Here is a 53,841-nt window from a genome sequence, read left to right as displayed (position 1 = left end):
CCATCAAAGAGCACGCGTTCCTTGCGCTCGGTGCAACCCGCAAGCACCGCCAGCATCAGCAGGACCAGCCCGCCCCGGCGACATGATCTGTCCAGGCCCATCATTCCGCCGCCACCGCGCTCACGCGCCCGGTGCGCTTGGCCTTGATCCGGTCCTCGATCTCATCGCGGAAATTGCGGATCAGGCCCTGAATGGGCCAGGCCGCCGCATCGCCAAGGGCACAGATCGTATGCCCCTCGACCTGTTTGGTCACATCCAGCAGCATGTCGATCTCCTCAACCTCGGCCTCGCCACGCACCAGCCGGTCCATCACCCGCATCATCCAGCCGGTTCCCTCGCGGCAGGGCGTGCACTGACCACAGCTTTCGTGCTTGTAGAACTTCGACAACCGCCAGATCGCCTTGATGATGTCGGTGGACTGATCCATCACGATCACCGCCGCCGTGCCAAGACCCGAGCGCTGCTCGCGCAGGTAATCGAAATCCATGATCGCCTCGCGCATATGCTCGCCCCGGATGCACGGCACCGACGACCCGCCCGGAATGACAGCCTTGAGATTGCCCCAGCCGCCGCGAATGCCGCCGCAATGGGTCTCGATCAACTCCTCGAAGGTGATCGACATCGCCTCTTCGACCACGCAAGGGTTGTTCACATGCCCCGAAATCGCAAACAGCTTGGTGCCTGAATTGTTCGCCCGGCCAAAGCCCGCGAACCACTCCGGCCCCCGCCGCAGGATCGTCGGCACCACGGCGATGGATTCCACATTGTTGACCGTGGTGGGGCAGCCATACAGCCCCGCCCCCGCCGGGAACGGCGGTTTCATCCGCGGCATGCCCTTCTTGCCCTCAAGGCTCTCCAGCAGCGCGGTTTCCTCGCCGCAGATATAGGCGCCGGCCCCATGGGTGAGATAAATGTCGAAATCCCAGCCCGATTTGCACGCATTGCGCCCCACCAGACCCGCCTCGTAGGCCTCGTCGATCGCGGCCTGAAGCGCCTCTTTCTCGCGGATGTATTCGCCGCGAATGTAGATATAGCAGGCATGTGCATTCATCGCGAAACTGGCGATCAGACAGCCCTCGATCAGCGTATGCGGATCGTGGCGCATGATCTCGCGATCCTTGCAGGTGCCCGGCTCGGATTCGTCGGCATTGACCACCAGATAGGCAGGCCGCCCGTCGCTTTCCTTGGGCATGAAGGACCATTTGAGGCCCGTGGGAAAGCCCGCGCCGCCACGCCCGCGCAGACCGCTCGCCTTCATCTGGTTGACGATCCAGTCGCGCCCGTTCTGCAATATCCGGGCCGTGCCGTCCCAATGCCCGCGCGCCATGGCACCGCTGAGGCTGCGGTCATGCATCCCGTAGATATTGGTAAAGATACGGTCTTGGTCCTTCAGCATCCCGTTACCTCTGGTTGCTCCGGCGCGCACGCCAGATTTGGTAGATCAAGACAAGGGCCCAGACGAACCCCGCCAATGCCATCAGGTCGAACAGCGCCCGCGTCCGGTTGTCCAGCCCCAGTTGCCCGCCAATCAGCGTCGCCGCGATCCAGAATACCGCCGTGCCCGCGATCACCAATGCGGTGAACCGGCCCTTTCGTGCGATCTGCTGGTCCCTGTTCGGCATCACTCATCATTCTTTCAATACACATCGCCCCCTTCGACACGCCTGGAGAATTCGGTTTCTCCACCCGCAGCGAGGGTTCGGGCCTGTTCGACCCAGTTGTCCCGGCTCACCCGACCCTTGAACCCCTTGAGATTGGCGTCGACCCATGCCACCTCCTGCGGTCCCCAGCCTGCGATCTGGTCAAAGTGATAGAACCCCAACCCGTGACAGAGCTGCTCCAGCTTTGGCCCGATACCCTTGATCTGTTTCAGATCATCCGCCTGTCCATCCCTGGGCGCACTCAGCCCCTCGGGGCGGATGCCCGCCGCTTCGGCACTGACCGCCACAGCCTCCCGCGCTGCCGGGGGCTCTGCCGGGGCGGTTGCCACCGTCGCCGCCGGTTCGGCGGCCGTCACATGCGCCACCTCGTCATCCGGGGCCTTGTAGCCGGTAATGCCCGTCACCTCACGCATCGTCGCCTTGATATCCTCCGGCTCGATGCCCCGATCCCCCGGCGCGTAGCCGGTGCAGACAAGCCGCGTGATCACCAGCCCGAAAAATATCGCGAACGCCACACCCAGCAGAAGCGCGGCCAGAAAGCCCACCGTCCCGGAGGCCGACCAGATCACCAGAATCCCCGTCAGGGCCGCAAGACCCCAGCACACGATCTGGCAGGTGCTCAGTTTCGACGTATCAGACATGGCAATTACCCCCTCAGGTTTTCAGGCCGCTTTGCTCAATTGACCTCACCTTTCCTGGCCCGCGCAGAGAACTCCGTCTCTTTGCCCTCGGCCAGCAGTTGCGCCTGCTCGACCCAGTTGTCACGGCTGACCCGCCCCTTGAATCCCTCAAGGTTCTGATCGGCCCAGCTGACCTCTTGCTCCGTCCATTTGGCGATCTGGTCGAAATGAAAGACCCCCATGTCATGCAAGAGCTTCTCCAGCTTCGGCCCGATCCCCTTGATCATCTTCAGATCGTCCGCACCCGACTTGCGCGGGGCTTTCATCACCTTCGGCTTCCTGCCCGCTCCGGCCTTTGCGGCAGAGGCCCTGACAGGCTTGGCGGCAGGCTTGACCGCCGGTTTCGCCGTCGCCTCGGCTGCCACCGGCTTCGGCACCACCGCGACCGGCGCCTCGTTCAGCCTGACCGATGACGCCGAAGGTTTGTGATTGGCTCCCCTGTCGCGCCACGGCGTGAGCAGCGGCACTTCGGTGCCGTCGATCCGCCTGATCGTATCGCCTGTATCGACCGCGCGCTGCGCGCTCGCGTTATACTGCGCCCGCCCGCTCTCGAATTCCTTGAGGCTGGTCAGCCCGGATTTCGGCTCGGCGGCATAACGCCCGTTCTGCGGGCCCGGCACCGGCACCTTGCCCGCGGCCAGCTCGTCGATGATCTCGGCAAAGCGTTCGGCGGTCAGATCCTCGTAATAATCCTTGCCGATCTGCGCCATCGGCGCGTTGGCGCAGGCCCCCAGACATTCGACCTCTTCCCACGAAAACTTGCCATCCGCCGACAGTTCGAACGGGCTGGCGGCGATCTTTTCACGACAGACCGCAATCAGATCCTCAGCCCCGCAGATCATGCAGGTCGTGGTGCCGCAGATCTGGAAATGCGCCACGCTGCCCACCGGCTGCAACTGGAACATGAAATAGAATGTCGCCACCTCCAGCGCGCGGATGTAATCCATGCCCAGCATATCGGCCACATGCTCGATCGCCGCGCGGCTCAGCCAGCCCTCCTGCTCCTGCGCACGCCACAGCAGCGGGATGATCGCACTGGCCTGCCGCCCCTCGGGATACTTGCTGATCTGCCCCTCGGCCCACGCGAGGTTGGCGGGCGTAAAGGCAAAGCTCTCGGGTTGTTCATGATGAAGACGGCGTAGCATTCTCAGGCACAGGCTCCTGTGGTCAGTTTCACGCCCCCGCCCGGCAGCCGTTCGGCCCCGCCGGAGGACAATCTGTAGGCGGTGATATCCAGCAACTGCTGCCGCGTCAGCCCGGTCTGGATCCCGGCGGCCAGATAATCGGACTCGGTGACCATGGAACAGCCGATGCTGGCCACCGCCGTATCATAGAGCGCCAGATCCTGCTGGCTGACCCCCTCGGGCGGCAACGCGCAGGCGGCCGTCAGGGCCAGACAGGCGGCGGCAGAAAGGCGCCGCATCACCGGAAAAGAATTGCACACAGCAGACCTCATAAACCTTGCCCCATCGCCAGAATCGCCACCACGACCACGATCAGCGCCGCCACTCCGGCACCGATATGCTTGACCACCGGCTGTCCGGCCTGCCTGTAAATCCAGGCGTCGTGAAACGCCATATAGGAAAAGGTCGCGAACAGCACGGCAATCACCTCTGGCTCGCCATGAACCGTCGCCCCGATCGCCAGGATCAGCATCGCCACATAGCGGTTGGCCATCACCCGCGGCAATTGCTCTGCCCTGTGCGCCGTTGCGGCCATGCCGCTCACGGGATCGCGCAGAAAGAGCGTAGCAAGCAGCCCCGTCACCAGCGCCCCCGCGCCTGACAGCGCTATGACCACACCGCCCAGCGCCATCAGCGGTCAATCTCCCCGAACACGACATCCATCGTGCCGATGATCGCCGCCACATCCGCCAGCTGATGCCCACGGGCGATGTGATCCATCGCCTGCAAATGCAGAAAACCCGGCGCGCGCAGCTTGGCGCGGTAGGGCCGGTTGGTGCCATCGGCCACCAGATAGACGCCAAACTCGCCCTTGGGGGCCTCGACGGCGACATAGACCTCGCCCTCGGGCACCCGGAACCCCTCGGTATATAGCTTGAAATGGTGGATGAGCGCCTCCATCGAGGTTTTCATCTCACCCCGGCTTGGCGGCGTGATCTTGCCGCGCGCCAGGATATCGCCCTGCCCATCGGGCGCGCGAAGTTTCTCTATGGCCTGATGAATGATGCGCACGGATTGCCGCATCTCCTCCATCCGGCAGAGATAGCGATCATAACAATCGCCGTTCTTGCCCACCGGGATCAGGAAATCGAACTCGTCATAACATTCATAGGGCTGCGCGCGGCGCAAATCCCAGGCCATGCCGGAACCGCGCACCATCACCCCGCTGAAACCCCAGTCCAGCGCCTCCTGCTGACTGACCACGCCGATATCGGCGTTGCGCTGCTTGAAGATCCGGTTCTCGGTCAACAGCCCGTCGATATCGTCCAGCACTTTGGGAAATTCATTGGCCCAGGTCTCGATATCGTCGATCAACTCGGGCGGCAGATCCTGATGCACGCCGCCGGGCCGGAAATAGGCCGCATGCAGCCGCGCGCCACAGGCCCGCTCGTAGAACACCATCAGCTTTTCGCGCTCTTCGAACCCCCAGAGCGGCGGCGTCAGCGCGCCCACGTCCATCGCCTGCGTGGTCACGTTCAGCAGATGGTTCAGAACCCGCCCGATTTCGGAATAGAGTACCCGGATCAGGCTCGCGCGGCGCGGCACCTCGACCCCGGTCAGCTTTTCGATCGCCAGACACCAGGCATGCTCCTGATTCATCGGCGCGACATAATCCAGACGGTCGAAATAGGGCAGATTCTGCAAATAGGTGCGGCTCTCCATCAGCTTCTCGGTGCCACGATGCAGCAGGCCGATATGCGGATCGCAGCGCTCGACCAACTCGCCGTCCAGCTCCAGCACCAGACGCAGAACCCCATGCGCCGCAGGGTGCTGCGGGCCAAAGTTGATGTTGAAATTGCGGATCTTCTGCTCGCCGGTCAGGGCGTCGTCGAATTTCGTGCCGTCCATCATACGTCCCTCACCCTTCCAGAGCCGGGCCATCCGCGGTGCGAAACACCTTGGTGATCAGTTTCCACGCACCATCCACCCGGACAAAGCCCAGATGGTCCTCGAAGCGCCGTGGCGGCACGTCCACCCACAGATGCACGCGCGCCATCTCGCCGCCCGCCACGTCGATCTCCAGGATCTCGTAAGAGGGCGCGCCGGGAAAGGGATCGCGCCCGGCAACCCGCGCCAGATAGGCCACCTTGTCCCAGAATACCGCCCCGCCCGACCCGGTGAGGCCGGTCATCGCGAAGCGTTCGTGGCACATCCGCTCGAACACTTCGGGGCGCGCATAGTGGATGCCCTCGCAATAGGCCACGGCGAGCGCACTTATCGTGTCGTGATCGGACAGGTCGATGCCGTCCATCAGCCGCGCCCCCCGTCAAGCTTGTCGCGGAACGCCATGACCCACAGCAGAACAAGCGCCCCGAGCGGGATGATCGCGACAAGACTGACCCAACTCGGGATGCCGAATTTCGGCAGCAGTCTCCAGAACGGGATCACCACCAGCGCAGCCAGAATCAGCATCAGGAACAGACCACCACCGCCCATACCATATCCCCCCATCATTTCGCTTCCTTCTCGTCACCCGGCAGGATGTATTCGGCCCCCTCCCAAGGCGACATGAAATCGAACTGCCGGTACTCCTGCACCAGCTTCACAGGCTCGTAGACCACGCGCTTCTGCACCTCGTCATAACGCACTTCGGTGTAGCCCGTGGTCGGGAAATCCTTGCGCAGCGGATACCCGCGAAACCCGTAATCGGTCAGGATGCGGCGCAGGTCCGGGTGGCCCGAGAACAGGATGCCGAACATGTCGAACACCTCGCGCTCGAACCAGTTGGCGGCCGGATGGATCTCGGTGATCGAGGGCACCATATCCTCTTCACGCACTCCCACGCGCAGACGGATGCGGTGATTCTGATACATGCTGAGGAAATGATAGACCACGTCGAACCGCTTGGCCCGCTCGGGATAGTCCACGGCAGTGATATCGACCAGCGTGGAAAAGGCGCAGGTCTGGTCGGTCTTGAGAAACTCGACCAACCCGGCAATGTTGCTGAGCGCCACATCGACGTTCAGCTCGCCATGCGCGATCTCCCAGCCCAGCACGCAATCGCTGCGCTTGGCCTCGATATAGCCGCCCAGTTCCTTGAGTGCGTTGCTCATCTCACAATCGTCCCCGTCCGGCGAATCTTGCGCTGCAATTGCAGGATGCCGTAGACCAGCGCCTCGGCGGTCGGCGGGCAGCCGGGCACGTAAATGTCCACCGGCACGATCCGGTCGCAGCCGCGCACCACGCTGTAGCTGTAATGATAATAGCCGCCACCATTGGCGCAGGATCCCATCGAGATCACGTAACGCGGCTCCGGCATCTGGTCATAGACCTTGCGCAGCGCGGGGGCCATCTTGTTGGTCAGCGTGCCCGCTACGATCATCACATCCGACTGCCGGGGGCTGGCGCGCGGGGCGAATCCGAACCGCTCCACGTCATACCGCGGCATCGCGGTATGCATCATCTCGACCGCACAGCACGCAAGGCCGAATGTCATCCAGTGCAGGCTGCCGGTGCGCGCCCAGTTGATGATATCCTCGGTCGAGGTCAGCAGGAATCCCTTGTCCTGCAAATCCCGGTTCAGCGCCTGCGTCGCCACCTCACGATCAGGCCCGGCCGTGTTGGCGCCTGTCATCACTCCCATTCCATCGCTCCCTTGCGCCATTCATAGGCAAATCCGGCGGTCAGAATGGCCAGGAACACCATCATCGACCAGAACGCCGCCATGCTCAGATCCTGAAAGGCGACAGCCCACGGAAACAGCATGGCAATCTCAAGATCAAAGATGATGAACAGGATCGACACCAGATAGAACCGCACGTCGAATTTCATCCGCGCATCGTCGAATGCGTTGAACCCGCATTCATAGGCGCTGACCTTTTCCGGGTCCGGGTTGCGCACCGCCAGCACGACCGCGGCAAGGATCAGGACCAGACCCAGCCCGATGGCAATGGCCAGCAAAACGAGAATGGGAAGGTATTCCCTCAGCATCTCTTCCACGAGGTGGCTCCTTTCATGCGCGGGCCGGCGCGCATCAAGATGGCTGCAAACGTATTCCGGGTTTAAACCTGCCCCTTGATGGGGTCAACCGAGCGCGCACGGGTTTGATCAGCCGAAACAGCGGAATCCAAGAGTTTGTATGCGGCAGTATGCGAAAAAATCGCCGGATTGGCCCGAAAACCGGACCGTCTGCGCCGCATCGCGGCAAATCGACCCGACTCAGCCCTGCCAGCGCGGTCTGCGCTTGTCGAAAAAGGCGCCCACGCCCTCGACGGCCTCGTCCCCCGCCCAGCAATCCGACAGGGCCGCGATCGTCGTGGCGATCACCGCCTCGTCGATCTGCGGGCCAAAGCCGCGGAGCAGCGCCTTGGCTCGCGCCACCGCCCCCGGCGCGCAGTCCAGATAGGGCAGCACCTCGGCCTCGACCGCCGCGTCCAGTTCCACCTCCGGCACAGCCCGCGCCAGCAATCCCAGCCCGACCGCCTCCGCCGCGCCGAACCGGCGGCCCGACATGAACACGCGCCGCGCATTGGCCTCGCCCATCCTTGCGGCCACATAGGGCCCGATGGTGGCCGGAATCAGCCCCAGCCGCGTCTCGGTCAGCGCCATCTGCGCATGATCCGCCCCCACCGCCACATCGCACACGCTCATCAGCCCCACACCACCGCCAAAGGCATTGCCGTGGATCCGGCCGATCAGCGGCTTGGGCAGCGTGTTGAGCGCCTGCAGCATATGGGCAAGTCTGGCCGCCTCCCGGCCCCGCGCCTCGGGCGTCGCCTCGAACTGTTCGCGCATCCAGCCCAGATCGCCTCCCGCGCAGAAACTTTTGCCCCTCGCCGCCAGAACGACGACGCGGCAGGCCTGATCCGCACCCAGTTGCTCCGCCGCCGCGTGCAATTCGGCGATCATCCGCGCCGACATCGCATTATGCTTGTCGGCCCGGTCCAGCCAGAGCGTCGCAACGCCGCGCGCATCCCTTTCGATGCTGATGGTCTCGGTCATCATGCCTCCCCCCGCATCGCCCGCGCCATCTGCGCCGCGCGATCCAGAACGTCCCGGTCCAGCCCGGTCTCGTATCCCAGGCCCATCAGCCGGTCATGCACCGCCTCGGTGGCCACGTTCCCCGCCGCCCCCGGCGCATAGGGACAGCCCCCCAGCCCGCCAACGGCCGCATCGAATACCCGCAGTCCGCGCGCCAGCGCCACCTCGATATTCTCCAGCGCCCGACCGCTGGTATCGTGAAAATGCCCCGCCAGATGATCGCCCGGCACCACCTCGCCGACAGCCGACAGCATCGCATCGACCGCCTCGGGCGTGCCCCGCCCGATGGTATCGCCCAGGCTGATCTCGTAGCACCCCATCTCCCACAACCGCGCCGCCACCCGCGCCACCTGCGCCGGCGCCACCACCCCGTCATAGGGGCATTCCACCACGCAGGACACATAGCCGCGCACCCGGATCCCTTCGGCGTTGGCGGTCTCCATCACCGGCGCAAAGCGTGCAAGGCTCTCCTCGATCGTCGCGTTGATATTGGCCTTCGAGAACCCTTCCGAGGCCGAGCCGAATATCGCCACCTCATCGGCCCCCGCCTCCAGCGCATCGGTCAGCCCGCGCAGATTGGGCGTCAGCGCCGCATAGCGCAGGCCCGGCGCGCGCGCGATGCCGCGCAGCACCTCTGCCGAATCCGCCATCTGCGGCACCCATTTGGGGCTGACGAAACTCGCCACCTCGATCCGCGCGAACCCCGCCCCGCTCAGACAGTCGATCAGCGCGATCTTCTCGCGCGTCGGGATGCGCCGTGCCTCGTTCTGCAACCCGTCGCGCGGACCGACCTCGAAAATCTCGACAGGCTCGCCCATGATCACACCTCCGGCACAGGATAGAACTCCTGCGTATAGATATCCTGCTGCCCGTCCCGCGCCCTGGCCCGGATATAGGCAGGCCGCTCCTGCAGCCGGGTCCAATAGGTCATGAGCCGTGGATAGGCGTCAAGATCGACATAATACCGCGCCAGTTCAAACCCATAGGCAAACGCCACATCCGCCGCCGAAAATCCCGAAGCCAGCAGATACCGCCCCTCCAGCCGCGCCTCCATCGCCGCCAGCGCCGCACGCAGACGCGCATTGAGCAGCTTCACCACCACGGCAGAGGGCTTTGCCGGCGGGCGCAGGAACACCTGATTGAGATTGAGGTTCTCCAGCAGACAGCCCACCGTCTCGGCATAGCCCAGCATCTCCAGATAACGCGCCCGCTCCACGCTGCCCGGCTTGGGCGCAAGCCCCGCCTCGGGGTAAGTCTCACACAAAAGCTGCACGATCGCCCCGCTCTCGAACCAGACCGCGCCGTGATGCTCCAGCACCGGCACCCGCCCGGCGGGCGACAGCGCCAGAAACTCAGGTGTGCGCATCGAAACGTCACGGATCGAGTAATACCGGATATCGAACTCCTGCCCCAACTCCTCCAACAGCCACAACACCCGGAACGACCGCGCCAGCGGCACATGATGCAGCGTGATCATGCCGCATCCTCCTCCAGCCGCACCAGCGCCGCGCCCGCCGTCACCTGCTCGCCCGCGTTCACCAGAACCTCGGCCACCACCCCGTCGCGCGCCGCCAAGAGGCTGTGCTCCATCTTCATCGCCTCCAGCACCGCCAGCCGATCGCCCTTGGCCACCGTCTGACCTGCCTTGGCGTAGACTGCCTTGACCAGCCCCGGCATCGGTGCCTCGATCAGCGCGGCATTGCCGCCCGCCGCGCCCTCGCGCGCCAGCGGGTCGACCAGATCGAACCCCAACCCGTATTGCGCGAAAACCGTGATCCGCCTGCCATCCACCGCCACGCCGGGCGCGGGCTGCCCGTCCAGCCGCCACCGCCCGCCCACGCGCCGCGCCTCGACGGTGCTCTCGCCCACCTGCAGATCATGTGCATCCGGCCCCAGAGAGCGCAGCCGCACCGCGATCTCGGCCCCCTCATGCACCAGCCGCACCTCCCGCTCCAGCGGCTGCCACAGCACGAATCCCACCTCGTCCTCCGCGGCTTCGAGCAGGCCCAGCGCCGCCAGCACCGCCAGCGCCACTTCGTGCGGTCCGGCCACGGGCGGTACCACCAGCCTGTCTATATCGCGCCCGATCAGCCCGGTATCCATCTCGCCCCGCGCGAATCCCTCATGCCGCGCCAGCGCACCCAGAAAGGCCAGGTTGGTTACCGTCCCGGCAACCTCTGTGCCCTTCAGCGCCGCCGCCAGACGACCGAGCGCCACCGCGCGCGTCGGACCGTGGGTAATCACCTTGGCGATCATCGGATCATACCAGGGGCTGATCTCGTCCCCCGCGCGCACCCCGCTGTCGGCCCGGCAGTCGAGCGGAAAGACCAGATGCGACAGCCGCCCGGTGGCGGGCAGAAACCCCTTCGGCACATCCTCGGCATAAAGCCGCGCCTCGAAGGCGTGACCATTGATCGCCAGATCCTCCTGCCGCTTGGGCAGGCCCTCACCCGCCGCCACCCGCAACTGCCATTCCACCAGATCGACGCCGGTGATCGCCTCGGTCACCGGATGCTCGACCTGAAGGCGCGTGTTCATCTCCATGAACCAGAACCCGTCCGGGCGCAGCCCGCGGCTGCCATCGACGATGAACTCGACGGTGCCCGCCCCCTTGTAACCGATCGCCTCCGCCGCGCGCACGGCGGCCTGCCCCATGGCGGCGCGCATCTCGGGGGTCATGCCCGGCGCGGGGGCCTCCTCGATCACCTTCTGATGTCGGCGCTGCAACGAACAGTCGCGCTCGAACAGATGCACCGCGCGGCTGCCGTCGCCGAACACCTGCACTTCGATATGCCGCGGCTTCTGGATGAATTTCTCGATCAGCACGGCGGCATTGCCAAAGGCGGTGCGCGCCTCGCCCATGGCGCTTTCCAGCGCCTCCATGAAACCCTCGGGCCGCTCGACCAGCCGCATCCCCTTGCCGCCGCCACCCGCCACCGCCTTGATCAGCACCGGATAGCCGATGGCATCCGCCGCCCCCGCCAGATGCTCGGGATCCTGATTGCTGCCATGATAGCCCGGCACCACCGGCACGCCCGCCTCCTCCATCAGCGCCTTGGCCGCATCCTTGAGCCCCATCGCCCGGATCGCGCTTGCGGATGGTCCGATGAACACCAGCCCCGCCACCTCCACCGCCTCCACGAATTCGGGGTTCTCGCTCAGAAACCCATAGCCGGGATGAATCGCGCCGCACCCCGTCTCCAGCGCCGCCGCGATGATGGCGTCGCCGCGCAGATAACTCTGCGCCGGGGCCGCCCCGCCGATATGCACCGCCCGATCCGCCATCGCCACATGCGCCGCATCCCGGTCGGCGTCGGAACAGACCGCCACCACCTCAACGCCCAGGCTGCGCGCCGTCCGCATCACCCTGCAGGCAATCTCACCCCGGTTGGCGATCAGGATTCGCTCAAACATCGCATACGCCCCCAGTTTCTTCTTGGCCCAAATACCCAAATTCCGACATGACCCCCCTCACATCCTGAAGACGCCAAACCGCGTCTCCTCCACCGGCGCATTGAGCGCCGCGCGCAGGGAAAGCGCCAGCACATCCCGACTCTTCCTCGGATCCACGATCCCGTCATCCCAGAGCCGCGCGCTTGCATAAAGCGGATGCGACTGCCGCTCGAACATCTCCAGCGTCGGACGCTTGAAATCGGCCTCTTCCTGCGCCGACCACGTGCCGCCCTTGCGCTCGATGGTCTCGCGCCGGACGGTGGCCAGCACCCCCGCCGCCTGCGCGCCGCCCATCACCGAAATCCGGCTGTTGGGCCAGGACCACATGAATCGCGGCTGATAGGCACGCCCCGCCATGCCGTAATTGCCCGCGCCGAAACTGCCGCCCACCACCATGGTGATCTTGGGCACCGCCGTGGTCGCCACCGCCGTCACCATCTTGGCGCCATGCCGCGCGATCCCCTCATTCTCATACTTGCGCCCCACCATGAACCCGGTGATGTTCTGCACAAAGACCAGCGGCACCTTGCGCTGTGAACACAGTTCCACGAAATGCGCCCCCTTCTGGGCCGCCTCGGAAAACAGCACGCCGTTATTGGCCACGATCCCCACCGGACAGCCCCTGACATGGGCAAAGCCGCAAACCAGCGTCTCACCGAACCGCGCCTTGAACTCGTCGAAACGGCTGCCATCGACCACCCGCGCCAGCACCTCGCGGATGTCATAGGGCGTGCGCAGGTCCACCGGCACCACGCCCAGCAATTCCTCGGGATCATAGGCAGGCTCTTCTGAGGATTGCCACTGTAGGTCGGGCTTCAGCCCGGCTCCTCCCAGGGATCCCACCGCGCGCCGCGCGATGCTGAGCGCATGCGCGTCATCCTCCGCCAGATAATCCGCCACGCCCGAAAGCCTTGTGTGCACATCACCGCCACCCAGATCCTCAGCGGTCACAACCTCGCCTGTCGCGGCCTTCACCAAGGGCGGACCGGCCAGAAAGATCGTGCCCTGATCGCGCACGATGATCGTGACATCGCTCATCGCGGGCACATAGGCACCCCCGGCGGTGCAGGATCCCATCACCACCGCGATCTGCGCGATCCCCTTGGCGCTCATCCGCGCCTGATTGTAGAAAATCCGTCCGAAATGGTCGCGGTCGGGGAACACCTCGTCCTGATTGGGCAGGTTCGCGCCACCGCTGTCCACCAGATAGATGCAGGGCAGATGACATTCCTCGGCTATCTCCTGCGCGCGCAGGTGCTTCTTGACGGTCATCGGGTAATAGGTGCCGCCCTTCACGGTGGCATCGTTGCACACGACCATCACCTCGCGCCCCATCACGCGACCCACCCCGGCGATCAGCCCGGCGCAGGGGGCGTCACCGCCATACATGCCATGCGCCGCGGTCGCCCCCACCTCAAGGAACGGGCTGCCGGGATCGAGCAGCCCCGCCACCCGGTCGCGCGGCAGCATCTTGCCGCGCCCCACATGCCGCTCGCGCGCCGCCTCGCCGCCCCCGGCCACGGCCAGCGCCGCGGCCTTCTCGACCACGGCCAGCGCCTCCAGATGACCCTCGCGATTGGCCCTGAACGCCTCGGACGACGGCAGCGCCGCTGATCTCAACTGCATTGTTCGCTCTCCCGCATATCGACGCAAGGCAAGGCCCTGCCCGCCCCGCCTTTTGCAACTCCATCACAATCCTCTCCGCGCCCCGCGGTTTGACTCACATCAAAGTGAATTGACGGAATCCCGCGCATACCCGCGACTGCAAGCAAACGGATGGAAAACCCATGAAACACATCACTGCACTCTCCCTCGCGGCCCTCATGGCCAGCACCGCGGCTCCGGCCCTCGCGCAATCCAAGGGCGATTTCACCCTCGCCCTCGGTCTCGGCTGGGTCGAACCGAGCGGCGGCTCCAACACGCTCGCCGGTCGCATCAATGTCGATGGCAACCTGCGCCCCACGGTGAACTTCGAATATTTCATCGCCGACAACCTCGGGATCGAACTGCTCGCATCCTGGCCGTTCCAGCATGACATCAACCTCGCGGGCGCGGGCAAGGTCGCCGAAACCCGGCATCTGCCGCCCACCCTTTCGCTGCAATACCATTTCACCAATTCCAGCCCGATCACGCCCTTTGTCGGCGCCGGCATCAACTACACCTACTTTTTCGATGACAAGGGCAAAGGGCCTCTGGCCGGCGTTCCCGTCAGCCTCGACGATTCCTGGGGCCTCGCGCTGCATGCCGGTGTGGATTACGCGATCGGCGCCAAATCCGCGCTGCGCGCCGATATCCGCTACATCGACATCGAAACCGATGTGAAGGTGGCCGACATCCCGATCGGCACGGTCAAGATCGACCCGTGGATCTTCAACGTCGCCTATGTGATCAGGTTCTGATCCCCTTCCGAACCGGACCGGAACCACGGGGCTGGCCGTCGCGCCAGCCCTTTGTGCATCCAGCGCGCCCGTCATGCCCGCACCTCCGCCACCGCACGCGCCTTCAGTTCCTTGCGGATCACCTTGCCGGTCACCGTCATCGGCAGCGCGTCGAGAAACGCGATTTCCCTTGGATAGGAATAGCTTGCAAGCCGCCGCTTGACGAATTCCTGCAATTCCGCGGCCAGCACCTCTGACGCCGCCACCCCGTCCCTGAGCACCACATAGGCCTTGACGATCTCGGTGCGCAGGGCGTCCGGCTTGCCCACCACGCCCACCGTCGCCACAGCCGGATGCGTCATCAGACAATCCTCGATCTCCGCCGGGCCGATCCGGTAACCGGCGCTGGTGATGACATCATCCTCGCGGCCCACGAACCGGATGAAACCCTCCTCGACGATCCCGCGATCCCCGGTCAACAGCCAGTCGCCGCGAAACTTCTCCGCCGTCTCGCGCGGTCTCTGCCAGTATTCCAGCATCATCGAGGCCGATCCGCGCCGCACCGCGATCTCACCCTCCTGCGCCGTCACCCGGCCCGCATCGTCGATCACCGCCACCTCATGCCCCGGCACCGCCCGCCCCAACGCGCCCGGTCGCGGCGCAAACAGCGCCGCACAGGAACTGCCCACCATGTTGCATTCCGTCTGACCGTAGAACTCGTTGATCGTCACGCCAAAGGCCCGCCGCCCCCAGTCCAGCATCTCCGCCCCCAGCGGCTCGCCCCCGCTCGCCACGCTGCGCAACCCGTCGATGCGCGCCTCGGCCGCCTTGAGCATCCGCAAGGCCGTAGGTGGAAAAAATACATTTTGGACAGAGCTTTCCCGCACGATCTTCATGCATTCCTTGGGGCTGAACTTGGCCATGCGCGCCGCCACCACCGGCACGCCAATCGCCAGCCCCGGCATCAGCACGTCAAACAGCCCGCCAATCCACGCCCAGTCCGCAGGCGTCCACAGGCAATCCCCGTCCTGGCCCAGAAAATCATGGCTGATCTCGACGCCCGGCAAATGCCCCGTCAACACCCGGTGCGCGTGCAGCGCACCCTTGGGACTGCCGGTCGTGCCGCTCGTATAGATCAGCACGGCGGGATCCTCCGCCCCCGTCCCGACCGTCTCGAACCGTCCCTGCGGCAACGCCCCGGCCTCGGGCACCAGCGCCGCAACCTCGGGCAATGGGCCCAGCATCGCCACCCCTTCGGCATCGGTCACGACCACGCGCGCCCCGGCATCGCCGACCCGGCTGATCAGCGCATCCTGCTTGAAGAGCTTGAACAAGGGAATTGAAATCGCACCTATTTTCCAGATCGCGATATGGGCGGCGGCGCACCACGCCCCCTGAGAGCGCAGCACGCCCACCCGGTCGCCGCGCCCCACGCCACGCGCGACAAGCGCCTGCGCCAACCCGTCCGCCATGCCGCGCAGCGCATCATAAGTGACCTCGCGCACACCATCCCCGGACAGGTCCAGGATCGCCACCCGCTCCGGCTCGGCCTCGGCCCAGTCATCGCAGACCTGCACCGCCATGTTCAGCCGCGCCGGAATCTGCCAGCGAAACCCGTCATGAAGCGCCTCGTAGGGCGCCGGGCGCAACAGCGGACGCATCCGGCTCATTCCATCGCCCCCAGATCACGCAGTTCCTTTGTCCGCGCGGCGGTTTTCTCCAGATGGCACGCGGCGGCCATGATCGTGCGGATCGACCCCTCGATCCAGTAGCCATAGCGCAGCCCGCATTCCGCATCACGATAGGCGCCCCACGCCTCTTGCGCGTTCGCCAGTTGCGCCACCAGGGCCCGATCCCGCCCGCCAAGCGCCTCGGCCTGCCGGTCATAGGCCGCCTGCATCAGTTCCGCCCAGGCAGCGGTCTCCGCCATCAGGCACTCGGCGATCCCCAGCGTCGTGTCGCCGCCGGGCAACGCCTGACAGGCCGTCGCCGCCGTGCCGATACAGGGCGGTCGGGTCTCGCCCAACCCGGCCCCGGCATGACAGGCCCGCACCAGCGCCGCATCCACGGACAATTCCTGCGCGCCGGCCGCCGTGGCCAGAACCGCAAGCGCCAGAGCAGATCTCACCCCATCGCCCCCATCAATTCGCGTCCCACCAGCATCCGCCGGATCTCCGACGTGCCCGCCCCGATCTCCATCAGCTTGGCATCGCGGAAAATCCGCGCGACGGGGGCGTCGTTCAGGAACCCCGCCCCGCCCATCGCCTGCACCGCCTGATGCGCCTGCACCATCGCCTGCTCGCTGGCGTAAAGACAGCAGGCGGCAGCATCCTGCCGGGTCACATCACCCCGGTCACAGGCCTTGGCCACCTCGTAGACATAGGCGCGCGCCGAATTCATCGCGGTGTACATATCCGCGATCTTGCCCTGCATCAGCTGGAATGACCCGATCGGCTGGCCGAACTGCCTGCGCTCGGCCAGATAGGGCATGATCTCGTCCAGGCAGGCCGCCATGATGCCCGTCCCGATTCCGGCCAGCACCACCCGCTCGTAATCGAGGCCGGACATGAGCACGCGCACCCCCTTGCCCTCTTCGCCCAGCACATTCTCGAACGGCACCTCGACATCGTCAAAGATCAGCTCGGCGGTATTGCTGCCGCGCATCCCCAGCTTGTCGAAATGCGGGCTCGTGCTGAATCCCTTCATGCTCTTCTCGATCAGAAAGGCGGTGATCCCCTTGCTGCCCGCCTCCGGGTCGGTCTTGGCATAGACCACCAATGTGTCGGCATCCGGCCCGTTGGTGATCCAGTACTTGTTGCCGTTCAGAACATAGCGATCATTGCGCTTCTCGGCGCGCAGCTTCATGCTGACCACGTCGCTGCCCGCCCCCGCCTCGGACATGGCCAGCGCGCCGACATGCGCGCCGCTCACCAGCCCCGGCAGGTATTTCGCCTTTTGCTCGGGCGTGCCGTTCAGCTTGATCTGATTGACGCAGAGATTGGAATGCGCGCCATAGCTCAGGGACACAGAGGCCGAGGCGCGCGCGATCTCCTCCACCGCGATCACATGCGCCAGATAGCCCATCCCCGCCCCGCCATATTCCTCGGGCACGGTAATTCCCAGAAGGCCAAGATCACCCATCTCGCGCCACAGCTCATTGGGAAAGACATTGCTGCGGTCCACCTCCGCCGCCATCGGCCTGACCCGCTCCTGCGCCCAGCGATGCACCATCTCACGCAGGGCGTTCACATCCTCGCCCAGATCAAACCGCATGACCGCATTGAACATCGCGCTTCCCTCCCGACAGGCATTATTGAACACTTGTTCATTTATAGGCACAGCTCCCGAGTCGGGTCAATTCCCCTTTTCTCCCTCTCGGTGTATGTAGCGTGTGTAGCGTGACATTCTATTTTGCAGTGAATTACACTGTATATTGCAGCAACCGATTTTTGAAACCGCGGGTAAGGGGACAGTCGAAACTGACCTCTCCATCACATCGCTGAAACCGATTGCATGAGTGTGAAACTGCTGCAGTTCGAGCCTGGTGAAGGGAAAGGCTGAATCGAGCCCAGAGCGGACGGTCGACTCGCCGTCGGAATGTATCAACTGCTCTTAATGTCTGCCTTGAAACGATCTCCCTCAGAACAAGCTCCGGCTCCCGCGATCCGCTGCACTTCTGACACGTTCTCAGCATAACTTCGCACCATTTCTCAGCATAACCTCGCACCGTGCCATTTCTCGTGGTGCGAAAACCGCTGCCAAAAATGTGGATAATCACAGAGGGCAAATACACACAAATGGCAACAATCTCTCTGACGCTTCAGAACGTGAACGGCGATCCGTTCACAAGCGGTGGCAACATCAACATAACCACCGGGACCACCAGCGATGCGGTTTTCAACGAAACCTCCGGTTCGGTTTCACTGAGTACCGTGCTGACCAATGACTCGGTGACCATTGGCGGGTTTACCTATTTCTACGATTACCTGGGGTCGGGCGATGTCAGGGGAGATCCGGGCCAGCCAGCGGCGTTCATCCGTATCACGTCGTCGGAAGCCTTTGCGCCATTAAAGGTGGGCGACACCTTCGCCATCGACCTGGCTGGCCAGCCGGGTAATGCCGGCTATCCCAATCTGCAAAACGGCAACACCCAACTACGGGTGTCCGACCTTGACACGGAGTCCTCGGTTCAGTTCTCCGGGGTGCCCTGTTTCGTCGCGGGAACGCGCATCAGGATGCGTCACGGGACCAAGGCCGTCGAAGAGATCGAGGTGGGCGACGAAGTCTGGACCCTCGATCATGGTTTGCAGCCGGTTCGCTGGGTGAGCGGTGTAGAAGTGGCCGCCCTTGGCACTCTCGCGCCGATCGAGTTTGCTGCCGGAAGCATCGGAAACACGGAAAGGCTATGCGTGTCACCACAACACCGCATCCTGATAGAGGGATGGCGAGCAGAACTGCTTTTGGGAACTGACCAAGTCCTTGTGGCGGCCTGCCACCTCGCCGACGCCGGATTGGCCCGCCGCGTCCAAGGCGGGCGTGTGCGTTATTTCCATATCAGGTTCGACAGGCATGAAATCATCGACGGCAATGGCGTGCTGTCGGAAAGCCTCTATTTCGGTCGCCAGAGCCTCAGTATGCTTCCACAGGAGAGCGTGCAGGAACTGCTCAAGCTGTTTCCGGAACTCGCCGATGGGACCGACTTGGAACTTGTCGCGCGACGGGTTGCCCGGGGCTACGAAGCTGCCGTTCTCGCTGCGTGAACGATGGTATCGTTTTCCTGCAATTTCTGAGTCTTCAAGAGGCACATAAGTGCGGCTAAAGGGCTCACGACCATATGGTTGACTTATAAATCGATTTAGAATCCGCGTGGGAGAAGCGTGATGTGCTATAAGAGCTTGGCGTCCGCTCCGTTCCGCCACTACCGACCTTCCTTCAGCGTGCCGCGAAACTCCGCAGTTTGTCAAAACTGACTGACCTTCGACAGCACGGCTGGCCGGTTTTTCAACGCCCCTTAAACACCCCGTTAAACACCCCCCTCAACTCCCCCGAAACTCGAGATCAGGAGCTCGCTGCGCTGGCCCCGGCTGTCGTTTTTGGTGCCGATGGTGTAGGTGGTGGAAACCTCTTCCATGTGGAACCCGGAAAAGACCTGGCGGATCTCCGGCACGTCGTTGATCGACATTAGAAACCGGCCCCTGAGGCCCGCCAGCTGATCTGCCAGCCGCTCAAAATCCGCCCGCGCGAACATGGCCTTGCCGTAGTCGTTCTCGCTGCCCCAGTAGGGCGGATCGAGATAGAAGAGCGTGCCGGGGCCGTCGTAGCGGCTGATGAACTCGGCATAATCGAGGCACTCGATGACCACGCCCGACATCCGCGTGTGCAGATCCTCGAGCATCGGCTCGAGCGTCGAGAGGTTGAAGCGCCCTGGCCGGTCCTTTGACACCCCGAAATTCTGCCCCGAGACCTTGCCGCCGAAGGCAGTGCGCTGGAGATAGAGAAACCGCGCGGCGCGTTCGAGATCGGTGAGCGTATCGGCCCTGGTGTTGACGAGGCGCAGGAACTCGGCCCGCGTGGTGAGCTGGAACCGCAGCACCTCGAGGAATTGCGGATAGTGCCGCTGCAGGATGCGGAAAAGGTTGCTGACGTCGAGCGCGGCGTCGTTGATCACCTCGCAGCGCGGGCGCATGGTCCGGCGCAGGAAAATGCCGCCCATGCCGACGAACGGCTCGGCATAGGTCTGGTGCGGGATGCGGTCGAGAATCGTGACGATCCGCCTGGCGAGATTGCGTTTGCCGCCGAGCCACGGGGCGACGGGGCTGACGGGGTGGACGGGGTGCAATTGGTCTCTTTCCATGGGGTACAGAATCATGCCTCTATGCCGCTTCCCTGATCAGGGATGGGAGCGGCCATAAGGCTTTTGCTGGTCGGCGGGGTTTGGTTTTGCGACTTGGGCCCCGTGTTGCGGGGCGTTGGCGCGCCCCGTGACCTCCCCCGATGTCCGTGCCGGATCATGGGAGAGGCATTTGCCGTAAGGTTCGCCCCTACCCTTGGGCCGATCCGCCCCCGGTTCCAGATGAAGGCCTGCCGGGCGGGCGGCGGGTCAGCTCCACCAGGCGTCGTTGATATTCCAGTCCTGCGGCAACGCAAGCATGTGATCGGGACACCGGATATCGGCGCACCTCTCGACAACTTGAACGAAAGCGACCGGTCTCACAGCGGCGCAGGTCTCGATCCGGCGAGGTGAATCACCTAATGGTTTCGCGGCCCCGATTGGGGCAAGGAGCGGCCATAAGTTGGGCTGGCCGACGGGGGGGAGAGTAGGCAGTGGCTCTTCCCCCCGTGTCACGGGGGTATCTCCAGCCCCCGTGACCTCCCCCACTCCCGGAACAGGATCCCGTCGGTGGCAGGTCAGCTCCAGTAATCGTCGTTGGCGTTTCGGCTCCGCGGCAGTGCAAGCGTGTGATCGGGACACCGGATGTAAGCGCGCCTCGCGATAACTTGAACGGAAGCAACCGGATTCACAGCGCCGCAGGTCTCGATCTGGTGAGGTGAATCACCTAGATGGTTTCGCAGCCCCACTTGGGGCAGGGAGTGGCCATTTTGCTTGTGTGGTCGACGGGGGATGTGTGCGTGATGGCTTTCCCCCTGTGTCACGGGGGTTCCTCCAGCCCCCGTGACCTCCCCCACTCCCGGAACGGGAGCCCGCGGACGGCGGGTCAGCTCCACCAGGCGTCGTTGGTGTTCCAGTCCTGCGGCAGCTCGGGCATTGCCAGAAGCGCGTCGCGACCCGCGAGGATCGCGCCCGAGGCATCGGCGAAGGCCACCGCCAGCGCCTGCACGCGCGTCGCCATCTCTTCCAGTGTCCAGCCGCGCTGGAGCGCGCGGCGGGCGAGAAACGGGGCCATGGTTGCATCAGCACTTGCCGGATCGGCGAGGATCGCGGCGGCCTCGGCCGCCTGGGTTGCCCAGGTCTCGCGCTCCTCGGCCGGGTAATCCGCCGCGAGGGCGCGCAGTCGGGCATTCGCCTCCGCGTAGATCGCCTCGTCCGGGACCGGAACGGGCGGTCCGTCGACCCATTCTCCATCCAGAAACACGCTGTGCGGGTGCGGTCTCAGCGGAACGTTTTGCGTGCCGTCCATATAGCCGTCCAGAACACGGCCGGAGGGGGTGCCCACGGTCTCCCAGTATCCCAGATCGGGATGCCAGAAGCCGAGGCGGTCCTCGACGGCCGGTTCGGTGATGGCAACACGGGGTTCACTCATGGGTCATGGTCTCCATCTGAGTTCCCAGACCGGCCCGGTGGCGAACAGCCGGTAATAGTGGCCGGGCAGGATCGGGGCGTAGCAATGTGCAAAGTCGGTGCCAGAAACCCCGGTGTCCAATGTGGGCGACCAGGTCACGTTGTCGGTCGAGGTGCTCAACCTGCGGTTCCGGGCGTAGACGAAGATCGCGTGCTCGGTTGGGTTCTGGTAGGTCGTGCCGTCTGCGCGGGTTTCGGCCGCGAAGGTGGCATCGGGATGAAACCCGACCCCGACCGCCGCGATCTGCTCGTCCACCAGCGCCCTGATCGCAGATCGCGGCGCGAGCCTTGTGGCCTCGACCGAGAAATCCGGGTTGACCGAGATATCGCGCGTCGCCGCTCCCTTGAGCTCCAGCGCCTCGCGCTGCGCCGCCGCATCGGCGGCCTTTAATACCGCCTTGCCCTTGTCCGTGGCCCCGAGATTGGCGAGCGCCGCGTCGGCATTGCCAAGCCCGGCCAGATTGCCCTGCGGCTGCAGCGCGCTGTCGGCGCGGGCGAGGCTGTCGAGCACGGCCTGCGAGAGCGCCAGCGTCCGGTCGAGGCTCAGATCGCCGCCGCCGGTGAGGCCGGTTCCGGCCGCGATCACGCGCGCCGCGTCGGCCTTGCTCTCGAAGATCAGCTGCAGCGCGGGCTCGATGTTGCCCACCAGCAGCGCCTGCACCGCCGCCGTGGTCTCGGCGACAATATCGGCGCGGATCGCGTCCAGCGCCTCGAGCTTCACCAGCCTGAAGTCCCTCACTGCCATCGGTATGGTCTCCCTTTCTTGCCCATCACAGATCCGCCATCAGCACGATATGCGGATAGGGCGTGTCGCCTTCGCCGATCACCAGATCGCTGCCAAGCCTGAGCAGGAGCGCCTCACCACCCTGCGAGACCAGCGTGAGCTGCGGTGCGCCGCCGGTCAGCGTGAGCAGGTCCGCCGCATCGAGGCGCAGGGGCCAGATCGCCAGCCGCGTGGTGCTGAGCGCCGCACCGTCATGGCCGAAGGTCAGATCGGTCAGACCGGCGGGCGGCATGAGATCGGGCGGTGTGGCGAGCGACGCACCGGAGCGCGCCGCGGCCAGCCCGGCTGCGTCCCAGGCCAGCGCAATGCGAAAGCTGCCACCGCTGAAGAGCGGCCCCATGTCGAGGAGCCCGACCTGCGCGCCCTCAACCGTGACCGACGCGGTCAGGCGGTTGTCGGCGGTGGCGGCGAACGCAATCGCATTGGCCCCGGTGCCGTCACCGAGGCTCAGCAGCGTCACATCCCCGGCCTGCGGGTCGAATGTCACGCTGCCCTCCAGCAGCAGCGTGCCGCCGCCTGCAAGCGCCGCGGCGAGATCGACGCTGGCGGTCTGCGCCGCGACGGTCGCGATCTGCTCGAATGCCTTGATCTTCAGGGTCATCCTCCGGGTCCTTCGTTGCTGGGCGGCGGGGTGTAATCGATATGGGTCTCGGGACCGATGCCGAAGGCATCGCGCCCGGCAAACCACACCAGATTGGGCCAGCCCACAGCGCCGCGCGACCATTGCGCCGTGGTCACGTCCTGTGACCCGGTGAAGCCGCCGACCTGGTTGGCCTGCCAGCGGACGCGCCAGCCCAGCGGCGGCGCGGGATCGGGCACGGACCAGACATGCAAGCCATTGCCGAACTGGACGATCCCGGTGACCGGCACCGGCGCGGGCACGTTGAAGGCAAGCGTCGACAGCGCCCCGCCCTGCGCGCCCTGCTCAAGGGCCGCCGCATCGACCGAAAGATCGCGCAGCAATGCGCCAAGCTGAGCCAGCGCCGCCGCATCGAGATCGAGCGCCGGAGTGGCGCGAACCAGCTGCGCCATCAGGTTGCCCGCGGCATTGCGCAGCGAGAAGCGGTAGGATTGCGCGCCCGCGACCGGATCGGCGGCGATGTCGAGACGGCCCTCGGCAGCAAAGCGGCCCGGTGTGACCTCGGCGAGATTGCCGGGCGCAGGCAGTAGCGAGACCGAGATCGCGGCCGTCACCCAGGGGCCGCGCCCGCCCAGGATGACGGCGCTGCGCACCTCCGTGACCCCCGCCGGTGCGGCGACCTCGAAACTTGCCTCGCTGCCCGATCCGAGCGGCAGCCACGAAAGGCCACCATCGACCGAATATTCATGCACGAAGGTTGCCCCGGCCGGGAGCGAGGGCGCCAGGGCCAGATCGATGCGCAGCGTGCCTGCCATCACCGATGCCGCGATCGCGGTGATCGCCCCTTCGAGGCTTGCCAGCCCCGCCGTCGCCTCGTCATGCGCACGCGGATCATCGTCGATGCAGGTGACCGGCGAATAGCCGCCGCGCTCCTCGCCCACGCTCTCGACGATGAGCCGCATCGGCGCTGTCGCGGGCTCGCCGATGACCGCGCGGATGCTTTCGTCGCGCGCGCGGGTGCGTGCCACCCAGTCGCGCGGGTCGGAGCCGTAATCGGCGATGATGCGGTCCATCTCCTCGGCTGTCAGCGTGAGCCCGGCCGAGCGCCCCGCGCCGGTCGGGGCCAGCACCTGCACCGGCCCGAACACCGTGCCGTCCGGCCCGCTGAAGGTCATCAGCAGGTTGGCGGGCAGCGCGCCGAAATCCAGATCGCGCGAGAGCGTGATCGCGAGCCCCTGCCATGCATCCACGCCCACCGCAACGCCGCCGGTCAGTTCGGCATGCGAGAGCACGATCACGTCACCGCGGCGCAGGAGGCGGTTTTCCAGCTCGGTCTCGAAGCTGACGCTGACCGAGCGGAATTGCGAGGCGCGGATATCATGCGAGACCTCGCGCGCCAGATGCGTCCGGGCAGTAATTCCGAAATACCGCTCGCGGCGCTCGCGGCCAGTAATTGGCCCAACCGGCAGCTCGGAGGGCCGCCAGGTGCGCTCATCCATGTATTGCGCGATCAGCCGTTCGGGGCGTTCGCTGACCGCGAGACGCGGGCTGATGGTGAGCGAGCCGCGCCGGATGTTGCGCTCGGAAAAGAGCTGGCGCGGCACCGCCTGCGGCTCGTCGCGCCAGAGCCGGATGCGGCGGCCCAGCTGATCGGGCTGGGCGCGGCCTGCACGCAGCGCCGCCTGCAGCGCCTCCCAGAACGACATGCCCTGGTCGAAGATGGTGTCGAACCGGTCGCCGCGCGCGCTCCAGGTGGCGTGCAGCGCCAGCAGCTCGTCCATGTCGATATCGCCCAGCCGCCCGTGCATGCGCAGGATTTCCGCCACCGCCCAGGCGATCTCGCGGGTGGGCTGGGGCGCGCTCCAGCCGCTGCCGTCCCAGACCGGCAGCTTGCGGGTCTTGACCACCCGCACCTGACGGGCGGATTGCGCGGCAAAGATCTCGCCGACCGCAACCTTGACCGCCAGAAGCTCGAGCCCCTGATAGGTGCGCCCGCCCGGCATGATGCCCTTGAGCCCGGTCCAGAACGCGGTGTCAAAGGTGTTGCCATCGCCCGCCGCCGTCAGCCGGGTGAGGCGCAGCCGGTAACGACCGCCGGGCACGAACCATTTGTGCGAGGAGCGCAGGCTCGAGCGCGTGGCGGCGGTGAAGCTCAGCGTCTCGAGGATCTGGACCTCGGCCAGCGGCTGATCGTCATCGTCGATCATCTGCGCCTCGACCCTGATCTCGACGGTGCGCGACTGGTTCGCGCCGTTGCTGTCGATGCGCACCAGCTGCTGAAACCCGATATCGATCTCGATCGCCTCGATGGCGCGGCCCTGCGGGATGGCGCTGTGCCAGCCGACGGTCTGCGACGGCTCCAGCGTGAGGCCGGTCACGTCACCCTGGCTGAACACCGCCTCCTCGAAAAGCGTCACCGCCTGACCCGACAGGACATGCTCGATGGAGACGCCGGGCAGGTTGCCGGTCGGCGCGCCGTCGCGCCAGACGCTGGTATCACCCAGCAGCACCTCCTCGATCACATGCTCGCCGATGCCCACCGCCATGAGCTGGCAGATCACCTGCGTGTTGTTCTCGAAGCGCGCAAAGGGCGGCGTCACATCGTCGAGCTGGTGGATATGGCGGCCGAACTGCACCGGAATGGGCGCGCCGGGGCGCGCGACCGAAGGCTGTGCGCGGGCGGTGAAGGTGGGCGAGACCTCGTCGGTAAAGCCCGAAACGCCGCGCGGGCTGGGCGGCGGCAGGATCTGGCTGATCACGAACTGGCCGAGTGCGTTCACAAGGCCGAAGACCAACTGGCCACCGGCAGCCGCGCCGATGCCGAGGCTTGAGCCGAGGGTCGCACCAAGACCAAGGCCCGCTGGACCTGCGATGAAGGCGGCCGCCGCAATCACCGCGATCGAGAGAATGATCCTGAGCGGGTTCGAGCCGCCGCCGCCATCCTGCGGTACCTGGGTGATCACCAGCCGCTCGCCGGGGGCAAGGCGGCGCGTCTCCCAGTCCTCGGGCCGCACCGCCCCCAGATCGTGCAGCAGCGCCTCGAGCGCGTCCGCGTCCGCCGCGTCGGGCAGCCGGATGTCATCCGCCGCCCCGACGGGCCGCGCGAAGACCGCGATGCATTCGCTCGCCAGCCCCGCCCGCGTGATGATCCGGCGCAGGCTTTCTCCGGCATGCGCCTCGATCGGCACCGCGCGATGCGCCGCCAGCAGGGTCTCGGCCGGGATGCCCGGATCGAGCATGAGATCGAGACCCGGCACGTAGATCGCGGGGATCGCAGGCGCGTCGGCAGCGCCGCGCGGGCGGGTGGCCTTGCGGGTGGGCGTCCAGAACCGCAGCTGCCAGCCCATCACGCGGATATCGTCGGGCCGGTCATAGACCATGCCCGCGCCGCGCTGGCAGTGCAGGATGCGCCCCGCGATCCAGACCCCGATGTGATTGGCCCGGCCCATCCGGCGCATTTCCACCAGATCGCCGTCGCGCGGGGCCGGGGCACGCCGCCAGCGCTGGCGCGCCCCGGTGATGGTCCTGCGCCGGTCCGGCCCGAGACCGGGCAGTCCGCGCCCGAAGAGGCGGCGCTGCACCATGTCGGCGGCGGCCCAGCAGTCATAGGCGTCAGGCCCCTCGGCACCCTCGCGCCAGGGGATCCCGATCAGGAGGGCGATCTCAGAGACCAAGCAGCGGGAAGCGCGTGTCATAGAACTGTCCGTGAAAGGGGATGTTGATCACATCGGGCGCGCGGGCGGTCACCTCGACACCGGCGGCGGTGATCCGCGGATCGATCAGCTCGAACCCGTCGAGCACCTCGGGCTGGCCCGAGAGCCGCGTGGCCAGGGTGAAGGAGCGGATGGTGATCGCCACCGGCGTCAGCGTCTTGGACGCGGCAATCAGCGCCGCGGTGATCCTTGCGTCGACATTGGAAAACCGGAACCGCGCCAGCGGCACGCCGACGGCGGTCTTGTCGGGCCGCACGATCTCGATCGGGGCGCGGTTGAAGAGGACGATCTGACCGGCCTGCAAGGGGGCCTCCGCCTCGAGCCTGGCCTCGAAGAACGGCTCCGCCTCGATCTCGTCGGGCGGCGCGAAGATGCTGGCCAGGCGGATCGCCCCGGCCAGCCCGGTCACCGGATCGGTGATCTCGGGGTGGCGCACCTCGACGGTGGCGACCTCGATGTCCTCGGTGGCGTAGGCGTAGCTGGCGATGATCGACGGGTGGGGCATGGCTCAGCTCTCCGCCGCAAAGAAGTCGTGTTCGAAATCGAGGATCAGGGCGGGTGCCGCCGCTACGCTTGCGGGCCGGGCGGGCCATTGCCGCAGCACGAAGGCCGCGTCACCGATGCGCGGCAGCTTGCGGATCTCGATCTGCAGGGTGAGGCGATACTCATGATCGCCCACCAGCCGCGCGACCCACGGCCCGTTGCCCTCGTCGATAAGCCGCGCCTCGACCTCCATGTAATCGGCGTCGACGAAGGCCTGCATCCGGAACCAGAGCCGCCCGCCATCGGTCTCCTCCAGATACCAGCGCCGCAGCACCGCCATGTCGCTGCGCCCGACATCGAGATCGAAGCGCTGGCGGAGCGGCCGGGAATGCGCGACGCGGCGCACCCGGTCCTCGCCGTCGTCGAAATCCGAACGCCGGGTGAGGCTGGGCAGCTGCAGCTCGAAGGAGGAGAACTGCGGCTTGAAGAGGTCCGGAAGGGGCCATTTAAGCGCCATTAAATACCCCCTCTGAGATTGAAGCGCCCGGCGATCGCCGGGGCGAGGCCGCGCCCCTGCGCGGTGTTGCGCGCAAGGCGGCCCTCGATGTCGTTGAAGATGAGGTCGATATCGAGGGCGTCGCCGTTCTGACGCGCGGTGATCTGCGGCTCGCCCGGCGCACCGATCACGTTGAGATTGATCACCGGCGGCTGGGGCGATCCGGCGGGCGCGCCGCGCGGGGCTGCCGCGAGCTGGGCCAGACCCTGAATGGTGGCGGCGGTGGATTGCTGTTGCGCCAGCGTCAGCACCCGCTCGTCCTCCTCGAGGATGGCGGGCACCTCGCCGGGCAGCAGGCCGCCCCGGTGCAGGCGCGGTGCGCCGTCAAAGAGCGCGAGCGGCACGCGGCGAAGAGTGCCGCCGTCGCGCACCGCGCCGCCATCATGAAATTGTGGCAGGACAATCGATCCGCTCGAATTGGTTACGGATGGAAATCCAGCCAGACGCGTACTGAGTTGCGTGGTGGACCCCCCGCCAAAAATCGAACTGAGGAGGTTGCCGAAGATCCCGCCGCCCGCACTGCCGAGATTGCCGGTCGCCGCCGCCGCGGCCAGCCGGAAGAACTGCCGCAGCGCGAAATCCACCAGGTCGGCGGTCTCGATCTTGCCGGTTTTGGCCAGGCTGACGAAGGCGTCCTCCATGCCGGAGAACGCCGCCTTGACCGTGTCCTCGGCAATATCGGCCATGCTGAGCTGCGCACCGAAGACCTCGTTCAGCCCCCGCTCGACGCCCGCCTGCCAGTCGTCGCGGTTTTGCAGGTCCTCCGCGTAGGCGTCCTTGAGCCGGTCGCGGGCAATCGCATCAACCATGTCGGCATATTGCTGGTGGCCAAATCCGGCGGCGCGCAGCTGCTCGATCGTCTTGACGCGCCAGGCTTCGATCTGGCGCTGCTGGAACTCCAGCGTGCCGCCGAAGCGCTGGCCGAACTCCTCGAAGGCCTTGGCAAGGATATCGACCTCCTTCTTGACCTTGCCGCCGCGACCCGAGCTGAAGAAGGCGTCGGGGGCATCCTGAAGTGCGGCGAGGGCTTCGGCGCGAATGCGCGCGACCTGGGCCGCCAGTTCCGGCCCGTCCAGGCCCGCGCTGCGCAGGCGGCGCTCCTCGGCGGCGGCGAGCAGGAAGGCGTCGCGTTCTGCGCCGCGTGCGGCTCCCTTGCCAAAAGCCGCCTCGGCCTGGGCGCGGTCGCGCGCCGCCGCGACACGCTCGCGCAGCCGGTCAAGCTCGGTCTGGCTATTGCCGAGTGCCGCCTCGACGCGCTTGACCGAGATCAGGTTCTCGACCGCCGCGCGTTCCTGGTCGGTTGCCGCCGTGAGGTTGCCGCGCAGGCGGATCATCTCGCGCAGCACCGGGTCGGAGGTCCGCATGACGTCGAGCTCGCCGCGCAGGCTTTCGAGCAGTTCCTCGACGGTCTCGCGCGCCCGTGCCTCGGCCCTGGTGCGTTCCTCGGTGGCCTGCCTGGCGCTTTCCGTGGCCTCGCGCTCGGCAAAGAGTTCCGCGACCTTGGCGGCAATGGCCTGACCGGCCTCGCTGTCGGCGGCGACACCGGCCTTGAGCTGGGCCGCGCGCTGCGCATTGGCCAGCTCGCTCAGCCGCGCCGCCTCGATCTCGCGCTCGGTCTCCGCGATCACCCCGGCGATGCGCTCCTCGGCAATCTTCTTCTGTTCATCGGCCGATTTGCGCGCTGCCTCCGCCGCCTCGTCCGCGGCATCGCGCGAGGTGTCGATCAGCCCCGCCACGCGCGTATCGAGCGCTGCGATCTCCGCATCGAGCCGGTCGAGATCGGCGGTCAGGGTCGCGGCCAACAGGCTGAACTCGCCGCCGGGACGCGCGGTCTCCTCGGCCAGGCGGCGCGCCACCTCGGCCCGGCGCTCTTCCAGCGCCAGCAGCCGGGCTTGCTCGGCCACGACATCACGCCCACCCGCACCGCCCGCCGGAGTCTCATCCAGCAGGTCATTGAGCGTGCCGACGCCGCGGCCGACGAGCAGCAGGAATTCCGACAGGCGCGAGCCGTCGTTGAGCCGCTGGCCGATGATCTCGAAGAAGCGGTTGACGTTTACGCCCAGAAGATCGAAGCCGCCCGCCAGACCGCCGCCCGCCGCCACCCCGGTGCCCCCGACCTGCTGGGCGATGGCCTCGAGGATCAGACGCTGCGCCTCGGCCACGCGCCCGGTTTCCGCAAAATCGCGGATCATCTCCTTTTGCGTGGTCGAGAAGCTGACGCCGACCCGCGTGAGCGCCGAGAGGCCGGTGATCGGATCCTCGAGCGCCTTGCCGAGCTGCACCGCGTTGCCCTCGAGCGTGCCGAAGCCGCTGGCGGCCAGATCCTGGCTGAGCTCAAGCGTGCGATCAAAAGTCTCGCCCGCGATCGAACGGAACGTCAAGAGCACTGTCGCGGCGCGCCGCACCTCGCCTTCGGAGGCCAGCGTGTCGACCGCGATCCGCCGCGCGGTGGCGTTGATCTGATCGGCGGTGCGCCCGGCAGCAAAACCGGTGGCGTTGAGCGCACCCTGCAACGTGAGCTGCTGGCGCTCGTAATCGGTGAACGTGCTGATCCCGCGCGCGGCGGCCAGCGTGAGCCCGCTCAGCCCGACGATGGCCCCCACGGCGGCAATGTTCATCCGCCCGGTCAGGCTGGCGATGGTCGAAAACCGCGAGGCAACGCCGCCCAGCGGCCCGTTGATCAGCGCGGCACTGGCGGCAGCATTGGTCATCGCCCCGGAAAAGGCCTGCGTGGCGGCGGTGGCGCGCAGGGTCTCGGTGCGGGTGCGCGCCTGGGAGCGGGCCAGCCGATCCCCGGCCTGCGTCGCCCGGCCCTGGGCGGTGGTGCTGCGTTCTGTCTCGCGCCGGGCGCGGGCGCTGGCCTCGGCACCGTCGCGCTGCGCGCGGGCGAGCTGTCCGGTGCCGGTGGCGGCCTCGCGCGCGCTCTGCCCCGCGGTGCGGGTGGTGCCGCGCACCTTTTCCATCTCGGCGCGCGCCCGGCGCAGCGCCTCGACCATTTCCTTCTCATCGGCGGTGAGCTTGGCGGAGACCAGCATCATCTGCGCGGCCCTCCGATCCGGGGGCTCCGCTGGCGCACGGCACCGCGCAGCTCCGCCAGCACGGCCTGTTCAAGGATCTGCAGATGCGCGAAATCATCCGGGCCCACGTCGAGACCAGCCAGCCGCGCGGTGGCCTCGGCCGGTCCGTAATCGAGACCGGTCGCGCGCCCGTCGCCATCGCGCCGCCATTGCGAGGACATCGCCAGAAACCATCTGAGTGCTGTGGCAAGCCAGGCGAACACCTCTGTCTCCTCCCTTGTGTCATCGCCCGACGCGCGCGCCACCAGCGCACCGATCTGCGCCGCGCTCAGCCCGAAGGCCGCAAGCTCGGTCTGGAACCTGTCGGGTCCGGCGGCGCGGGCGGGCCGTTTGAGGATCGCGCGCGCCGCCGCCTTCAGTTTTTTGCCTCGATCCCCATCATCGCGCGGGCATAGGCATCGGCAACGCCGAGCAGGACGTAGTCGAATTCCAGCAGCTCGGCGCGCAGCGCGTCGCTGTAGGGGATCGGCTTGCCGTCGACATCGGCGATCTCCTGCCAGTCGAGCCAGACCTGTTCGAGACCGGCCTTGCCGTCGAGCGTGCCCAGCCTGTTGCGTTCCTCCTGCGGCAGGATCAGGAATTTGGCGCGAAAGGTCTGCACCTGCGGGCCGTCCTCGGCGGGCACGTTCAGCCTGACGGTGACCCAGGTGGTGGGGCGGGGGTTGAAGCGGAAGCTGGTCATTTCGCGGTGATCCTGAAATTGCCGGTGGTGTCGTGGTGGAGGTAGAGCAGGTCAAACGTGGCGATCACGTCGTTGTCCTGCTCGCCCAGATCGCTGAGGAACGCCTGCACCCGGTCGGCGCGGAACTCGAACCGGTTGCCCAAGGGGCCGTTGCTGAAGAGCAGCGCCTGCTCGGTGCCGTCGAGCGAGCGCGCGAAATAATCGAAACTCCCCAGCGCGGGGGCGGTCACCACCATGCGCCCGGTATATCTGCGCCGCCCGCGCCGGGTGCTCAGGTCATTGGGCCGGTCCGAATAGATCACCGGGGTCTCGTCCTGCATGGTGAGCTCGCGCAGCACGAGCGTCTCACCCGCGAAGCTGAAGGCGCTGTTGGCGTAGCTGACCGGATCGACCTCGCGGTAGGCCGCCTGTCCGAGCGGGCCGATATCGAGCGGCGAGGCGGCGGCGATGGCACCGCGCGCCACCGGCGCGCCGTAGATCGCGGTCAGATCGAGATCGAGCCGCGGCAGCTCGCCGTCGCGCGCCTGAAACCCGATCGTGCCGGTGGCGTTGATCGCCTCCTGCAGAAAATCGTCGGCGGTGCCGGGCGCGCCCTGCGTGCCGCCAAAGCCGCCCACCAGCGTGGCCCATTTGGCATTCGCGTCCGAGCCGGGGCTGTAGGAGGCAGAGATCCCCGCCTCGACGGTCTCCGCCAGACCGCAGGCCTGGGCGATCTCGCCCCAGAAGGGGGCGGTGCCGGGGGCGACCCCGGCGGCGGCCTCGAGGGCGGCGGTCACCCGCACCCGCGGCCGGGCGAGGAAATCCTTGCCCGCGCCGCCGGGCGAGCCGTCGAGAATGTCGCGGGTCTGGCGGTCCGCCTCAAGCGGGCGGTGATTGAGCTCGAGCGCGGGCAGAAGGTTGGCCCCGCCATACTCTGCCGCCACGTCTCTGGCGGTTTGCAGCCTGGCGATCAGAAATCGCGTATCGAAGGACATCGGCATGTCAGCCTCCTGTGGTTAAGCGCCGCCGGAAGCGGAGCGAGAATTCGTCCTGCCAGCCCAGCAGCCCGCCGGGCAGTGGCCCGGTCACGAGCTGGCCCGAGAGGTGGCTCACCGGACCATCGGCATAGTCCGGCCCCCAGCCCGCGAGGGCGGAAAGCAGACCGGCGCGCACCTCCTCGAGCTGGCTCACCGCGCGCAGACCCGCATCGTGGCGGATGTCCTCGGCCAGGGTGACGACGATGAACCGCGCGGTGACGCTGCTGTGCTGGGTGCCCCCGACCATGCCGGAGGGTCTTGTGGCCTCGGCTCCCGGCATCACGAAGGCCAGCGGACTGCCCATCGCCCCTGACTGTGCCGCCCGGCGCATGTCGGCGGCCCCGCCGACGCTGCGATAGAGCGCCGCCGCCTCGATGCGGGCCACGATCGGTGCCAGGCTGAGCACCGGCGCGCTCATGAAAACGCCTCTGCCAGCCAAGCAGCCACCTCTTGGGCGATTTCGGCCTCGTCCGCGGCGTCAAAACCAAGGAAGGGCCGCGCCGGAATGGTGACCTGATCGACCATGACGAACTGGCCGTTGGGCAGCCGGAAGGCGAGCTTGTCGGCATCGCGCGGCTTGATGGTGCCGCCGCTCTGATGGATGGCCGCGTAGGGCACATTGCTGCCCACCTCGACCGAGCGTGGCCCGGCCTCGGAGACGATGCTGTCACGCAGCCGGGTGCTGTCGACCAGCGTCTTGCCGCCCACCTCGCGGGCGCGCTGTGACGGTGCCCAGGGCACGCCGCCCGGTCCCTTGCTCTGCTCGAAGCGTTCGGAGACGGAGGTCTCCAGCACGCCCCCGATGCGGCGCATCAGCGGCGTGAGGTCCGAGAGCTGCCGGAGCGCGTCGGTCAGACCCGCCTCGAGGCCGGTGTCTTCGAGCGTGAGCGATAGTGTCACCATCTCAGAAGCCCCCGAGCGTGTCGCGGGTGAAGGTCGCGGCGGGCGCGCTAACCTGCGGGCGGTGAGACTGGCCGCGCGCGCTGTCGGTGGGGGTCTCGTCGCCCAGCGACACCTCGCCCGCGCGCACCCGGCGCAGAAAGTCAAGCGCCAGCGCGTGGTTCTCCTTCGCGCCCTCGATGGCCGGGGCGCGATCGCCGAGCAGCCGGTACCAGGCGATGGCGGCGGCATGCACGCTCAGCACGCGCGGCGGGTTGGCGGTGTCATAGAGGCCGGAAACATAGCTTTCGGCCTCGGCAACGGCGTCGTCGATCGCCACCTGCAGCGCGGACATATCAATCGCGCCCACCGGGCCGGAGCGCGTGGTGACCTCGGCAAGGCGCGCCTCGCCGATGCGCTCGATCATGTCGGGGACGGTGAGAAAGGGCATCAGCGGGACCTCATGGAAATTCGGGTGCCGGTCTCTCCCGGCTGTCACGCCTCATCTGCGCGGGCGTCCGCTGGGGGTATTCAGCTGGCCGGATCGGCCGCGGCCTGCATCTCGTCCCAGACCGCGTTGCGGACCGCCGCCGTGATCTGATCCGCAAGATCGGGCAGCGCGGCCTGCAGCGCCTCGACCCTGGGCTTGGGCTCCTTGCCGCCGGTGAAGCCGTCCTGCGGCAGGGTGCCGATCGCCTCGATCAGCGCGGCGCGCAGCGCGTCCTCGCCGCCCGCCGGGGCGGAGGGCGCAGGTGCGCCCCCCTCGATCGCCTCGATCGCGCCCAGGGCGACGAGCCGCTCGATCTCGGCGGGCGTGCCGATCTCTTCGGCCTGCGCCTCAGTGCCGAACTCCAGCCGCGTGGCGGCGATCACGGTGCGTTTGATGAGATAGCTCATGCCCCGCCCCCTCACGCCACGTCCTGGAAGAGATAGCCGGTGGCCGGGGCCGCGATGACCTCGCGGACCTGCTCGCCGACGCGCAGCGTGGTCGCCCCCTTGAGCCCGACCTTGGGATCAAAGAACCGGCCCGAGACGCGCCCGTCGAACTGCGCCGTCCAGCCCCATGACGGTGTGACACCATCCGGTCCGGCCTGCGTGTTGCGGTGGATGAGCGCCAGATGTGAGGCCCAGACCCGCTCGAAGGCAGCGGTCTGGCCCTTGCGCGCCGAGTTGAAATAGGTGTCGCCGACGAGGATCTCCGAAAGCTCGAAGAGCTCGGCCACCGCCTCGCGGCTGGCGCGGCCCTTGTCGCCCGAGGTGCGGTTGATCGCCTTGAGGATGTTCGGGTTGGTCGACAGCGCGGTCCAGCCCTTGCGGTCGATCACCGCCACATTGGGGCGCATGATGAAGGTGGCGTCGAGCGCCTGGGTAATCAGCGCGATCGGATCCGAGGAAGCATGCGAGAACTGCGATGTGCCCGAGAGCACCGCCTTCTTGTCGGCATCGTAATTGTCCGGGTCCTGCACCATCGCCGCCACGCGCTTCTCGCGGTCGAGCTGAATGAGATGCGTCAGACCCTCGACGGCGCGCGCCTCGGGATCGAAGGCCGAGTTGCCCGCGGCGCGCATGCTCCGCGCGGCATCGATGTCGCGCTGCGGCACCACATCGTCGAGGCCGTAATCGCGCACCGACGAGGTGCGCTCTTCGCCGGTGAACTCGACCTGCTGGACGAGACCTTTGCGGCCCACCTCGGTGTCGGGCACCGTGAACATCTGCTCGGGCGGATACCAGGTCCACTTGAACTCAGGCGCCATGACCGGCACGCGCGGCATCACCCGGTCGGCGATGAAGGCGATATCGGGGTTGCGGTAGTTGACGGCGATCGCGGTCAGGACCGGATCGACGACAAAGGGGGTTGGGGTGCTCATGGATCAGCGCTCCTTAAGGATCAGGGGGATCAGGTGACGGAGTGACGGGCCAGCGCCACGTCGATGATGTCGCCAGCGTCGCCGGACTGCAGCGCGTAGCCGATGGCCACATTGCCCGCACCCGCCACCGCCGTGATGCCGAGGCCGCTGGCATCCGGGGCGATCGGGGCTCCGGCCGCCACGGTCGCGCCCAGCTGGACCTCGGCCGAGCCGGACATGATGACGTCGGCCATCTGGCCCTCGGTCGCGTCGAGCTGATCGGCGATGCCGATGGCGCGGTCGGTGGCGGCGGCGGCCAGGGCAATGCCGCCCGCCGCGCCGAACTTCACGATGCGGCGGCCGGGAATGGCGGCCTCCGCGCGGAAGGATTTGATGAATGCTCCGGGGTTAGGCATTGTCGCTCTCCATGGTTTCCTCGATCTGCCGGGCCGCCTCGGCGAAGCTCAGCGTGCGGCCTTCGGCCTCGGCATCCTTCATCAGCCGTCTGGCGGCGGCGGTGACGTCGGTATGGCCCTTGATCTGCGGCAGGGTCTCGCCGCCCGCCCGCTCGCTGAAATCGATCAGCGGTTTGGTCTGCTTCAAAAGCAGGTCGCGGAACCACTGGCGCGGGCTGGCGCTCTTGCCTTCGGCAAACGCAACCACCTCCTGCGCATCGAGGCTCTCCATGAAGGCGGCCATCTCGTCCTTGAGGCCTGGTGCGATCCGGCCCTCCGCGGCGAGCGTGTCGAGAAGGGCGGCATCCTCGGCGCGCCGGGTTTCGGCCTGCGCCTCGGCAAAGGCGGCCTCGCGGGCGGCCTGCTCGGCCTCGCGCCGCTCCAGCGCCGCAAGCCGTTCTTCGGGGGTCTGTTTGTCCTCTTGGGACATGTCTGTCTCCTTTTGCTGAAGGTCTGGTTCCGCGAATGGCGCGGGTTCCTGGCGCTCGATCACGTTGCGCATGAACTCTTCGGTGGTGCGGATGTGCTCCAGCTCATGGGCGGGCACGATCTGGTCGGCCACCTCCTGACCCTGCGAGGCGAGCAGCCAGTCGCGCAGCCCGGCGATCACCCGGCGCAGCCCGCCAAACCCGGCCGAGGCCAGCCCCGCGATCTCGGCCTCCGAGAATGCAATCTCGAGGGTCACCGCCTCGGCATCCTCGGCGAACTCGGCCGCCTTGAGGCCCTTCACGGCGGGCGGCTGCGCGCCGAGAAAGCCCACATGCTTGAGGTAGTAGCCACCCGGTGCGGGGTTGGCCGCGGCTTTCGGGGGGTAGAAGCTGGCGCTGATCCGCTTGAAGCGGCCCGCGCGGACCATTTCGGCGAATTCGGGCTCGACCTGATCGGGCTCGGCAAAGAGCTCGGCACCTTCGGCGCGCAGCGATCTGATCCAGCCATAGGCCGGGGCATCGGTGCGCGGATGGCCCACGACGATCGGAGCCTCGTGGATCGCGGGATCGTAAGCCTCGGCGATGGTGGCGATCTGGCCCTCGGAGAACTCGAGGGACTGGCCCGACATGGCGGTGTGCCTGCCCGCGCGGAAGATGTGAAGCGGTTGTGTCATGCGCCCGACATTAAGCCGGGCGCAAGGGGCACATCAGATGAAGGACTTCGGTGGGAGAAGGTCCGGTCCTGCCGCGGCCTCTGGTATCAGACTAGCGCCGCCGGGGGGCCTCCGGCAAGCCCGGATTGCAACCGCGCGCTGAGCGGCCCGCTGAGTGGCCTCAACGGCGCTGACGGGGGCTGGGCCGGAAAATCTCTCAGAGGGTATTGAATGGGTATTTAATGGCGCGCTCAGAGGGTATTGCGTGGCGCGGGCTCGGCGGCGGATGCGCCCGGCGGCTGAAATCCCTCCGAAACCGCCTCAGGGGGCCGGATCGTCGAGAAAGGCGCGCAGGATCGCGCGGCGTTCTTCGGGGCTGCGTCGACGGGCAGGGCCGAACATGATCTCGAGCTGTTTTTTGCGCGCCGCGACAATCTCGGTCTTGTCCGGATCGTCGTCAGGCAGAGCCTCGGCGTCGCGCAGCGCGTCTTCGTAATCCTGGCGCGAGAAGCCTTTGGGTTCGGTCAAGAGATAAGCCAATCCTCACTCCTCCAGCATCTCGTTGATTGCGCGGACGACCTCTGCGACCGGGCGTCCCACTCTCTGGCGAACGGCAAGGGCGCGCGCACCGGGACTTTCAGAATATAGGATCAGCCCTTGCGCGCGCAACACCTCAAGGACAATCAGGCGGATTGCATGGTCGCGGTCCGTCGGGTTCAGATCTGGCACGATCTCGTCGATCATTTCCCCCGCGACGTCCTGAAACCCCACGACGCTGACCCGTGCGGAGGACAGACGGACGGCCCGGTAGAGCGATCCGTCGTGGCCAACCGCCAGGATCGAGGCGACGTTGCGCCGGAACATCAAATCCATGTCCGTCGGACTGAGCGGATGTGAACTGGGGTGGTTGTGCACCAGGCCGAGCTGCCGCCCGGCAGCCAGTTGAGTGAGCATCGTTCCGGTCAGCCTGACACGGTCGCCCCGCCCGATATTCCAGTCGATCTCCTGACCCGTTGCCAGATCGAACATGCCCATATGCTCGCGCCCCTCGGCGAGACCGAAGAGCCGGGCGCGGGCCGCGAAACCAAGCTCGGTGGCCGCCGCGGCGGCTGGCAGGCCGCCGGAGATCGCCGCATGCCTGCCCGAGAGATCGAGCCAGGCCTTGCCCGCATTGCCGTCCCAGGCGGGATCGACGCCAAGCGCGATACGCTCGATCTCGCCGGAGCGCCGGTTGAGCACGTCGCGCTCCTGCAGCCGGAAATCTTCCGTCACGCTGAGGCCGCGCCGGTCCAGCATCGCCTGGCTCATCTGCTGGACGGTGCAGCCGCAGTTCCAGCCGTTGGGCGGATAGATGCGCTCCCAGGCCGGATCGTCCACCGGGAGGACGAGATCGTGATAGATCGCGTGATCCGCACGCTTGGTCGCGCGCTCGATCTGCACATAGCGCAGGAAGGGCAGCGCATCCTTGATCCGCTCGATGCGCGCCCATTTCCCGGCGGCATGCGCGGCGCGCATATTGGCGTTGAAGATCACCTTCAGGCGGCGGCGCGATCCGAGCTGTACGTTCTTCAACTCGCCGGTGAGCGGATCGCGCTCACTCCCCTGCCCCCACCATCCCAGCTTTTTCAGCTGCGGCTCCAGCGCCTCGGAAAACGTGCGCAGCGTGCCGCCGTCCGCCAGCGCCCGGTCCAGCTCGGCCCGGATCAGCTCCAGCACCTCGATGCGCATCGCCTTCGCCACCACGAAATTGCTGGCATGTTCATTGCGCCAGACGTCGCGGTGATCGAACCGCCGGTTCGGGGCCGCGAGACCCTTCGCGCGAAAGAACGACAGTGCGTCCTCCGGGCGCAGGCGCTTGAGGCGATCGATCATGGCGCAACCGCGCCCGGCAGGCTGTCCTCGCCATCGGGCAGTTCCTCGTCATCGACCACCGCGCCCAGCTCGCCCGCCAGCCGGGCGGCAAAGCTGGCCTCGGTCAGCAGCTCGACCAGGGCGGCGCTGTCGCCCGGCGCGTCGCGCAGCGCATCCAGCCGCGCGCGCAGATCCTCCGGCGTGGTCTCCGGTCCGATCCCTTCCAGAAAGGCCGCGATATCGGCAAAGAGCGGGGCCGCGGCTGCCTCGGCATGGCCCTCGGCGATAATCTGATCGACCAGATCGTCGATCGCGCTGTCATGACGGTGCTCGGCAAAGTCGGGCACGGCGGGATCTCTGGCCGGGGCTGGCTCTGTGCGCTCGTACCCGTCGCCATAGGTCTCCCTGACGCGCTCCTCGGTCATCCGCCAGCCCATCTGATGCAGCTTCTGATCCCGGTCGACGGCGGCCGTCGTATCCTCGGGATCCTCCATCTTGCGCCAGACCTGCGGCGGTGCGACGCCGGGAAAGTTGAACTCCGAGAGCCGCGCCACCGGCCCCTCGTTGAAGGACTGGCACACCAGATCCGCATCCGACTTGGCAACCCGGTCGGCCACGCCCTCATGCACTTCCGCCTGGGATCGGCTCGAGCCATCATCGGTCGTCATCGTCTGCGACAGGATGATCTTGGCAATCGCCTCGTCCATGGTGTCGTGCAGATGCTGATAATTGAGCGATGACGCGCCCGCCGGGGCCGACAGCATGTCGATATCCATCCCTTCGGGAATGATGATCCCGGCCTCGGAGCGGATCGAGAGCACCGCCTCGAGCAGCGTTCGTTTCTCTTCATCGGTGGCGTTCGGCCCGTATTTGCCCATCGCGGTCGGCATGCCGAACTTGTCGAGCGCGATCAGCCAGAGCTTGAGCCCGTTGCGCTTGAACCAGACCGGCCAGTAGAGCCAGTGCGCGAGGCCCAGACCATAGGGCTCGTCATCGTGATCCGCCCCTGTGGAAAAGACCCAGAATTTCTCCGCCGGCATCTCCTCGCCGGTCAGCATGTTCGACAGGGTCAGGAGGCGCAGCCCGCACGCCTCGTCGAAGCGAAACCGCACCCGGTCGCGCACCCGGATTTCCTCCCAGCCCCAGAGCCGCCCGTCGCGGCGGAACATCTGCTCGGCGACCGAATAACCATAGAAAAGCCCCCAGAGCATCTTTTCGGTGAGCCGGTCGAACTTCATGGCGCTCAGCTCGTCGCGCAGCCAGTCGGCGGCGCGCTGGCCCGCCGCCGTGTCCTCGCCCGGCACCACCTCCCATTCGCGGCTGGTCACAGCCGAGAGCCGCTGGATCATCACCGACTTGACCTGCGGGTCAGTGAGGATCGGCTTGTAGATGTCAAAGCTGCCGCCGCCGCGGGTGCGCAGGATCGGGTCCGTCGGCTCCAGCAGCGGGCCGATCCAGGGCCGGGTGATGTCACGCCCGTCCCGGATGCCCGCAAGCTCCATCGGGTTGCGCAGGCGCACCGATCTGAGCCGCATCGTGCTGGTTTTCCTAGCCATCTGAGAACCCTCCGAAATCCATGCCGCCACCGCCGCGGGCAAAGCCGCGCCGCACCCCGCCCAGAACGCCGGTGAAATCGTCGATGCCGCCCGAGGCGCGTCGCCCGCCCGCCGCGAACTCGATCGGCACCTGCCCTTCGGCCGCCGCCGACACCGCGAGCGCGCCTGCCCAGAACCTGTCGGCGTGCCCGTCGGTGTCGCCGTCGGAAATCAGCCGCCGGATGCCGGTCGGCCCGACGCGGGAGCGGATCGCGTGCAGATCGGCGCGCAGGACCGGATCGCCCGCCGGGATCCGCAAGGCGCGGTCCTGCATCCGTTCCTTCAGCGCCGTCGCCATGTCGAGCTTGGCCGCCGCGGTGAAGAGCACGCCCGAGACCCGCACCGAACCATAGCGGCGCTGCGCATCCTCGACGGGCTTCTCGCCCATGCCGGTCTGGTCGATCGCGGCGCGCGTCACCCGGTAGCGCCGGAACACGCCCGCCAGCAGCAGGTCCTGTTCGGCAAAGCTGATCCGGCGGCGCGCGATGATCTCGCGCGTCCAGAGCACGTCGCCCACCGCCTCCAGCACCCAGATCACGAAGAGATCGTTGCGCGCGGCGATATCGACGCCGACAAAGACCGGCCCGCCGGCATAACCCTCGGGCCGTCCGGCGGCGTCGTGCTCGCAGCCCGCGATCAGATCGTAATCAAGCCAGCTTGCCGCCTCGTCGAGCCATTTGAGCTCGAATTCCTGCGCCCAGGCGTCCTCATCGGCCATGCCCGCGCGCAGCTCATTGATATCGACTTCAAGCCCCTCTTCAACGGCCTGGTAAATATCCACGAAATGCCGCGACCACTGGCTCTCCTCCGCGGTCATCAGCTCATAGAACTTGTTGCCCTTGCCGTTGGGCGTGCTGATCACCCGGATCTTGTGGCCACCGCGCGCCGCGACCGGAAAGGCCGAACCCCAGATCCGGCGGCTGTCGCGGTGAAAGGCGAACTCGTCGAGGATCAGATTGCCGCCGAAGCCGCGCGCGGCGTCCGGGCTGGCCGAGAGCGCCACGATGCGCGACCCGCCCGGAAAGCGCACCTCATGGGTCTTGTAGGTGGCGTCAAGCTCGGGCGCATGGAACTCGCCCTCCTCGAAGACCGGTCCTTGGCCGCGGGCGAGCTGATTATAGGCCGCCCAGAAGCCGCGCACGATGGGCTTGAGCGCATCCTCCATCGCCTCCTTGGCGGTGCTTTCGGAGCGCGACAGGATGGTCCAGCGGGTGCGGCTCCCCGCGATCTCGGCGCGGATCGCATCATCGGCCGCCTCGCCCATCGCCCCGAAGGTCTTGCCGCCGCGCCGGGTGAACATGCCGATCTTGAACCGGCTCTGATCCTGCAGCCAGCGCTTCTGGTACGGCAGGAAGGTGATGACGGGCGCGGCCATCATGCCAGCCCCATCACCTCGCGCGCGGCCTGCGCCGCCACCGCGTCGATCCGGCCCGTCGCGATGGCCTGATCCAGCTTCTGCGACTGGGCGCTGCGCTCGGCCCTGAGGATGCCGTCGCGCAGGCTGGTCGAGCGGATCAGGTTGTTGAGCGCGGTGGTCAGGTCCTTCATGCCGCGCGGATCCGGCAGCTTGTCACCCGACATCATCATCTGCAGCCGCCACTGGATGGTGGTCAGTTGCTGGAAGAGCGCAGAGGTGACGTCGACCTCCTCCTTCAGGCTCGCCTCTTCGAGGAAGGTCCGGATCTCGTCCTGCGCGCGCTCCTGCATCTGCGCAAATTCCTGGAACTCCTGACCGTAGGCATGGATCGCCGATTTGCCGATCCGCACCTCAAGCCCCTCTTCCTCGAGGCGAAAGTTGAGCGCCTCGGCCAGATCCTCGTATCCGGAGAAGCCGCGCTCGCGCAGCTCGTCCTGCAGCCACTGGCGCAGCTCCTTCGGCAGCAGATCAACCTTGCGGCGCGGCGGCATGTCAGACCCTCCGGGCGCGGGGGCGCTGGATATCCGGGTGCGTGGCCTCGCCGCGGGCGGTCTCGATGCCGCGCAGTGTCGCCTCGGCGATCACGAACTCGCCGTGATCCTGCATCAGGACCATGCCCTGCTCCTGCAGCCAGGCCAGCTCGGTGATCACCTGGTCGAAGGTCGAGCCCACACCCACGCCGTTGAGCACGTCGCGCAGGATCGAGGCGTTGGCGGTATAACCCGAAACCTGCTCGAGGTGGCGCAGAATGGCCAGACGGCGATGCTTGCGGATGGTTACGTTGTAATCGCTCACTTCTTGCCTCCGTCGAGCAGGTGATCTTCGTGGCGGCTGACGATGATCTCCAGCCGGGCCATGATCTTGGCGTTGCCCTCCATCACCGCCCGCATCTCGTTCATCGCCCCGGTCTGTTTGACCAGTTCGAGCTGCAGCGCGTGCATGTCATCCTTGCCCGGCATGCTGGAAATCGTCTGCTCGATCCGCGCGATCCGGTTTTCATGCCGGTCCATGCGATCATCGCCGTCCTCGAGCTTGCTGTTGACGCTCGCGTCGCGCGCATCGAGGCGCGCATCGAGATCCTTCCGGCGCGTGGCGATGAAGGTGTAGAGCGCCGCCAGGATCGGGAAGATGACGCCGAGAGCCTTCCAGAAGATGTCCCAGTCGATCATGCAGAGCGCCTCCAGTCATCGAGCGCCGGATTGTCGCCGGGTTCTGTCGAGACCAGGGCCACCTCGGCATCCGGGCCGGGATCGGCGACGCCGGGGCTGTCATGCCGCAGGGCGCGCAATCGGGCGATGTTCTGCGCCACCTGCGGGGCCTGCGCGATGATCCGGGCGGTCTCCTTCTGCATCGAGACGCCGCGGAACTTCTGCATTTCCCGCGCCCCGAAGTAAAACGCCACGATCGCGCCCATCAGCACCCAGAGCGGCTCCGGCACCAGCGCCAGCCCTGTCATCCGCTCGGCAAACCACAATGGGTCGGCCATCGCCGACCAGAAGAGGAAAATGCAGCCAAAGGCCATCATCGGGCGCGGCAGGCGATTGAGCCCGTCGATGAACTGCCCCCACCAGCCGCCACCATGGCCGAACTCCGCCGCCATCTGCGCCAGCGCCGCCTGCTGGAACGAGGCCTCGCGCGCATCCGCGGCCTCGGCATTGGGGCGAAAGACCTGCGCCGTCTCGGCGATGACATTGCGCCCGCCGCCAAACAGCGCGCCCATGAACCTGATCAGCCCCATGCCGCAATCCTTTCTGCAAACTGCGCCTCGGTCATCCGGTAGCGCTGCGCCATGAATTCCTCGGCGCGCCGGATCCAGCCACCCTTGCCGCCCGCGCGGCTGCGCGCGTATTTGCGGCTTGCGGGGCGTGCATCGGCCAGACGCAGGTAATAGTTGCGCCGCGCGATGGCATAGGCATCGGCGATGTGACCGGGGGCCGCATCATGCGCGGCCTTTACCGCCCGGATCGTCGCCGGGCCGATCACCCCGTCCACCGTGGCCGGATACCCCATCTGGGTGACCAGCCGCTGCAGGATCTTCACCGCATTGGCCCCGGCATTGACCTGCATGTCGAACACGCTCGCCTGCAGCGCCTCGGGCAGCTGCGCGATGCGCGGTCGCACGAAATAATGCTCGATGAAGATATCGACCGCCTGCGCGCGCGTGAGCAGCCGCACATCCGCAACGGTGACCCGCCCGTCGCGATCAAGATCGAGCCCGAGGGCGCGCATCGTGTGGATCGTCACGCCAAAGTTCGTGGCCCCGCCGGGATCGTCGGGGTCATTCACAAAGCCGCCCTCGCGGGCGACGATCTCTTCGGCGATGTCTCGGACTGTTTGCATGGCGCACCCTCTTTCCCGTCAGGATAGAGAGTGTGGCCCGGCTTATTCAGATGAAGCCCTTCGCATGACCGCCAGAAGGGGTGGCTCATTCTCCTGCGCCAGCTCTGCCTTGACCTGCAGCACCCGGCGCGCGGTGACCCCGAACCGGTTGGCCAGCTCGTTGACCGGCACATCGGGAGCGAGGGTGAGCGCCTGCCGCAATCCGTCGCGGGCCTGGGCGCGGGCCGATGGCACATCAATGTAATCGCCAGCGTAGCGCTCGGAAATCCATCTGGCAATATCCCGCCCCGCCAGGACCATCAGCGGACTGCCCGCGAGGCGGCGCGCACCGGGCACGTAAAGCCGCATGCCGCCCGCCCGCGCGAAGAAACGGTCGATGGCGGCTTCGTCGATCTCGGCGCGCAGCTCCTCCGCCCAGAAGAGATCACGCTCCACGCCGACGCCTCCGGCCGACGCGCTTGTCGGGCTCATGGTGCAGTGCAACGGTGACGACAAAGCCGTCCTCGATGCGATAGACGAACCCGTCGCTGATCACGCCATGGGCACCGGCTTTGATGCCCATATCCGCCACCCGGCCGATCCTGTGCCGGATCGCGGCGATATCCATGCCCTGCACCCGCTCGAGATAGCGGATCACGGCATGATCGGTGACAGGATGGCGGGGCTTCTTCACCGACGGTGATCCTCCCAGTCGAAGTCGATGTTTTGCCGCTCGCCCCAAGACTTGAGGGCCTGGATCACATCGTCGATCAGCTTCCACTCACGCAGCATATCCACATCGGCCGGGACCGAGCCCCAGACCGCGCCGAACCGCTTGCGGACAAAGGCATTGAGCCCGGCGCGGGAGGGATCGCGCAGCGCGCCGGACTGCCCCAGCTTGCGCCAGAGCACATGGATCATGCGCAGATCGGCGCGCGGCGCGGGCCTGTGGCGCGGATTGCGGGGCCGGTCGTCAAACCCGGCCTCCTTCAGGCGGTCCACCACCAGCTTCATCTCGCCGTCGCTCATGTCGCGCAAGGATGCCTTGCCGGTCACGCTCACCTGCAAATCGCGGCGGGCGTCATCATCGAGGCCGAGCTGGCGGCAGGCGGTGAAGATCAGCTTTTGCAGGGCGCGCGCCATTGCCTCACACCTTCGCCAGGTCGAGCAGGACGGTCTGCCACGGGGCCTCGGTGTTGGGGCGTTGCCTGACGCGCACGTAGGTGGCCTTGCCCACCACGCGCATGGCGTCGCGGATCGCATCCATGGCGCGCATCCAGCGGCGGTCCTCGATCTCGAGCCGCAGGAGCATGAAGATCTCGGCGCGATTGATCTGGCCTTCGCGGTCGGTGTTGAAGGCGCGGGTGACGATCGCCTGTATCTCCGGACGGCTGTCGGCGGACCACTCATTGAGGCATTCATCAATGAGGCCCTTGGCAATCTGCAGCTCGGGGCCGAAATCCACCCGGTCCTGCACCTGCACCTGGACCTGGTAGAGCCCGTCATAGGTGGTCAGCGTCTTGTTGCCCTTGGCCCCGCCCAGCCGCGCCTCGTATTCCTGCGCGAGGATCGCCTCAAAGGCGCTGATGTCGTCGAAGGTATGCTCCTTGAACCGGCGCAGCTGATCGCTGAGCGCCAGCGCATAGCCTGCGATCTTGCGCACCTGTTCGTCCTGCAACTGATCCTGCGGGCGCACCGGATCGAGCGGCACTTCGCGGCCCTTGGCATCGATCATCTTGCGGCGACCATTCTCCTCGATAATGCCCGAGGGCACCGGATGCGGGGTGAATTCAGACATTGTCGTCTCCTGTTGAATGGGGTGTTGAAAGCAGGCGCGGTCCCACGCCGTTGAGCGCGCAGACGGCGGCCATGGCGGCGATCTCGTCCATCGAGCAGAGCGTGGTGCCGCGCGGACCAAGCAGATCCACCTTGGCCACGCCCGAGGCCGCCAGGCGTACCATCTCCTCATTGCTCCAGCGGGCGATCTCGGGCGCGGTCATGCCTCACCTCCGTTGTTGAGCGGGCAGCGGTTGCAGGCCCGGTACATCGTGATGTAATCGGCGTTGACGTTCCCGAACTGCCGCGCGCGGCCGCGCCACTTGCGGCAGACCTGCTTGCCGATGCGCCCCTTGACCGGGCAATCGACATCCTCGGACATCAGATGCCCGCGCACGAGGTCCTCGACGATGCCGAGATCCGCCGGGTAGCGGTTGCGCAGCACGTTCGAGACCAGCGACGCGCTGCGCTCGAGCCGCCTGGCGACCTTGTTCTGGCTGGTCTCGTCGCAGGCCCTTGCCAGTGCGGCCACCCAGTCGGGCAAGGCGTCGCCCCAGAACTGGCGGGCGGTGTCGAGCGCACTCATGCCGCACCGCCCTTCGCGCGGGCGAACACGCCCGTGTTGGGATCAAGCACCCCCGCAAGGCGCACCGGCTTCGGCGCGCGCGGGCCGGTGTCCTCGACGATCTGATAGAGCGCCTCGCGGCGACCGGGAATGGCGGTCTGGCGCACTTTGAGATGGGTCGAGGCCAGAAGCTGGCGGCAATAGGCGCGGGCCTTCTCGACCGTGACCTCGACGCCTCCGGCATTGGCATGCGCGGCGATGTCAACGGGGCTGAACTGGCGCAGGGTGCGCATCGCCCGCCACATGTTGCCTTCCGGTGTCGCCTCGCCGCTCACCGGCTGTGGTCCGGGCGGCGGCTTGTCCGCAGGCCGGTAATACTTCTTGTTGTTGGGGCCCATCCGCGAAACCCGGATGCGGCCATCCTCGCGCCAGAAGCGAATGTAGCGTATTGCGGTCTGCTCGGTGCAGCCAAGGCGCGCGACATCCAGAAAATCAAACTCGTCGAGGTCCCGCGCCGCGGCCCACATCCGTTCAAAGAGCTCGCTCATGCGCGCACCGCCTTGCCCTCGGGGGCGAGCGGCACCACCGTCTCGCGCGTCCGCGGGGCGCGATACTCCTCCACCCGGCGCACGGCGGGCGGCTGTCCGGTCTCGAAGATGCGGTTGCCCCAGAGCTCCATGTCGGCCAGGCGGCGGCCCCTGCCCTGCGCGATCTCCCTCGCATGCGCGAGGTTGATCGCCACCCGCCGGATCGAGCCGCCCGAGGCATCCACGATGGCCCCCAGAAGATCGTCGGCGACATCGATCCCCGCCGCGTAGATCAGCGCCAGCTTCTGCGCATCCGAAATGTTGCAGGCCAGCGCAGGCTCCCAGGCAAGCTGGCGGTTGTGGATGTTCTCCCAGCGGGTCAGGTCCTGCGGCAGCTTTTCCTCGCCGACCAGGATGATCGGCGCCTGGCAGCTCTCATAGATGTCGCGGGCAAGCTCGATCATGCGCTTGCGCAGCAGATACTGCGCATCGTCGATGATCAGCGGCCGGTCGGTGCGCGCCAGCTGCGCGCCGATCGCGTCAACCATGCCCGCCACGCCGCGCACCGGCGGCAGGCCGATCTCGCGCAGCACCGCCTGCGCGAAATACGTCGGCGTCCAGCAGTCCTTCACCTGCACCACATGCGCCTGATACTCGTTCGCCGCGACCGTCACGGCGGTGGTCTTGCCCCAGCCCGAGGGGCCGTAGAAGGTCGCCATGCCGGGCAGGCCGAAGGCGCGGGTCTGCACGCGCTCGATCAGACCGATCAGCGCCGCGACATTCCGCAATGGCGCAATGGATGGTGTCATGCTGCTCTCCTTTTCTCTGCTCACTCTTCCGCGCTGAAGCGGCGCGCCATGCGCAGCCCCGCGCGGTATTCCGAACTCTGCTGATAATCCGCCAGCCACGCGGCCTGTGCCTGCGTCAGGGTCTCGCCCTCGGCCACCGCACGCTCGAGCGCGCGGGCGCGGTCGAACCTGACCTCCGGATCGTCGTCGGCGGGATCGGCGGGCCGGGCGCGATGCTCCTCAAGCCGCATCACGCGCGCCGCAAGTTCGACCTCGCGCGCCTGCTCGTCAGCGCTGAGAACCCGCCGCCGTTTCGGTGCGGCCTTGTGGGGCGTGACCAGTTGATGCACCTGCGCCTCGGGCAGCGGCGCGTCGGGGGCCAGGCCGGATGCCGCACGAACCCGTGCCGCCACCTCCGCCGCCGAGAGCTCACGCGCAGCTTTTGCCTCCGCCTTCTGCGCTTTGACCCATGTGCCACGCTTGCGGGCATGATCGCGCGCCGCGTCCACGTCGATGAACTTCGCCGCCTCGAGACAGGCGGCATGGCCGAGATAGCGGCCCGAGAGGTCATAGACCTCAAGCCCGGCGGCGAGATCGTCGGCATCGAACCGTGCCACCACCTTCTCGCCCGCGATCCGGTACATCCATTCCGACCAGTAATCGGTGTCATAGAGCCTGAGCGCACCATTGCCGCGTTTCGCTCTGATCCCCTCGGCGCGGAGCAGCCACAGCCGCAACTGCTCGTCCGTCGCGCGGCGGATTGTGGCCCTGGCATAGCCCTCATTGAACACCTCGTTGAACGAGCGCCCCATGGCGACCTCGCTGCGCCGTCCGGGGCGGGCGTTGTGATGCGCGAGCTCCTCCTCCAGCACCGCGCGGAACTCGTCGAGCGGGATGGCGCGGGTGCCATAGTCCTCGGGCTTGGCGTCCGGCTTGTTGCCGGTATAGGCCCCGTCAAAGGCCGGGTGCTTGGCCACCCGGTCGCACAGATCCCGGAACGCGCGCTCGATGGGCTTGGATTGCCCCGAATAGGGCGTCGCCCAATGGACATGCACACCGAGAAGCGGCAGCAGACCGGGAATATCCTCATCGGTGATCTTGAAGCGGAACCGCGTCGGCGTGCCGCCGGTCATCGCCTTGGCGGCAAATTCCCGGCCATTGTCGATCAGCACCGATTGCGGGATGCCGTAGGTCCGGATCAGATCGCCGGTCACCAGCTGCACGGTGTGGCTGTTGGCGGTATCCGACAACCGCCAGGCCAGCAGCTTGCCGGAATAGACATCCGACCAGACCATGAGCTGCGGACGCACGGGTTTGTCGATGCCGGGCCAGCGCACGAAGACATCGAACTTGTGATAATCGCCCTGCACGCATTCCAGCGGGGCCATGTATGCCTTGCTGCGCACCTGCGCCGGGTAAAGCCCCCGCAGCGCCTGCTCGCCCTTGCGAAACCAGATCGCGGTGGGCTCCGACACATTGGCCTGCATCCAGCGCCGCACCTGATGCAGCGGCGGCACCTTGCTGTTGCGCCGCTCGGCCAGCCAGACGCGCGCCGCGCGGTCATAGCAGCTGGTCAGGCTCGGTTGCGATGGCCGCAGCCAGTCGCTGCGCACCAGCGCACAGAATTTGTCGTCAAGGGCGACCCGACGCCCGGCCGATGTGCGCACCGCGCGCCCGTCGATGAGAAAGGCCAGCCGGTCCGCCAGCGCGACGCCCTCCACCGCGGCAAGCCAGTTCCAGAGCGACTTTTCCGCCCGCCCCAGCTTGCGCGCCACATCCCGCACCGCCACCGACCGGGCAAGACCCGCACCTTCCAGAAGCTCGACCTCGGCAATCGCATTGAGGCGCGCCTGCGCCTCGGACCGGGCCTTGTCCCCCGCCGCCTCATAGCGCGCCCAGGCCTCGCCCCGGTCAGGCCGTGCTGCCAGAGCCTGCGTCGGGGCAGCACTCAGCCGCATCCGCGCGCGCATGGGCAGGACGGACCAATGATATTCCAGCCCGCCGCCAGCGCCCTTGCGCCGACGCACCTTGCCCGGCAGAACCGCCCAGCCTTCGCGCTGCGCCATCTCGTTGACCTTGCGCTTGGTACCGGGCAGATCGGGCAGCCCTGCCCCGGCCAGTTCGGCCGCGCTCCACCATTCCTGTGCGGGGGTGATCTGGCTCATCCCTGATCACCCCGGCGCAAAACCTCCGCAAGGCGCTCCGAGACATCGGTGCCGCGTTCACTCAGGAACCGCCGCTGCGCCACCGGCCCCGCACGATCCCAGGCATCCATCAGGCGCAGGAACTTCGCATCCTTGTCGCTCATCGGCGCGGGGCCTTCGCCCCGTGCGGCGCGGTAGAGCTTGCGCGCGGCGTTGACGGTTTTGGCTTCCCCGGCGGCCAGGGCATTGACCGCAAAGCGGCGTTCATCGACCTCCGTGATCTTGCCGATTTCCGCAATATCATTGTAGCAGACCCACTTCGGTGAGCTGCGCAGAGCGTCGATTTCCGGGCGTTCAAGAGCCTTTACGGCTCGGATTTGGCGACGGACCGTACTTTCGTCCTGACCCGTCATCGCGCCGATCTTGGCTGCAAACGATACGACGGGTATCGTGCCCGTCGTATCCCATCGCTTGGCAATCAAGGCCTGTCCGATGGCCGCGCGCGCCTCCGGATACTTCTTTTCATAGGCATGCTTGTATTCCAGAAGGAAGACCGCGCGATCGACCGGTTTCATCTCGGCGCGGGCGAGATTGCGCTCGATCTCCATGAGCCGTGCATCCGCATCCGTGCCCTCGTGGATGGATGCGAGGATCGTCGTGTTGCCAAGCTGCCGCTCGGCCGCCATCCGGTGTGCGCCGTCAATCAGACGAAAGCTCACTACGCCCTTGCGTCGCACCCGGCGCACGTCGATCGGGTCCGTGGTGGCCCCACCCTCGCGGATCGTCATCAGGATCGCCGAGACGCCCATCTCGTCTACGGGGCGCAGCCGGTCTTCGACAACGATGTCATCGAGCGCAAGCTCGCGCGTTTCGATCAGGCGCAGTTCACTCATCGTCGAGCGCCTTTCGCATGGCAGTCACCATGTTGCCCAATGCGTCCAACTCACTGCGCAGGAGAAAGACGGGGACGTCCGGATAGGCCTCGTAGATCGGGTCCCCGAGGTCTCGCATACCGGCGATGAACTCGACCTTCTGGGCGCTCTGGAGTATCCATTTCGCAAGTTGATGAGCTCGGTAAGTTTCGTTTTTGTCCGTCATGTCGGTGCCTTCGTCATCGTGTACCGGCAGATCAGCCGGTCGCCTTTCCGCTCACGGGTGCAGAGGATCTCCGCCCCGTTCGCCCGCAACTCCGCGATGCAGCTGTTCACCGCCACCACATGCGCCCGCCGCACGATCTCGCGCGTCGTGTGGGGGCGGCCATCCTTGAGAACGGCCAGCACCCGTTGCAGGCGGGGTGAGGTGAGCAGCGCGTGATGCATCAGCAGCCCAGCATCCGGTTGTCGAGCCCGCCCAGACGGGCACGGCAGGGCTGGCACATCCGGTGCCCGACGCCCGTTGACCAGAACTCTGTGCCGCAGGTGAGACAGGGCCGGTTGCGCGCCTGGCGCGACTGGCGGGCCTCGGCCTCGATCCTGTCCAGGGCGTTCTCGGCCAGATATCGGTGGCTGTGCGTCTTGCTCAGCCGCTTCTTGCCGTCGAACACCGCATAGCCGCAGCCCCATTTTTCCACGCGCAGTCTCATGGCGCTTATCCTCCGAAACTCGCGACGACAAAGAGCATGGCGAACAACGCCAGCGCCCCCAGCACATCGCCGATGACCACAAACGCGCCGCGACCGGGGCAAGCAGACCGGGACCGGTCGCGGCGCAAGACCCGCGCGCCATACAGGCAAGCACGCACGCGGGTGTTCAAACGGGTGTTGAAGGGGCGGTTCATCGCACACGCTCCCGCACGAATTGCGCCTTGCGGATCGACAGGTGATGATCCTCCGCCAGGTTGCTCAGCCGCATCAGCGGCAGCGCGCAGGCGGGATCGTCGATGTCCCGCACCAGCTGCAGCGCCAGCGCCACCCGCTGCCGCTGCGGGATGGCCGCGATCTCGGCCTGCAACTGCCCCGCATCGGGAATGAGATCGCTGATCCGCATCACGATTGCTCCTCGTCTTCGAATTCCGGGAATGGCTGGACCGGAGAGAGCGGTGAATTGGGCTCCCCCGCCCCGGCGCTCAGCACGCCGGTGATCACATGCACCGCAAACACCGCCCACAGGATCAGGCTCAGCGCCAGCACCAACACGATGGCAAAACCATGCGGAACACGGCGTTCTTGGGTGGGCCGGGTCATGCCGCATCCTCCGCGTCTCCAGAGAGGCGACGGATGCCATCGGGCCACGCATGGCCCGAACCGTCCGGCCAAAGGTCGGAACAACGTCGGATGATAACCTTTGCACGACGGAGGGTTAGCCCCACGCCCGCATCAAGACGCGCCACCGTATCGCCGCTGCCGCTAGCCATACGAGAGGCATATGTGACCTCCCAATCGCGGGCCTTTGCCAGCGCGATGATCAGGTCTCTTATTTGGTGCTCGCTCAACATGCACCAATTTGTGCACAATTATGGACGTAGTGCAACCACAATTGAGGATACTTAGAAAAGATTGGACGGAACCTCGGTTTTTAGGTAGTGCACAATTGTGCATACAGTTCCGTCATATGTCCTCCTTGAGGAATTGAGAGCCCGGTTGAAAGATACTGGGGCGTCACACCGTGGCTTGGAAGCTCAGCTTGGATTGGGAAAGAATGCTCTCAAGGGAATGCTGGATAAACAGCCCAGAACCCCAAGCGTTGATAGAGCCAAAGAAATCGCGGAAGCACTTGGATTGGAATTCTACATAGGCCCGCCGCGCGAGACCGGAACCGTGTATACCACCCAGATCGGCCACGAAGACTTCGCCGCCATCCCCCGCGTCGATGCCCGCCTCGCCGCCGGGCCGGGGGCAGAGAATGGTGACGTATCGCTTGAAGGCGCACTCGCCTTCCGCCGCGACTGGCTGCGCGAGCGCGGCATCTCCCCCGCCCAGGCCTGCCTCCTGCGCGTGTCGGGCGACAGCATGTGCCCCACGCTAAACGATGGAGACCTGGTCATGATCGACGAGCGCCGCACCACCATCCGCAACCGCCACGTCTACGCGCTGATCGACACCGACGGGGCTGCGCGGGTCAAGCGTCTGGATCTGGTCGACAATGAAATGATCATCCTGACCTCCGACAACCCGGACTACCCGACCGAGACCCGCCGCGGCCCCGACATGAACCACATCCGCATCCTGGGCGAAATCGTCTGGTCAGCGCATTCGTGGCAGGGAGTGTAGGGTCGTCGTGCGCGTTGTTGGTATGCAATCATGCATGCGTGGCTTTCGGCAGGTCAGGTGGAAAGCGGGTATTCGCCGCGGATATTCGAGCTTTACGAGAAGAATGCGGCACCGATGCATGTCCAATGAAAGAAAGGGCGACGTAGGAAAATCGGCTGAGATCAAAACAACTCCTGCTGTTTTTCATCGACCTCGACGACCTTGGTGTCGAGCCTAGTCAGAACGAGTTTACCTTCCTTGATTGATGCCCTGTATCGCGAAGGGTCACCTTGGAACGAGAAGATGACACCGGGACCCTTTGAAGTTGACACAAGTGTGCTTGGAGGTATTTCCACAGTATTATCTTTGCTCTCAACCCTGCCCAAATCGAATAGTCGGACGTGCTCTTGACGCTCAATAGGGCTGTCGCGGTGGGGCAAGGCCGTTTCAACAAGAACCTTCCCTTCATTAAATCCGCCACGCTTTAATGCCTTTTCCTTCGCAAGCCGCACAATCTTGCTCCAGCTATGACCGGAGCAGTGGGCCAAACCTTTCACCACTTCCAAGATATCTGCCAACTCTGCAGCAATGTCGTCATCCGTGTGCGCTCTCAAGAACTCATCAAGTTCTTCAAGAAGTTTGCCAGCCAATCCGACTTGCATATCGCCTTTTGCAAGCTTGGCTTCTCTAACAGTCTCCCCACCTTCCGCAATATTGGCGGGAATCTTGTCCCGAACAAGCTTGCCAAACACCTGCGCATTGCGTTTTCGATAGTATTTTGGCGCATTCTTGAGGACAACAGGGATATTCTCCTGATTGAGCCTGTAGTATGCATGCCCAAGAATTGAGCCTTCCAGTTGAACAGGTAAACTCCGCTCTTTTG

Annotated in this window: 68 protein-coding genes (2 of these 68 running past the window's edge); 3 read left to right on the top strand and 65 right to left on the bottom strand. The window is 66.3% G+C overall.

What is annotated here, in order from left to right; translation table 11 throughout:
- The 18 genes from BSG08_RS01430 to BSG08_RS01345 all read right to left on the bottom strand — a co-directional run.
- On the bottom strand, positions 1-101 hold the start of the coding sequence (locus BSG08_RS01430) for a hypothetical protein (RefSeq protein ID WP_093030890.1). Its footprint begins 253 nt before the window's first position; the window shows 101 of its 354 coding nt (coding positions 1-101); the start codon lies at positions 99-101; its stop codon lies off the left edge, out of view.
- Positions 101-1,396, bottom strand: a complete 1,296-nt coding sequence (gene nuoF, locus BSG08_RS01425) for an NADH-quinone oxidoreductase subunit NuoF (RefSeq protein ID WP_093030887.1) — start codon at positions 1,394-1,396, stop codon at positions 101-103. The genes BSG08_RS01430 and nuoF overlap by 1 nt, the downstream gene beginning before the upstream one ends.
- A 4-nt stretch (positions 1,397-1,400) precedes the next feature.
- Positions 1,401-1,622 carry a DUF5337 domain-containing protein gene (locus BSG08_RS01420; RefSeq protein WP_093030885.1) on the bottom strand — a complete coding sequence of 74 codons (222 nt, stop codon included), beginning with the start codon at positions 1,620-1,622 and terminating at the stop codon, positions 1,401-1,403.
- Between the two features lie 14 nt (positions 1,623-1,636).
- Positions 1,637-2,302 (bottom strand): NADH:ubiquinone oxidoreductase, encoded by a 666-nt coding sequence (locus tag BSG08_RS01415; protein ID WP_093030882.1) that lies wholly within the window; start codon positions 2,300-2,302, stop codon positions 1,637-1,639.
- Between the two features lie 35 nt (positions 2,303-2,337).
- Positions 2,338-3,486 carry an NADH-quinone oxidoreductase subunit E gene (locus tag BSG08_RS01410; RefSeq protein ID WP_093030879.1) on the bottom strand — a complete coding sequence of 383 codons (1,149 nt, stop codon included), beginning with the start codon at positions 3,484-3,486 and terminating at the stop codon, positions 2,338-2,340.
- A 2-nt stretch (positions 3,487-3,488) separates the two neighbouring features.
- The gene (locus BSG08_RS01405) at positions 3,489-3,764 is read right to left on the bottom strand and encodes a hypothetical protein (protein WP_093031938.1); all 276 of its coding nucleotides are present in this window, start codon (positions 3,762-3,764) and stop codon (positions 3,489-3,491) included.
- A 29-nt stretch (positions 3,765-3,793) separates the two neighbouring features.
- Positions 3,794-4,156, bottom strand: coding sequence for a hypothetical protein (locus tag BSG08_RS01400; RefSeq protein WP_093030876.1), 363 nt, complete (start codon positions 4,154-4,156; stop codon positions 3,794-3,796).
- On the bottom strand, positions 4,156-5,373 hold the full coding sequence (locus tag BSG08_RS01395; protein WP_093031935.1) for an NADH-quinone oxidoreductase subunit D: 1,218 nt from the start codon (positions 5,371-5,373) through the stop codon (positions 4,156-4,158). The genes BSG08_RS01400 and BSG08_RS01395 overlap by 1 nt, the downstream gene beginning before the upstream one ends.
- Before the next feature lie 10 nt (positions 5,374-5,383).
- Entirely contained in the window at positions 5,384-5,776 is a 393-nt protein-coding gene (locus tag BSG08_RS01390; protein ID WP_093030873.1) for a nuclear transport factor 2 family protein, read from the bottom strand.
- Positions 5,776-5,976: a hypothetical protein gene (locus BSG08_RS01385; protein ID WP_245770570.1), complete on the bottom strand. Its 201-nt coding sequence runs from the start codon at positions 5,974-5,976 to the stop codon at positions 5,776-5,778. Before BSG08_RS01385 ends, BSG08_RS01390 begins: the two co-directional genes overlap by 1 nt.
- A complete protein-coding gene (locus BSG08_RS01380; protein ID WP_093030870.1) occupies positions 5,976-6,578 on the bottom strand; it encodes an NADH-quinone oxidoreductase subunit C in 603 nt (200 codons plus the stop codon). The genes BSG08_RS01385 and BSG08_RS01380 overlap by 1 nt, the downstream gene beginning before the upstream one ends.
- Positions 6,575-7,108 carry a NuoB/complex I 20 kDa subunit family protein gene (locus BSG08_RS01375; protein WP_093030867.1) on the bottom strand — a complete coding sequence of 178 codons (534 nt, stop codon included), beginning with the start codon at positions 7,106-7,108 and terminating at the stop codon, positions 6,575-6,577. Before BSG08_RS01375 ends, BSG08_RS01380 begins: the two co-directional genes overlap by 4 nt.
- The gene (locus tag BSG08_RS01370; protein WP_093030864.1) at positions 7,099-7,464 is read right to left on the bottom strand and encodes an NADH-quinone oxidoreductase subunit A; all 366 of its coding nucleotides are present in this window, start codon (positions 7,462-7,464) and stop codon (positions 7,099-7,101) included. The genes BSG08_RS01375 and BSG08_RS01370 overlap by 10 nt, the downstream gene beginning before the upstream one ends.
- Before the next feature lie 219 nt (positions 7,465-7,683).
- Entirely contained in the window at positions 7,684-8,466 is a 783-nt protein-coding gene (locus BSG08_RS01365; protein WP_093030861.1) for a crotonase/enoyl-CoA hydratase family protein, read from the bottom strand.
- A complete protein-coding gene (locus BSG08_RS01360) occupies positions 8,466-9,323 on the bottom strand; it encodes a hydroxymethylglutaryl-CoA lyase (RefSeq protein WP_093031929.1) in 858 nt (285 codons plus the stop codon). Before BSG08_RS01360 ends, BSG08_RS01365 begins: the two co-directional genes overlap by 1 nt.
- 2 nt (positions 9,324-9,325) lie before the next feature.
- On the bottom strand, positions 9,326-9,982 hold the full coding sequence (locus BSG08_RS01355) for a glutathione S-transferase family protein (RefSeq protein ID WP_093030857.1): 657 nt from the start codon (positions 9,980-9,982) through the stop codon (positions 9,326-9,328).
- The gene (locus tag BSG08_RS01350) at positions 9,979-11,919 is read right to left on the bottom strand and encodes an acetyl/propionyl/methylcrotonyl-CoA carboxylase subunit alpha (protein WP_093031926.1); all 1,941 of its coding nucleotides are present in this window, start codon (positions 11,917-11,919) and stop codon (positions 9,979-9,981) included. Before BSG08_RS01350 ends, BSG08_RS01355 begins: the two co-directional genes overlap by 4 nt.
- Positions 11,920-11,976: 57 nt before the next feature.
- The gene (locus BSG08_RS01345; RefSeq protein WP_093030854.1) at positions 11,977-13,584 is read right to left on the bottom strand and encodes a carboxyl transferase domain-containing protein; all 1,608 of its coding nucleotides are present in this window, start codon (positions 13,582-13,584) and stop codon (positions 11,977-11,979) included.
- A gap of 161 nt (positions 13,585-13,745) precedes the next feature.
- On the opposite strand from BSG08_RS01345, the gene BSG08_RS01340 reads away from it, so the two are divergent.
- Entirely contained in the window at positions 13,746-14,357 is a 612-nt protein-coding gene (locus BSG08_RS01340; protein WP_093030851.1) for an OmpW/AlkL family protein, read from the top strand.
- A 71-nt stretch (positions 14,358-14,428) separates the two neighbouring features.
- On the opposite strand, the gene BSG08_RS01335 is transcribed toward BSG08_RS01340, so the two are convergent.
- The 3 genes from BSG08_RS01335 to BSG08_RS01325 are packed head-to-tail and all read right to left on the bottom strand — an operon-like array spanning position 14,429 to position 17,624.
- On the bottom strand, positions 14,429-16,006 hold the full coding sequence (locus tag BSG08_RS01335) for an AMP-binding protein (RefSeq protein ID WP_093030848.1): 1,578 nt from the start codon (positions 16,004-16,006) through the stop codon (positions 14,429-14,431).
- On the bottom strand, positions 16,003-16,464 hold the full coding sequence (locus BSG08_RS01330; protein WP_093030845.1) for a lysozyme inhibitor LprI family protein: 462 nt from the start codon (positions 16,462-16,464) through the stop codon (positions 16,003-16,005). The genes BSG08_RS01335 and BSG08_RS01330 overlap by 4 nt, the downstream gene beginning before the upstream one ends.
- Complete coding sequence (locus tag BSG08_RS01325; RefSeq protein ID WP_093030842.1) at positions 16,461-17,624, bottom strand: isovaleryl-CoA dehydrogenase; 1,164 nt, start codon at positions 17,622-17,624, stop codon at positions 16,461-16,463. Before BSG08_RS01325 ends, BSG08_RS01330 begins: the two co-directional genes overlap by 4 nt.
- A gap of 440 nt (positions 17,625-18,064) precedes the next feature.
- On the opposite strand from BSG08_RS01325, the gene BSG08_RS01320 reads away from it, so the two are divergent.
- Entirely contained in the window at positions 18,065-19,096 is a 1,032-nt protein-coding gene (locus tag BSG08_RS01320) for a Hint domain-containing protein (protein ID WP_139274525.1), read from the top strand.
- Positions 19,097-19,359: 263 nt separating this feature from the next.
- On the opposite strand, the gene BSG08_RS01315 is transcribed toward BSG08_RS01320, so the two are convergent.
- The 43 genes from BSG08_RS01315 to BSG08_RS01110 form a co-directional block, all read right to left on the bottom strand.
- Positions 19,360-20,190 carry a DNA adenine methylase gene (locus BSG08_RS01315; RefSeq protein WP_093030836.1) on the bottom strand — a complete coding sequence of 277 codons (831 nt, stop codon included), beginning with the start codon at positions 20,188-20,190 and terminating at the stop codon, positions 19,360-19,362.
- Positions 20,191-21,052: 862 nt separating this feature from the next.
- Entirely contained in the window at positions 21,053-21,598 is a 546-nt protein-coding gene (locus BSG08_RS01310; protein ID WP_093030833.1) for a hypothetical protein, read from the bottom strand.
- Between the two features lie 3 nt (positions 21,599-21,601).
- Entirely contained in the window at positions 21,602-22,381 is a 780-nt protein-coding gene (locus BSG08_RS01305) for a hypothetical protein (RefSeq protein ID WP_093030830.1), read from the bottom strand.
- A 25-nt stretch (positions 22,382-22,406) separates the two neighbouring features.
- Positions 22,407-23,021: a hypothetical protein gene (locus tag BSG08_RS01300; RefSeq protein ID WP_093030827.1), complete on the bottom strand. Its 615-nt coding sequence runs from the start codon at positions 23,019-23,021 to the stop codon at positions 22,407-22,409.
- Positions 23,018-26,695: a host specificity factor TipJ family phage tail protein gene (locus BSG08_RS01295; RefSeq protein WP_139274524.1), complete on the bottom strand. Its 3,678-nt coding sequence runs from the start codon at positions 26,693-26,695 to the stop codon at positions 23,018-23,020. The genes BSG08_RS01300 and BSG08_RS01295 overlap by 4 nt, the downstream gene beginning before the upstream one ends.
- On the bottom strand, positions 26,664-27,218 hold the full coding sequence (locus tag BSG08_RS01290) for a DUF1833 family protein (RefSeq protein ID WP_093030821.1): 555 nt from the start codon (positions 27,216-27,218) through the stop codon (positions 26,664-26,666). The genes BSG08_RS01295 and BSG08_RS01290 overlap by 32 nt, the downstream gene beginning before the upstream one ends.
- 3 nt (positions 27,219-27,221) lie before the next feature.
- Positions 27,222-27,713: a hypothetical protein gene (locus BSG08_RS01285; protein ID WP_093030818.1), complete on the bottom strand. Its 492-nt coding sequence runs from the start codon at positions 27,711-27,713 to the stop codon at positions 27,222-27,224.
- Positions 27,713-30,790: a phage tail tape measure C-terminal domain-containing protein gene (locus BSG08_RS01280; protein WP_093030814.1), complete on the bottom strand. Its 3,078-nt coding sequence runs from the start codon at positions 30,788-30,790 to the stop codon at positions 27,713-27,715. Before BSG08_RS01280 ends, BSG08_RS01285 begins: the two co-directional genes overlap by 1 nt.
- A complete protein-coding gene (locus BSG08_RS19385) occupies positions 30,787-31,032 on the bottom strand; it encodes a DUF1799 domain-containing protein (protein WP_175544657.1) in 246 nt (81 codons plus the stop codon). Before BSG08_RS19385 ends, BSG08_RS01280 begins: the two co-directional genes overlap by 4 nt.
- A 152-nt stretch (positions 31,033-31,184) precedes the next feature.
- Entirely contained in the window at positions 31,185-31,511 is a 327-nt protein-coding gene (locus BSG08_RS19380; protein ID WP_175544656.1) for a hypothetical protein, read from the bottom strand.
- Positions 31,508-32,491, bottom strand: a complete 984-nt coding sequence (locus tag BSG08_RS01270; protein WP_093030808.1) for a hypothetical protein — start codon at positions 32,489-32,491, stop codon at positions 31,508-31,510. The genes BSG08_RS19380 and BSG08_RS01270 overlap by 4 nt, the downstream gene beginning before the upstream one ends.
- A 1-nt stretch (position 32,492) precedes the next feature.
- The gene (locus BSG08_RS01265) at positions 32,493-32,945 is read right to left on the bottom strand and encodes a phage tail terminator protein (protein ID WP_093030805.1); all 453 of its coding nucleotides are present in this window, start codon (positions 32,943-32,945) and stop codon (positions 32,493-32,495) included.
- Positions 32,942-33,430 carry a phage virion morphogenesis protein gene (locus tag BSG08_RS01260; protein ID WP_093030802.1) on the bottom strand — a complete coding sequence of 163 codons (489 nt, stop codon included), beginning with the start codon at positions 33,428-33,430 and terminating at the stop codon, positions 32,942-32,944. Before BSG08_RS01260 ends, BSG08_RS01265 begins: the two co-directional genes overlap by 4 nt.
- A 1-nt stretch (position 33,431) precedes the next feature.
- Positions 33,432-33,857 (bottom strand): gp436 family protein, encoded by a 426-nt coding sequence (locus BSG08_RS01255; RefSeq protein WP_093030799.1) that lies wholly within the window; start codon positions 33,855-33,857, stop codon positions 33,432-33,434.
- Between the two features lie 80 nt (positions 33,858-33,937).
- A complete protein-coding gene (locus BSG08_RS01250; protein ID WP_093030796.1) occupies positions 33,938-34,303 on the bottom strand; it encodes a hypothetical protein in 366 nt (121 codons plus the stop codon).
- Positions 34,304-34,314: 11 nt separating this feature from the next.
- Positions 34,315-35,274: a hypothetical protein gene (locus tag BSG08_RS01245; protein WP_093030793.1), complete on the bottom strand. Its 960-nt coding sequence runs from the start codon at positions 35,272-35,274 to the stop codon at positions 34,315-34,317.
- 29 nt (positions 35,275-35,303) lie between these two features.
- Positions 35,304-35,669, bottom strand: coding sequence for a capsid cement protein (locus tag BSG08_RS01240; RefSeq protein ID WP_093030789.1), 366 nt, complete (start codon positions 35,667-35,669; stop codon positions 35,304-35,306).
- A complete protein-coding gene (locus BSG08_RS01235) occupies positions 35,662-36,810 on the bottom strand; it encodes a hypothetical protein (protein ID WP_093030786.1) in 1,149 nt (382 codons plus the stop codon). The genes BSG08_RS01240 and BSG08_RS01235 overlap by 8 nt, the downstream gene beginning before the upstream one ends.
- Positions 36,811-37,110: 300 nt before the next feature.
- Entirely contained in the window at positions 37,111-37,329 is a 219-nt protein-coding gene (locus BSG08_RS01230) for a hypothetical protein (protein WP_093030783.1), read from the bottom strand.
- A gap of 3 nt (positions 37,330-37,332) precedes the next feature.
- On the bottom strand, positions 37,333-38,661 hold the full coding sequence (locus BSG08_RS01225) for a phage head morphogenesis protein (protein ID WP_093030781.1): 1,329 nt from the start codon (positions 38,659-38,661) through the stop codon (positions 37,333-37,335).
- Positions 38,658-40,196: a DUF935 domain-containing protein gene (locus tag BSG08_RS01220; protein WP_093030778.1), complete on the bottom strand. Its 1,539-nt coding sequence runs from the start codon at positions 40,194-40,196 to the stop codon at positions 38,658-38,660. Before BSG08_RS01220 ends, BSG08_RS01225 begins: the two co-directional genes overlap by 4 nt.
- A complete protein-coding gene (locus BSG08_RS01215) occupies positions 40,189-41,610 on the bottom strand; it encodes a phage terminase large subunit family protein (RefSeq protein WP_245770569.1) in 1,422 nt (473 codons plus the stop codon). Before BSG08_RS01215 ends, BSG08_RS01220 begins: the two co-directional genes overlap by 8 nt.
- Complete coding sequence (locus tag BSG08_RS01210) at positions 41,610-42,143, bottom strand: phage protein Gp27 family protein (protein WP_093030772.1); 534 nt, start codon at positions 42,141-42,143, stop codon at positions 41,610-41,612. The genes BSG08_RS01215 and BSG08_RS01210 overlap by 1 nt, the downstream gene beginning before the upstream one ends.
- 1 nt (position 42,144) lies before the next feature.
- On the bottom strand, positions 42,145-42,447 hold the full coding sequence (locus tag BSG08_RS01205) for a VpaChn25_0724 family phage protein (RefSeq protein ID WP_093030769.1): 303 nt from the start codon (positions 42,445-42,447) through the stop codon (positions 42,145-42,147).
- Positions 42,444-42,821 carry a DUF2730 family protein gene (locus BSG08_RS01200; protein ID WP_093030766.1) on the bottom strand — a complete coding sequence of 126 codons (378 nt, stop codon included), beginning with the start codon at positions 42,819-42,821 and terminating at the stop codon, positions 42,444-42,446. The genes BSG08_RS01205 and BSG08_RS01200 overlap by 4 nt, the downstream gene beginning before the upstream one ends.
- Positions 42,818-43,390, bottom strand: a complete 573-nt coding sequence (locus tag BSG08_RS01195; protein WP_093030763.1) for a holin family protein — start codon at positions 43,388-43,390, stop codon at positions 42,818-42,820. The genes BSG08_RS01200 and BSG08_RS01195 overlap by 4 nt, the downstream gene beginning before the upstream one ends.
- Entirely contained in the window at positions 43,381-43,992 is a 612-nt protein-coding gene (locus BSG08_RS01190; protein ID WP_093030760.1) for a holin-associated N-acetylmuramidase, read from the bottom strand. The genes BSG08_RS01195 and BSG08_RS01190 overlap by 10 nt, the downstream gene beginning before the upstream one ends.
- Positions 43,993-44,034: 42 nt before the next feature.
- Positions 44,035-44,427, bottom strand: a complete 393-nt coding sequence (locus tag BSG08_RS01185; RefSeq protein ID WP_093030757.1) for a hypothetical protein — start codon at positions 44,425-44,427, stop codon at positions 44,035-44,037.
- Positions 44,417-44,665, bottom strand: coding sequence for a hypothetical protein (locus BSG08_RS01180; protein ID WP_093030754.1), 249 nt, complete (start codon positions 44,663-44,665; stop codon positions 44,417-44,419). Before BSG08_RS01180 ends, BSG08_RS01185 begins: the two co-directional genes overlap by 11 nt.
- On the bottom strand, positions 44,662-45,114 hold the full coding sequence (locus BSG08_RS01175) for a gp16 family protein (protein ID WP_093030752.1): 453 nt from the start codon (positions 45,112-45,114) through the stop codon (positions 44,662-44,664). Before BSG08_RS01175 ends, BSG08_RS01180 begins: the two co-directional genes overlap by 4 nt.
- 4 nt (positions 45,115-45,118) lie before the next feature.
- Positions 45,119-45,769 (bottom strand): DUF3164 family protein, encoded by a 651-nt coding sequence (locus BSG08_RS01170; protein ID WP_093030749.1) that lies wholly within the window; start codon positions 45,767-45,769, stop codon positions 45,119-45,121.
- Positions 45,762-45,971, bottom strand: a complete 210-nt coding sequence (locus BSG08_RS01165) for a hypothetical protein (protein WP_093030746.1) — start codon at positions 45,969-45,971, stop codon at positions 45,762-45,764. Before BSG08_RS01165 ends, BSG08_RS01170 begins: the two co-directional genes overlap by 8 nt.
- On the bottom strand, positions 45,968-46,333 hold the full coding sequence (locus BSG08_RS01160; protein ID WP_093030743.1) for a hypothetical protein: 366 nt from the start codon (positions 46,331-46,333) through the stop codon (positions 45,968-45,970). Before BSG08_RS01160 ends, BSG08_RS01165 begins: the two co-directional genes overlap by 4 nt.
- Complete coding sequence (locus tag BSG08_RS01155; RefSeq protein ID WP_093030740.1) at positions 46,330-46,860, bottom strand: hypothetical protein; 531 nt, start codon at positions 46,858-46,860, stop codon at positions 46,330-46,332. Before BSG08_RS01155 ends, BSG08_RS01160 begins: the two co-directional genes overlap by 4 nt.
- The gene (locus BSG08_RS01150) at positions 46,857-47,648 is read right to left on the bottom strand and encodes an AAA family ATPase (protein ID WP_093030738.1); all 792 of its coding nucleotides are present in this window, start codon (positions 47,646-47,648) and stop codon (positions 46,857-46,859) included. The genes BSG08_RS01155 and BSG08_RS01150 overlap by 4 nt, the downstream gene beginning before the upstream one ends.
- A 20-nt stretch (positions 47,649-47,668) precedes the next feature.
- Positions 47,669-49,792, bottom strand: a complete 2,124-nt coding sequence (locus BSG08_RS01145) for a transposase domain-containing protein (RefSeq protein WP_093030735.1) — start codon at positions 49,790-49,792, stop codon at positions 47,669-47,671.
- Positions 49,789-50,664, bottom strand: coding sequence for a ParB N-terminal domain-containing protein (locus tag BSG08_RS01140; RefSeq protein WP_093030732.1), 876 nt, complete (start codon positions 50,662-50,664; stop codon positions 49,789-49,791). Before BSG08_RS01140 ends, BSG08_RS01145 begins: the two co-directional genes overlap by 4 nt.
- A complete protein-coding gene (locus BSG08_RS01135; RefSeq protein ID WP_093030729.1) occupies positions 50,657-50,869 on the bottom strand; it encodes a hypothetical protein in 213 nt (70 codons plus the stop codon). The genes BSG08_RS01140 and BSG08_RS01135 overlap by 8 nt, the downstream gene beginning before the upstream one ends.
- Entirely contained in the window at positions 50,866-51,090 is a 225-nt protein-coding gene (locus BSG08_RS01130; RefSeq protein ID WP_093030726.1) for a helix-turn-helix domain-containing protein, read from the bottom strand. The genes BSG08_RS01135 and BSG08_RS01130 overlap by 4 nt, the downstream gene beginning before the upstream one ends.
- Positions 51,090-51,353, bottom strand: coding sequence for a hypothetical protein (locus tag BSG08_RS01125; RefSeq protein WP_093030723.1), 264 nt, complete (start codon positions 51,351-51,353; stop codon positions 51,090-51,092). Before BSG08_RS01125 ends, BSG08_RS01130 begins: the two co-directional genes overlap by 1 nt.
- Positions 51,354-51,358: 5 nt before the next feature.
- Positions 51,359-51,547 carry a hypothetical protein gene (locus BSG08_RS01120; RefSeq protein WP_093030720.1) on the bottom strand — a complete coding sequence of 63 codons (189 nt, stop codon included), beginning with the start codon at positions 51,545-51,547 and terminating at the stop codon, positions 51,359-51,361.
- The gene (locus BSG08_RS01115) at positions 51,544-51,756 is read right to left on the bottom strand and encodes a hypothetical protein (protein WP_093030717.1); all 213 of its coding nucleotides are present in this window, start codon (positions 51,754-51,756) and stop codon (positions 51,544-51,546) included. The genes BSG08_RS01120 and BSG08_RS01115 overlap by 4 nt, the downstream gene beginning before the upstream one ends.
- Positions 51,756-51,953, bottom strand: coding sequence for a hypothetical protein (locus BSG08_RS01110; RefSeq protein ID WP_093030714.1), 198 nt, complete (start codon positions 51,951-51,953; stop codon positions 51,756-51,758). The genes BSG08_RS01115 and BSG08_RS01110 overlap by 1 nt, the downstream gene beginning before the upstream one ends.
- A 534-nt stretch (positions 51,954-52,487) precedes the next feature.
- On the opposite strand from BSG08_RS01110, the gene BSG08_RS01100 reads away from it, so the two are divergent.
- Positions 52,488-52,979: a S24 family peptidase gene (locus BSG08_RS01100; RefSeq protein ID WP_175544655.1), complete on the top strand. Its 492-nt coding sequence runs from the start codon at positions 52,488-52,490 to the stop codon at positions 52,977-52,979.
- A 161-nt stretch (positions 52,980-53,140) separates the two neighbouring features.
- On the opposite strand, the gene BSG08_RS01095 is transcribed toward BSG08_RS01100, so the two are convergent.
- Positions 53,141-53,841, bottom strand: the 3' portion of a protein-coding gene (locus tag BSG08_RS01095; RefSeq protein ID WP_139274523.1) for a nucleoside triphosphate pyrophosphohydrolase. 1,702 nt of this gene lie beyond the right edge of the window; only the last 701 of its 2,403 coding nucleotides appear in the window; the start codon falls outside the window, past its right edge; the stop codon is at positions 53,141-53,143.

This window comes from Roseovarius azorensis (assembly GCF_900109455.1).
Taxonomy (GTDB): domain Bacteria; phylum Pseudomonadota; class Alphaproteobacteria; order Rhodobacterales; family Rhodobacteraceae; genus Roseovarius; species Roseovarius azorensis.
This window is presented reverse-complemented; position numbering and strand designations above follow the sequence as displayed.

Coding starts and splice junctions, on each gene's coding strand:
- nuoF (WP_093030887.1), bottom strand. CDS start 1,396: ATGCTGAAGGACCAAGACCGTATCTTTACCAATATCTACGGGATGCAT.
- BSG08_RS01420 (WP_093030885.1), bottom strand. CDS start 1,622: ATGCCGAACAGGGACCAGCAGATCGCACGAAAGGGCCGGTTCACCGCA.
- BSG08_RS01415 (WP_093030882.1), bottom strand. CDS start 2,302: ATGTCTGATACGTCGAAACTGAGCACCTGCCAGATCGTGTGCTGGGGT.
- BSG08_RS01410 (WP_093030879.1), bottom strand. CDS start 3,486: ATGCTACGCCGTCTTCATCATGAACAACCCGAGAGCTTTGCCTTTACG.
- BSG08_RS01405 (WP_093031938.1), bottom strand. CDS start 3,764: ATGCGGCGCCTTTCTGCCGCCGCCTGTCTGGCCCTGACGGCCGCCTGC.
- BSG08_RS01400 (WP_093030876.1), bottom strand. CDS start 4,156: ATGGCGCTGGGCGGTGTGGTCATAGCGCTGTCAGGCGCGGGGGCGCTG.
- BSG08_RS01395 (WP_093031935.1), bottom strand. CDS start 5,373: ATGGACGGCACGAAATTCGACGACGCCCTGACCGGCGAGCAGAAGATC.
- BSG08_RS01390 (WP_093030873.1), bottom strand. CDS start 5,776: ATGGACGGCATCGACCTGTCCGATCACGACACGATAAGTGCGCTCGCC.
- BSG08_RS01385 (WP_245770570.1), bottom strand. CDS start 5,976: ATGGGGGGATATGGTATGGGCGGTGGTGGTCTGTTCCTGATGCTGATT.
- BSG08_RS01380 (WP_093030870.1), bottom strand. CDS start 6,578: ATGAGCAACGCACTCAAGGAACTGGGCGGCTATATCGAGGCCAAGCGC.
- BSG08_RS01375 (WP_093030867.1), bottom strand. CDS start 7,108: ATGGGAGTGATGACAGGCGCCAACACGGCCGGGCCTGATCGTGAGGTG.
- BSG08_RS01365 (WP_093030861.1), bottom strand. CDS start 8,466: ATGACCGAGACCATCAGCATCGAAAGGGATGCGCGCGGCGTTGCGACG.
- BSG08_RS01360 (WP_093031929.1), bottom strand. CDS start 9,323: ATGGGCGAGCCTGTCGAGATTTTCGAGGTCGGTCCGCGCGACGGGTTG.
- BSG08_RS01355 (WP_093030857.1), bottom strand. CDS start 9,982: ATGATCACGCTGCATCATGTGCCGCTGGCGCGGTCGTTCCGGGTGTTG.
- BSG08_RS01350 (WP_093031926.1), bottom strand. CDS start 11,919: ATGTTTGAGCGAATCCTGATCGCCAACCGGGGTGAGATTGCCTGCAGG.
- BSG08_RS01345 (WP_093030854.1), bottom strand. CDS start 13,584: ATGCAGTTGAGATCAGCGGCGCTGCCGTCGTCCGAGGCGTTCAGGGCC.
- BSG08_RS01340 (WP_093030851.1), top strand. CDS start 13,746: ATGAAACACATCACTGCACTCTCCCTCGCGGCCCTCATGGCCAGCACC.
- BSG08_RS01335 (WP_093030848.1), bottom strand. CDS start 16,006: ATGAGCCGGATGCGTCCGCTGTTGCGCCCGGCGCCCTACGAGGCGCTT.
- BSG08_RS01325 (WP_093030842.1), bottom strand. CDS start 17,624: ATGTTCAATGCGGTCATGCGGTTTGATCTGGGCGAGGATGTGAACGCC.
- BSG08_RS01315 (WP_093030836.1), bottom strand. CDS start 20,190: ATGGAAAGAGACCAATTGCACCCCGTCCACCCCGTCAGCCCCGTCGCC.
- BSG08_RS01310 (WP_093030833.1), bottom strand. CDS start 21,598: ATGAGTGAACCCCGTGTTGCCATCACCGAACCGGCCGTCGAGGACCGC.
- BSG08_RS01305 (WP_093030830.1), bottom strand. CDS start 22,381: ATGGCAGTGAGGGACTTCAGGCTGGTGAAGCTCGAGGCGCTGGACGCG.
- BSG08_RS01300 (WP_093030827.1), bottom strand. CDS start 23,021: ATGACCCTGAAGATCAAGGCATTCGAGCAGATCGCGACCGTCGCGGCG.
- BSG08_RS01295 (WP_139274524.1), bottom strand. CDS start 26,695: ATGACACGCGCTTCCCGCTGCTTGGTCTCTGAGATCGCCCTCCTGATC.
- BSG08_RS01290 (WP_093030821.1), bottom strand. CDS start 27,218: ATGCCCCACCCGTCGATCATCGCCAGCTACGCCTACGCCACCGAGGAC.
- BSG08_RS01285 (WP_093030818.1), bottom strand. CDS start 27,713: ATGGCGCTTAAATGGCCCCTTCCGGACCTCTTCAAGCCGCAGTTCTCC.
- BSG08_RS01280 (WP_093030814.1), bottom strand. CDS start 30,790: ATGATGCTGGTCTCCGCCAAGCTCACCGCCGATGAGAAGGAAATGGTC.
- BSG08_RS19380 (WP_175544656.1), bottom strand. CDS start 31,511: ATGACCAGCTTCCGCTTCAACCCCCGCCCCACCACCTGGGTCACCGTC.
- BSG08_RS01270 (WP_093030808.1), bottom strand. CDS start 32,491: ATGCCGATGTCCTTCGATACGCGATTTCTGATCGCCAGGCTGCAAACC.
- BSG08_RS01265 (WP_093030805.1), bottom strand. CDS start 32,945: ATGAGCGCGCCGGTGCTCAGCCTGGCACCGATCGTGGCCCGCATCGAG.
- BSG08_RS01260 (WP_093030802.1), bottom strand. CDS start 33,430: ATGGTGACACTATCGCTCACGCTCGAAGACACCGGCCTCGAGGCGGGT.
- BSG08_RS01255 (WP_093030799.1), bottom strand. CDS start 33,857: ATGCCCTTTCTCACCGTCCCCGACATGATCGAGCGCATCGGCGAGGCG.
- BSG08_RS01250 (WP_093030796.1), bottom strand. CDS start 34,303: ATGAGCTATCTCATCAAACGCACCGTGATCGCCGCCACGCGGCTGGAG.
- BSG08_RS01245 (WP_093030793.1), bottom strand. CDS start 35,274: ATGAGCACCCCAACCCCCTTTGTCGTCGATCCGGTCCTGACCGCGATC.
- BSG08_RS01240 (WP_093030789.1), bottom strand. CDS start 35,669: ATGCCTAACCCCGGAGCATTCATCAAATCCTTCCGCGCGGAGGCCGCC.
- BSG08_RS01235 (WP_093030786.1), bottom strand. CDS start 36,810: ATGACACAACCGCTTCACATCTTCCGCGCGGGCAGGCACACCGCCATG.
- BSG08_RS01225 (WP_093030781.1), bottom strand. CDS start 38,661: ATGATCGATCGCCTCAAGCGCCTGCGCCCGGAGGACGCACTGTCGTTC.
- BSG08_RS01220 (WP_093030778.1), bottom strand. CDS start 40,196: ATGGCTAGGAAAACCAGCACGATGCGGCTCAGATCGGTGCGCCTGCGC.
- BSG08_RS01215 (WP_245770569.1), bottom strand. CDS start 41,610: ATGGCCGCGCCCGTCATCACCTTCCTGCCGTACCAGAAGCGCTGGCTG.
- BSG08_RS01210 (WP_093030772.1), bottom strand. CDS start 42,143: ATGCCGCCGCGCCGCAAGGTTGATCTGCTGCCGAAGGAGCTGCGCCAG.
- BSG08_RS01200 (WP_093030766.1), bottom strand. CDS start 42,821: ATGATCGACTGGGACATCTTCTGGAAGGCTCTCGGCGTCATCTTCCCG.
- BSG08_RS01195 (WP_093030763.1), bottom strand. CDS start 43,390: ATGGGGCTGATCAGGTTCATGGGCGCGCTGTTTGGCGGCGGGCGCAAT.
- BSG08_RS01190 (WP_093030760.1), bottom strand. CDS start 43,992: ATGCAAACAGTCCGAGACATCGCCGAAGAGATCGTCGCCCGCGAGGGC.
- BSG08_RS01175 (WP_093030752.1), bottom strand. CDS start 45,114: ATGGCGCGCGCCCTGCAAAAGCTGATCTTCACCGCCTGCCGCCAGCTC.
- BSG08_RS01170 (WP_093030749.1), bottom strand. CDS start 45,769: ATGTCTGAATTCACCCCGCATCCGGTGCCCTCGGGCATTATCGAGGAG.
- BSG08_RS01165 (WP_093030746.1), bottom strand. CDS start 45,971: ATGACCGCGCCCGAGATCGCCCGCTGGAGCAATGAGGAGATGGTACGC.
- BSG08_RS01160 (WP_093030743.1), bottom strand. CDS start 46,333: ATGAGTGCGCTCGACACCGCCCGCCAGTTCTGGGGCGACGCCTTGCCC.
- BSG08_RS01155 (WP_093030740.1), bottom strand. CDS start 46,860: ATGAGCGAGCTCTTTGAACGGATGTGGGCCGCGGCGCGGGACCTCGAC.
- BSG08_RS01150 (WP_093030738.1), bottom strand. CDS start 47,648: ATGACACCATCCATTGCGCCATTGCGGAATGTCGCGGCGCTGATCGGT.
- BSG08_RS01145 (WP_093030735.1), bottom strand. CDS start 49,792: ATGAGCCAGATCACCCCCGCACAGGAATGGTGGAGCGCGGCCGAACTG.
- BSG08_RS01140 (WP_093030732.1), bottom strand. CDS start 50,664: ATGAGTGAACTGCGCCTGATCGAAACGCGCGAGCTTGCGCTCGATGAC.
- BSG08_RS01135 (WP_093030729.1), bottom strand. CDS start 50,869: ATGACGGACAAAAACGAAACTTACCGAGCTCATCAACTTGCGAAATGG.
- BSG08_RS01130 (WP_093030726.1), bottom strand. CDS start 51,090: ATGCATCACGCGCTGCTCACCTCACCCCGCCTGCAACGGGTGCTGGCC.
- BSG08_RS01125 (WP_093030723.1), bottom strand. CDS start 51,353: ATGAGACTGCGCGTGGAAAAATGGGGCTGCGGCTATGCGGTGTTCGAC.
- BSG08_RS01120 (WP_093030720.1), bottom strand. CDS start 51,547: ATGAACCGCCCCTTCAACACCCGTTTGAACACCCGCGTGCGTGCTTGC.
- BSG08_RS01115 (WP_093030717.1), bottom strand. CDS start 51,756: ATGCGGATCAGCGATCTCATTCCCGATGCGGGGCAGTTGCAGGCCGAG.
- BSG08_RS01110 (WP_093030714.1), bottom strand. CDS start 51,953: ATGACCCGGCCCACCCAAGAACGCCGTGTTCCGCATGGTTTTGCCATC.